Annotated in this window: 59 protein-coding genes, 1 tRNA gene and 1 pseudogene (2 of these 61 only partly in view); 23 read left to right on the top strand and 38 right to left on the bottom strand. The window is 63.0% G+C overall.

Annotated features, from left to right (window positions below):
- From BM374_RS38905 to trxB, 4 genes are all read right to left on the bottom strand, one after another.
- Positions 1 to 76 carry the 5' portion of a hypothetical protein gene (locus BM374_RS38905; protein WP_177248681.1) on the bottom strand. The gene continues 74 nt to the left of window position 1, outside the view, so only the first 76 of its 150 coding nucleotides appear in the window; it begins with the start codon at positions 74 to 76; its stop codon lies off the left edge, out of view.
- Between the two features lie 167 nt (positions 77 to 243).
- The gene (locus tag BM374_RS32030; RefSeq protein ID WP_177248680.1) at positions 244 to 1152 is read right to left on the bottom strand and encodes a 4-hydroxy-tetrahydrodipicolinate synthase family protein; all 909 of its coding nucleotides are present in this window, start codon (positions 1150 to 1152) and stop codon (positions 244 to 246) included.
- Between the two features lie 446 nt (positions 1153 to 1598).
- Positions 1599 to 2522: a LysR family transcriptional regulator gene (locus BM374_RS32025; protein WP_164938875.1), complete on the bottom strand. Its 924-nt coding sequence runs from the start codon at positions 2520 to 2522 to the stop codon at positions 1599 to 1601.
- Positions 2523 to 2527: 5 nt separating this feature from the next.
- Positions 2528 to 3493, bottom strand: a complete 966-nt coding sequence (gene trxB, locus BM374_RS32020; protein WP_092302108.1) for a thioredoxin-disulfide reductase — start codon at positions 3491 to 3493, stop codon at positions 2528 to 2530.
- Positions 3494 to 3757: 264 nt separating this feature from the next.
- On the opposite strand from trxB, the gene BM374_RS32015 reads away from it, so the two are divergent.
- Positions 3758 to 4237 (top strand): Lrp/AsnC family transcriptional regulator, encoded by a 480-nt coding sequence (locus BM374_RS32015; protein ID WP_027534298.1) that lies wholly within the window; start codon positions 3758 to 3760, stop codon positions 4235 to 4237.
- Between the two features lie 207 nt (positions 4238 to 4444).
- On the opposite strand, the gene greA is transcribed toward BM374_RS32015, so the two are convergent.
- From greA to BM374_RS32000, 3 genes are all read right to left on the bottom strand, one after another.
- Positions 4445 to 4918 (bottom strand): transcription elongation factor GreA, encoded by a 474-nt coding sequence (greA, locus tag BM374_RS32010; RefSeq protein WP_018318257.1) that lies wholly within the window; start codon positions 4916 to 4918, stop codon positions 4445 to 4447.
- A gap of 219 nt (positions 4919 to 5137) precedes the next feature.
- Positions 5138 to 8602, bottom strand: coding sequence for a carbamoyl-phosphate synthase large subunit (gene carB, locus BM374_RS32005; protein ID WP_092302103.1), 3465 nt, complete (start codon positions 8600 to 8602; stop codon positions 5138 to 5140).
- Positions 8603 to 8744: 142 nt separating this feature from the next.
- On the bottom strand, positions 8745 to 9914 hold the full coding sequence (locus tag BM374_RS32000) for an MFS transporter (RefSeq protein WP_092302101.1): 1170 nt from the start codon (positions 9912 to 9914) through the stop codon (positions 8745 to 8747).
- Positions 9915 to 10027: 113 nt separating this feature from the next.
- Between BM374_RS32000 and BM374_RS31995 the strand changes: the two genes are divergently transcribed.
- On the top strand, positions 10028 to 10399 hold the full coding sequence (locus tag BM374_RS31995) for an ArsR/SmtB family transcription factor (protein WP_092302099.1): 372 nt from the start codon (positions 10028 to 10030) through the stop codon (positions 10397 to 10399).
- Between the two features lie 112 nt (positions 10400 to 10511).
- On the opposite strand, the gene BM374_RS38900 is transcribed toward BM374_RS31995, so the two are convergent.
- Both BM374_RS38900 and BM374_RS31990 read right to left on the bottom strand, forming a co-directional pair.
- Positions 10512 to 10587 (bottom strand) — tRNA-Ala (locus tag BM374_RS38900).
- Positions 10588 to 10641: 54 nt separating this feature from the next.
- Positions 10642 to 11343, bottom strand: a complete 702-nt coding sequence (locus BM374_RS31990; protein WP_092302097.1) for a class I SAM-dependent methyltransferase — start codon at positions 11341 to 11343, stop codon at positions 10642 to 10644.
- A 105-nt stretch (positions 11344 to 11448) separates the two neighbouring features.
- On the opposite strand from BM374_RS31990, the gene BM374_RS31985 reads away from it, so the two are divergent.
- Entirely contained in the window at positions 11449 to 11973 is a 525-nt protein-coding gene (locus BM374_RS31985) for a Dps family protein (RefSeq protein WP_092302095.1), read from the top strand.
- Between the two features lie 118 nt (positions 11974 to 12091).
- Here BM374_RS31985 and BM374_RS31980 read toward each other — a convergent pair whose 3' ends face one another.
- Both BM374_RS31980 and carA read right to left on the bottom strand, forming a co-directional pair.
- On the bottom strand, positions 12092 to 12613 hold the full coding sequence (locus BM374_RS31980) for a cupin domain-containing protein (protein ID WP_092302093.1): 522 nt from the start codon (positions 12611 to 12613) through the stop codon (positions 12092 to 12094).
- 176 nt (positions 12614 to 12789) lie between these two features.
- The gene (gene carA / locus BM374_RS31975) at positions 12790 to 13980 is read right to left on the bottom strand and encodes a glutamine-hydrolyzing carbamoyl-phosphate synthase small subunit (protein WP_092302091.1); all 1191 of its coding nucleotides are present in this window, start codon (positions 13978 to 13980) and stop codon (positions 12790 to 12792) included.
- 238 nt (positions 13981 to 14218) lie between these two features.
- Here carA and BM374_RS31970 point away from each other — a divergent pair, with 238 nt between their 5' ends.
- From BM374_RS31970 to BM374_RS31955, 4 genes are all read left to right on the top strand, one after another.
- Positions 14219 to 14674, top strand: a complete 456-nt coding sequence (locus BM374_RS31970; RefSeq protein WP_092302089.1) for a GatB/YqeY domain-containing protein — start codon at positions 14219 to 14221, stop codon at positions 14672 to 14674.
- Between the two features lie 262 nt (positions 14675 to 14936).
- On the top strand, positions 14937 to 16547 hold the full coding sequence (locus tag BM374_RS31965) for an acyl-CoA synthetase (protein WP_092302087.1): 1611 nt from the start codon (positions 14937 to 14939) through the stop codon (positions 16545 to 16547).
- An 8-nt stretch (positions 16548 to 16555) separates the two neighbouring features.
- A complete protein-coding gene (locus BM374_RS31960; RefSeq protein ID WP_092302085.1) occupies positions 16556 to 17023 on the top strand; it encodes a MarR family winged helix-turn-helix transcriptional regulator in 468 nt (155 codons plus the stop codon).
- An 87-nt stretch (positions 17024 to 17110) separates the two neighbouring features.
- The gene (locus tag BM374_RS31955) at positions 17111 to 17551 is read left to right on the top strand and encodes a hypothetical protein (RefSeq protein WP_092302083.1); all 441 of its coding nucleotides are present in this window, start codon (positions 17111 to 17113) and stop codon (positions 17549 to 17551) included.
- On the opposite strand, the gene BM374_RS31950 is transcribed toward BM374_RS31955, so the two are convergent.
- Positions 17548 to 19776: an ATP-binding protein gene (locus tag BM374_RS31950; protein WP_092302081.1), complete on the bottom strand. Its 2229-nt coding sequence runs from the start codon at positions 19774 to 19776 to the stop codon at positions 17548 to 17550. The two genes, BM374_RS31955 and BM374_RS31950, sit on opposite strands and share 4 nt — an antisense overlap.
- Before the next feature lie 238 nt (positions 19777 to 20014).
- On the opposite strand from BM374_RS31950, the gene BM374_RS31945 reads away from it, so the two are divergent.
- From BM374_RS31945 to BM374_RS31935, 3 genes are all read left to right on the top strand, one after another.
- On the top strand, positions 20015 to 20785 hold the full coding sequence (locus tag BM374_RS31945; protein WP_092302079.1) for a DUF2189 domain-containing protein: 771 nt from the start codon (positions 20015 to 20017) through the stop codon (positions 20783 to 20785).
- Positions 20786 to 21383: 598 nt separating this feature from the next.
- Positions 21384 to 21674 (top strand): hypothetical protein, encoded by a 291-nt coding sequence (locus BM374_RS31940; RefSeq protein ID WP_092302077.1) that lies wholly within the window; start codon positions 21384 to 21386, stop codon positions 21672 to 21674.
- 14 nt (positions 21675 to 21688) lie between these two features.
- Positions 21689 to 22195 carry a hypothetical protein gene (locus BM374_RS31935; RefSeq protein WP_143270299.1) on the top strand — a complete coding sequence of 169 codons (507 nt, stop codon included), beginning with the start codon at positions 21689 to 21691 and terminating at the stop codon, positions 22193 to 22195.
- Here the strand turns inward: BM374_RS31935 and BM374_RS31930 are convergent.
- The 17 genes from BM374_RS31930 to BM374_RS31850 all read right to left on the bottom strand — a co-directional run bounded on the left by BM374_RS31930 (position 22174) and on the right by BM374_RS31850 (position 33451).
- On the bottom strand, positions 22174 to 22539 hold the full coding sequence (locus BM374_RS31930) for a hypothetical protein (RefSeq protein WP_092302073.1): 366 nt from the start codon (positions 22537 to 22539) through the stop codon (positions 22174 to 22176). The genes BM374_RS31935 and BM374_RS31930 overlap by 22 nt on opposite strands.
- Positions 22540 to 22542: 3 nt before the next feature.
- Positions 22543 to 22761, bottom strand: coding sequence for a hypothetical protein (locus BM374_RS31925; protein WP_092302072.1), 219 nt, complete (start codon positions 22759 to 22761; stop codon positions 22543 to 22545).
- Positions 22762 to 22805: 44 nt separating this feature from the next.
- Positions 22806 to 23300, bottom strand: a complete 495-nt coding sequence (locus tag BM374_RS31920; RefSeq protein WP_092302071.1) for a hypothetical protein — start codon at positions 23298 to 23300, stop codon at positions 22806 to 22808.
- 95 nt (positions 23301 to 23395) lie between these two features.
- Positions 23396 to 23686, bottom strand: coding sequence for a hypothetical protein (locus BM374_RS38155; RefSeq protein ID WP_143270298.1), 291 nt, complete (start codon positions 23684 to 23686; stop codon positions 23396 to 23398).
- Complete coding sequence (locus tag BM374_RS31910) at positions 23676 to 24131, bottom strand: hypothetical protein (protein WP_143270297.1); 456 nt, start codon at positions 24129 to 24131, stop codon at positions 23676 to 23678. Before BM374_RS31910 ends, BM374_RS38155 begins: the two co-directional genes overlap by 11 nt.
- 10 nt (positions 24132 to 24141) lie before the next feature.
- The gene (locus tag BM374_RS31905; protein WP_092302066.1) at positions 24142 to 25206 is read right to left on the bottom strand and encodes a hypothetical protein; all 1065 of its coding nucleotides are present in this window, start codon (positions 25204 to 25206) and stop codon (positions 24142 to 24144) included.
- Positions 25207 to 25256: 50 nt separating this feature from the next.
- Entirely contained in the window at positions 25257 to 25658 is a 402-nt protein-coding gene (locus BM374_RS31900) for a hypothetical protein (RefSeq protein WP_143270296.1), read from the bottom strand.
- Complete coding sequence (locus BM374_RS31895; protein ID WP_143270295.1) at positions 25655 to 25885, bottom strand: hypothetical protein; 231 nt, start codon at positions 25883 to 25885, stop codon at positions 25655 to 25657. Before BM374_RS31895 ends, BM374_RS31900 begins: the two co-directional genes overlap by 4 nt.
- A gap of 224 nt (positions 25886 to 26109) precedes the next feature.
- Positions 26110 to 28308 (bottom strand): bifunctional DNA primase/polymerase, encoded by a 2199-nt coding sequence (locus tag BM374_RS31890; protein ID WP_092302060.1) that lies wholly within the window; start codon positions 28306 to 28308, stop codon positions 26110 to 26112.
- Between the two features lie 160 nt (positions 28309 to 28468).
- Positions 28469 to 28801, bottom strand: coding sequence for a hypothetical protein (locus tag BM374_RS31885; RefSeq protein ID WP_092302058.1), 333 nt, complete (start codon positions 28799 to 28801; stop codon positions 28469 to 28471).
- Positions 28794 to 29069 carry a hypothetical protein gene (locus BM374_RS31880; protein ID WP_143270294.1) on the bottom strand — a complete coding sequence of 92 codons (276 nt, stop codon included), beginning with the start codon at positions 29067 to 29069 and terminating at the stop codon, positions 28794 to 28796. The genes BM374_RS31885 and BM374_RS31880 overlap by 8 nt, the downstream gene beginning before the upstream one ends.
- A gap of 77 nt (positions 29070 to 29146) precedes the next feature.
- Positions 29147 to 29971, bottom strand: coding sequence for a ParB/RepB/Spo0J family partition protein (locus BM374_RS31875; protein ID WP_092302054.1), 825 nt, complete (start codon positions 29969 to 29971; stop codon positions 29147 to 29149).
- Positions 29968 to 30333: a hypothetical protein gene (locus BM374_RS39585; protein WP_092302052.1), complete on the bottom strand. Its 366-nt coding sequence runs from the start codon at positions 30331 to 30333 to the stop codon at positions 29968 to 29970. Before BM374_RS39585 ends, BM374_RS31875 begins: the two co-directional genes overlap by 4 nt.
- Positions 30334 to 30623: 290 nt before the next feature.
- The gene (locus BM374_RS31865; protein ID WP_092302050.1) at positions 30624 to 31841 is read right to left on the bottom strand and encodes a site-specific integrase; all 1218 of its coding nucleotides are present in this window, start codon (positions 31839 to 31841) and stop codon (positions 30624 to 30626) included.
- A 323-nt stretch (positions 31842 to 32164) separates the two neighbouring features.
- Entirely contained in the window at positions 32165 to 32677 is a 513-nt protein-coding gene (locus tag BM374_RS31860) for an SRPBCC family protein (protein WP_092302048.1), read from the bottom strand.
- Positions 32674 to 33144 carry an SRPBCC family protein gene (locus BM374_RS31855; protein WP_092302046.1) on the bottom strand — a complete coding sequence of 157 codons (471 nt, stop codon included), beginning with the start codon at positions 33142 to 33144 and terminating at the stop codon, positions 32674 to 32676. Before BM374_RS31855 ends, BM374_RS31860 begins: the two co-directional genes overlap by 4 nt.
- Positions 33137 to 33451, bottom strand: coding sequence for an ArsR/SmtB family transcription factor (locus BM374_RS31850; protein ID WP_008544842.1), 315 nt, complete (start codon positions 33449 to 33451; stop codon positions 33137 to 33139). Before BM374_RS31850 ends, BM374_RS31855 begins: the two co-directional genes overlap by 8 nt.
- Before the next feature lie 117 nt (positions 33452 to 33568).
- Here BM374_RS31850 and BM374_RS31845 point away from each other — a divergent pair, with 117 nt between their 5' ends.
- The 4 genes from BM374_RS31845 to BM374_RS31830 are packed head-to-tail and all read left to right on the top strand — an operon-like array spanning position 33569 to position 36634.
- Positions 33569 to 35014 carry an LVIVD repeat-containing protein gene (locus BM374_RS31845; RefSeq protein ID WP_177248679.1) on the top strand — a complete coding sequence of 482 codons (1446 nt, stop codon included), beginning with the start codon at positions 33569 to 33571 and terminating at the stop codon, positions 35012 to 35014.
- A gap of 2 nt (positions 35015 to 35016) precedes the next feature.
- Positions 35017 to 35562 (top strand): hypothetical protein, encoded by a 546-nt coding sequence (locus BM374_RS31840; RefSeq protein WP_092302045.1) that lies wholly within the window; start codon positions 35017 to 35019, stop codon positions 35560 to 35562.
- Between the two features lie 48 nt (positions 35563 to 35610).
- Complete coding sequence (locus BM374_RS31835; protein ID WP_177248678.1) at positions 35611 to 36231, top strand: LysE family translocator; 621 nt, start codon at positions 35611 to 35613, stop codon at positions 36229 to 36231.
- 22 nt (positions 36232 to 36253) lie between these two features.
- Positions 36254 to 36634 carry a DUF3592 domain-containing protein gene (locus BM374_RS31830; RefSeq protein WP_244552763.1) on the top strand — a complete coding sequence of 127 codons (381 nt, stop codon included), beginning with the start codon at positions 36254 to 36256 and terminating at the stop codon, positions 36632 to 36634.
- Here BM374_RS31830 and BM374_RS31825 read toward each other — a convergent pair.
- Positions 36631 to 37437: an N-formylglutamate amidohydrolase gene (locus tag BM374_RS31825; RefSeq protein WP_092302044.1), complete on the bottom strand. Its 807-nt coding sequence runs from the start codon at positions 37435 to 37437 to the stop codon at positions 36631 to 36633. The genes BM374_RS31830 and BM374_RS31825 overlap by 4 nt on opposite strands.
- Positions 37438 to 37512: 75 nt before the next feature.
- Here BM374_RS31825 and BM374_RS31820 point away from each other — a divergent pair, with 75 nt between their 5' ends.
- On the top strand, positions 37513 to 37911 hold the full coding sequence (locus BM374_RS31820; protein ID WP_092302042.1) for a gamma-glutamylcyclotransferase family protein: 399 nt from the start codon (positions 37513 to 37515) through the stop codon (positions 37909 to 37911).
- Here BM374_RS31820 and BM374_RS31815 read toward each other — a convergent pair.
- On the bottom strand, positions 37908 to 38471 hold the full coding sequence (locus BM374_RS31815; protein ID WP_092302040.1) for a chlorite dismutase family protein: 564 nt from the start codon (positions 38469 to 38471) through the stop codon (positions 37908 to 37910). The genes BM374_RS31820 and BM374_RS31815 overlap by 4 nt on opposite strands.
- 345 nt (positions 38472 to 38816) lie before the next feature.
- On the opposite strand from BM374_RS31815, the gene dnaG reads away from it, so the two are divergent.
- Together dnaG and rpoD are read left to right on the top strand one after the other, a co-directional pair.
- Complete coding sequence (dnaG, locus tag BM374_RS31810) at positions 38817 to 40832, top strand: DNA primase (protein WP_092302038.1); 2016 nt, start codon at positions 38817 to 38819, stop codon at positions 40830 to 40832.
- Between the two features lie 375 nt (positions 40833 to 41207).
- A complete protein-coding gene (gene rpoD, locus BM374_RS31805; protein WP_092302036.1) occupies positions 41208 to 43355 on the top strand; it encodes an RNA polymerase sigma factor RpoD in 2148 nt (715 codons plus the stop codon).
- A gap of 60 nt (positions 43356 to 43415) precedes the next feature.
- On the opposite strand, the gene tcmP is transcribed toward rpoD, so the two are convergent.
- Both tcmP and BM374_RS31795 read right to left on the bottom strand, forming a co-directional pair.
- Positions 43416 to 44567: a three-Cys-motif partner protein TcmP gene (gene tcmP / locus BM374_RS31800; RefSeq protein WP_177248677.1), complete on the bottom strand. Its 1152-nt coding sequence runs from the start codon at positions 44565 to 44567 to the stop codon at positions 43416 to 43418.
- Between the two features lie 11 nt (positions 44568 to 44578).
- The gene (locus BM374_RS31795; protein ID WP_092302136.1) at positions 44579 to 45331 is read right to left on the bottom strand and encodes a DUF5131 family protein; all 753 of its coding nucleotides are present in this window, start codon (positions 45329 to 45331) and stop codon (positions 44579 to 44581) included.
- A gap of 144 nt (positions 45332 to 45475) precedes the next feature.
- Between BM374_RS31795 and BM374_RS31790 the strand changes: the two genes are divergently transcribed.
- The gene (locus BM374_RS31790) at positions 45476 to 45856 is read left to right on the top strand and encodes a thiol-disulfide oxidoreductase DCC family protein (protein WP_092302032.1); all 381 of its coding nucleotides are present in this window, start codon (positions 45476 to 45478) and stop codon (positions 45854 to 45856) included.
- A 281-nt stretch (positions 45857 to 46137) separates the two neighbouring features.
- Here the strand turns inward: BM374_RS31790 and BM374_RS31785 are convergent, their stop codons facing one another.
- The 3 genes from BM374_RS31785 to BM374_RS31775 all read right to left on the bottom strand — a co-directional run bounded on the left by BM374_RS31785 (position 46138) and on the right by BM374_RS31775 (position 47795).
- Positions 46138 to 46374 carry a hypothetical protein gene (locus BM374_RS31785; RefSeq protein WP_092302029.1) on the bottom strand — a complete coding sequence of 79 codons (237 nt, stop codon included), beginning with the start codon at positions 46372 to 46374 and terminating at the stop codon, positions 46138 to 46140.
- Positions 46375 to 46865: 491 nt separating this feature from the next.
- Positions 46866 to 47216 carry a hypothetical protein gene (locus BM374_RS31780; protein WP_177248676.1) on the bottom strand — a complete coding sequence of 117 codons (351 nt, stop codon included), beginning with the start codon at positions 47214 to 47216 and terminating at the stop codon, positions 46866 to 46868.
- Between the two features lie 54 nt (positions 47217 to 47270).
- A complete protein-coding gene (locus tag BM374_RS31775; RefSeq protein WP_092302026.1) occupies positions 47271 to 47795 on the bottom strand; it encodes a hypothetical protein in 525 nt (174 codons plus the stop codon).
- A 388-nt stretch (positions 47796 to 48183) separates the two neighbouring features.
- On the opposite strand from BM374_RS31775, the gene BM374_RS31770 reads away from it, so the two are divergent.
- Positions 48184 to 48990: a lytic murein transglycosylase gene (locus tag BM374_RS31770; RefSeq protein WP_092302023.1), complete on the top strand. Its 807-nt coding sequence runs from the start codon at positions 48184 to 48186 to the stop codon at positions 48988 to 48990.
- Positions 48991 to 49101: 111 nt separating this feature from the next.
- Here BM374_RS31770 and BM374_RS31765 read toward each other — a convergent pair.
- Positions 49102 to 49281: pseudogene (locus tag BM374_RS31765) on the bottom strand (SDR family NAD(P)-dependent oxidoreductase); the annotation flags it as partial.
- A gap of 126 nt (positions 49282 to 49407) precedes the next feature.
- Between BM374_RS31765 and BM374_RS31760 the strand changes: the two are divergent.
- From BM374_RS31760 to BM374_RS31745, 4 genes are all read left to right on the top strand, one after another.
- Positions 49408 to 49782 (top strand): response regulator, encoded by a 375-nt coding sequence (locus BM374_RS31760; RefSeq protein WP_092302132.1) that lies wholly within the window; start codon positions 49408 to 49410, stop codon positions 49780 to 49782.
- Positions 49783 to 49850: 68 nt separating this feature from the next.
- Positions 49851 to 50462 (top strand): LysE family translocator, encoded by a 612-nt coding sequence (locus tag BM374_RS31755; RefSeq protein ID WP_092302020.1) that lies wholly within the window; start codon positions 49851 to 49853, stop codon positions 50460 to 50462.
- A gap of 587 nt (positions 50463 to 51049) precedes the next feature.
- A complete protein-coding gene (locus tag BM374_RS31750; RefSeq protein WP_092302017.1) occupies positions 51050 to 52252 on the top strand; it encodes a GGDEF domain-containing protein in 1203 nt (400 codons plus the stop codon).
- A gap of 37 nt (positions 52253 to 52289) precedes the next feature.
- Complete coding sequence (locus BM374_RS31745) at positions 52290 to 52910, top strand: peptidoglycan recognition protein family protein (protein WP_092302014.1); 621 nt, start codon at positions 52290 to 52292, stop codon at positions 52908 to 52910.
- Between the two features lie 160 nt (positions 52911 to 53070).
- Here the strand turns inward: BM374_RS31745 and rpoH are convergent, their stop codons facing one another.
- Positions 53071 to 53507 carry the 3' end of an RNA polymerase sigma factor RpoH gene (gene rpoH / locus BM374_RS31740; protein ID WP_092302011.1) on the bottom strand. The gene runs 463 nt beyond the window's last position, so 437 of the gene's 900 nt are visible here — the last part of the coding sequence; the start codon falls outside the window, past its right edge — the gene reads right to left on this strand; it ends in the stop codon at positions 53071 to 53073.

The raw sequence follows: 53507 nt of genomic DNA, 5'->3' as shown, positions 1-53507 counted from the left end.
ACACCAGCAGGATTCCCTGCCAAAGATCGGTAGGCGCGAAGGTTTCCGCCGCGGTCGGGCGAGCGCGTTGGCCCATGGTCATTCCCCCTTTTGATGGACATCGAGGCGAAACGATAGGCGCCTTTGCGTAAACGAGACGTGGATGCACCATGCGGCAGATGCGAAGTCCATTCGCGACCAGTTAACCAACGCGACGCTCTCACCGCCTCTCCGCGTTATTACGGGGAGAGGCGAGGCCGAGCGTTACGCCGCGACCTTCACGCGCCGCTCGCTCTCGCGATCGAGCGCGGCGGCGAGTTCGCTGCTCACCTCCACCATCGGCAGGCGCACCTCGGGGCTGTCGATCAGGCCCGACCGCCACAGCCAGTACTTCGCCGGTGCCGGGCTCGGTTCGGTGAACAACAGCCCCGTCAGCTCCTCGACCTCCTGCCAGCGGGCCTCTGCCGCGACCGGATTGCCGCGCCTCAGCTCGGCATGGACGGCGGCGAAGGTCGCGGTCTCGAAATGGGCAGAGAGCAGGATGCCGCCATCGGCACCGTCGCTGAGCGCCTCGAAATAATGGGCATCCTCGCCGGTGAGCACGGCAAAGCCCTTCGGCCGGTCGCGCAGCAGCGCGATCGATTGCTCGCGGCTCGCGCTGCAATCCTTCAAGCCGATGATGTTGGGATGCTCCGCAAGCCGCAGCATGGTCTGGTTGGTGATGCCGACGGCGCAGCGATAGGGAATGTTGTAGAGCGCGAGCGGCCAGGCGGCGTGATCGGCCAGCGCCTCGAAATGAGCCGATATGCCCCGCTGCGACGGTCGCACGTAATAAGGGGGCGCGATCAGATAGAAGTCGATCGGCCAGTCCGCGGTCTCGTCCAGTCGGCCCTTCAGCCGCGAAGTGTCCGCACCCGATAGCCCGAGCCCGATCGGAACGTTGCGGCGGCCGGCCGCGATCTCGTCGCGTACGATGGCAACGAGGCGTTCGAGCTCGTTATCGCGCAGCGTCATGCCTTCGCCGGAGGTCGCCCCCAGAATGAAGCCGTCGATCGCCTGGGTGCAGTAGTGCCGCGTCAGCCGCCGCAGCGAGGTCTCGTCGAGGCGGCCCTCGCGAAACGGCGTCACCAGCGGCAGCCAGAGTCCGTGCAGATGGGTTCGCAAATCAGTCATGTTCCTTCTCCTTCTCAAAGATGAACCTGAGACGGAGGGCACATGAAAAAACCCCGTCCAGGTGGCGGGGTTTTCGGGATTGTCTCGCGATGACGAAGTCAGCCTAGCGCGCAAGCATCCGCGGTCCCCGGATGGGGGCCTTTTTTTGAGGCGATTGCGCACGACTTCGTGATCATTTGGAAATGATGCGGGGTATACCCGAAACTGTCAATACTCGCGGAAGGCGAAAGCCTGATCGGACAGAAAAAAAGCCGGACCCGAAAGGGCCCGGCTTAGGTATTGGCCACGTGAGGCCGACACAATCACCTTCCAAGAGGGATTACTGAACTCCCGCGCCACTGGAGGAGGGGGACAAATGCGCAACGCGAAGGCTCAGCATGCAAACAGTATGGGCTTGACGAGCGCCATGCAGCAACAGCCGAGGCCGCATGTCAGACATGCGGAAATCAGGACGGCCAGCGCTGCGCCTTGCTCACCACGAAGTCGCGGAACACTTGCACACGCGCGACCGTCTTCAGCTCCTCGGGATAGACGAAGTACGTGTCGAGCTGGATCGAATCCGATTCACCGAACAGTTGCACGAGCTTGCTCTGCTCCTCGACCAGATAGTCGGGCAGCGCCGCGATACCGAGACCTTGCTGACAGGCGCGTACGAGACCGAGGATGTTGTTGACCTTGAAATAGGCCTCGCGCGGACCCGAGCCGTTGCGACCGGCTTCGACCAGCCAGTTGCGGTTCTGCAAGTGAGGCGCAAAGTTTCCGTCGGAAAGCGAGATGATGCGGTGAGCATCGAGTTCTTCCAGCGTGCGCGGCGTGCCGAAGCGCTTGATGTATTCCGGCGAGCAATAGGCGTGGAAGCCCATCGCGAACAGCTTGCGCTGGATGAGATCCGGCTGCGTCGGCTTGCGGGTGCGGATGGCGACGTCGGCCTCGCGCATCGACAGATCCAGCTCCTCGTCGGTGACGATCAGCGAGATCCGGATCTCCGGATAGAGCGCGGTGAATTCGCCGAGCCGGGGGATCAGCCAGTTGATGCCGACGCCGGGCGTGGTGGTGATCTTGAGGTCGCCGCTCGGGCGCTCGCGGCTGTCGGTCAATTTGGCGCGCGCCGCCTGCAGCTGCATGAACACGTCATGCGCGGTGCGGAACAAGAGGTCGCCCTGCTCGGTGAGGATCAGGCCGCGGGCGTGGCGGTGGAACAGCGAGACCGAAAGCTCCTGCTCCAGCGCCGAGACCTGGCGTGATACCGCCGATTGCGACAGGCCGAGCTGCTCGCCCGCATGCGTGAAGCTGCCCGCTTCCGCCGCCGCGTGAAACACCTTCAGCTTGTCCCAGTCCATATCCGTAAATCCGTCGCGTGTTCGGGGCATGATCGTTATTCCGCTGCCGCGCGCTCGCTGGCGCGAAGGGCCAAGAATCGTTCGGCCTCGAGAGCGGCCATGCAGCCGAGGCCGGCGGCCGTTACGGCCTGGCGGTAGGTTTCGTCAGCAACGTCGCCGGCGGCGAACAGGCCGGGCACGGAGGTCGCGGTCGAGTTCGGGGCGACCTCGACATAGCCCGATGGTTTCAGCTTGACCTGGCCCTTCACGAGCTCGGTCGCCGGTGCGTGGCCGATCGCGATGAAGACGCCGTCAGTCTTCAAATCCGTCAGCGCGCCGGTCTTGACGTTCTTCAGCCTGACATGGGTGACCTTGTTCGGGTTCTCGGTGCCGCAGATCTCGTCCACGGCGGAGTCCCAGACCACCTTGATCTTCGGGTGCTTGAACAGGCGCTCCTGCAGGATGCGCTCCGCGCGAAAGTGGTCGCGGCGATGCACGATGGTGACCTCAGAGGCATGATTGGTCAGGTACAGGGCTTCCTCGACCGCTGTATTGCCGCCGCCGACCACCACGACCTCCTTGTTGCGGTAGAAGAAGCCGTCGCAGGTGGCGCAGGCCGAGACGCCGCCGCCCTGGAATTTCACTTCCGATGGCAATCCGAGCCAGCGTGCCTGCGCACCGGTCGCAAGGATCACGGTGTCGGCGAGATAGACGTCGCCCGAGTCGCAGGTGAGGCGGAACGGCCGCTGCGAGGTCTCCAGCTTGGTGACGAGATCGGTGACGATCCTGGTGCCGACATGGACCGCCTGCTTCTCCATCTGTTCCATCAGCCAGGGGCCCTGGATCACGTCGGCGAAGCCGGGATAGTTCTCGACGTCGGTGGTGATGGTGAGCTGGCCGCCCGCCTGCATGCCCTGGATCAGGATGGGCTCGAGCATCGCGCGCGCGGCGTAGATTGCGGCGGTGTAGCCGGCAGGGCCGGAGCCAATGATGACGACCTTTGCATGAACAGGAGCGGACATTTCGATGGACGCCTTTCACGGGGGATTTGCAGCGCGGCGCGGAACGTGCCGGGAGGCCTCGCGAGGCGCTGAAATATCAGAGCTAATCTAAGCCTTCTGGTGAGCTATGCAAGAATTGCATTCCCAATCGGCGGATTTTTCCAACAGGGAACAAAAGTCGGTTGGTCTGACCACGCAATAAAATTGCGCAGACGGGCGGGACTGGTTATGAGGATTGCACCAGACCCACCCGATACCGCCATGAAGGCCAGGAGTTCCAATCACGTGTCGCGGAACCTAGACGAGATCGACCTCAAAATTCTCGCCGAGATCCAGGCCGACGGCCGAATCACCAATGTCGAGCTCGCCAAACGGGTCGGTATTTCGCCCCCGCCATGCCTGCGCCGGGTCCGGGCACTCGAGGAGGAGGGCTATATCCACGGCTACCGCGGGCTCTTGGATGCGCGAAAGCTCGGCTTCGACGTCACGGTATTTGCCGCAGTGCATCTCTCCAGTCAGGCCGAGGCCGATTTGCGCGCCTTCGAGGAGTTCGTCCGGGCCGAGCCCTTGGTGCGGGAATGCTGGATGCTATCGGGAGAGGTCGATTTCATCCTGAAATGCGTGGCCCCTGACATGGCGACCTTCCAGGATTTCGTAACACACCTCACCGCCGCGCCTCACGTGCGCAACGTGCGGACGTCATTGGTGCTGCACAATTCGAAATACGAGGCGGCGGTGCCGCTGGATGTGAAAGGAAGACGGTAAGACTCCGTGTCCCGGACGCGGCGCAGCAACGCTACGCGTTGCAGGGCGTCCGGGACACGAGCGTGGCGATACTGCCAGAGTCTTTCCGCGACGCCAGTCTGGATTGTTCGCTGCGCTCGCAAGGACGTGGGATTAGAGCAACCCGCCGAAACAAAAAGGCCGCGCAGTGCGCGGCCTTTTCGAAACACAACGGGCAGCGGCAAATCCCTACCGCCACTCCACCTTGGTGATCTCGTACGCCTTGGCGCCGCCGGGGGCGTTGACCTCAACTGTCGAGCCCTTCTTCTTGCCGATCAGCGCGCGCGCCAGCGGCGAGGTGATGGAGATTCGGCCCTTCTTGGCGTCGGCCTCGACCTCGCCGACGATCTGCCACACCGTCTTCTTCTCGGTGTCCTCGTCGACAAGCGTCACGGTGGCGCCGAACTTGATGGTGTCGCCGGAAAGCTTGGAGATGTCGATAATGTCGGCGCGCGCGAGCTTGTCCTCGAGCTCGGCGATGCGGCCCTCATTGTGGGACTGCTCCTCCTTCGCGGCGTGGTATTCCGCGTTTTCCGACAGGTCTCCGTGCGAGCGCGCCTCGGCGATATGCTCGATGATGCGCGGACGGTCCTCGGACTGGCGCTTCTTCAATTCTTCCCCGAGTGCGGCAAAGCCGCTCGCAGTCATCGGAACCTTTTCCATCTCTTCTCTCGTCCTTCGGACGCGCGCCCCGTCAGAGGGCGCGGCGACCTTGATTCGTCGGTATGTCCGGGGCTGAAAACGCCGCCGCCGGCGTTATGTGAGTCTGGCGCCGGAACAGAACAACCACATGGCCGGACAGTTCCTCCGGCCATTGTTGCTTCATTGCCAATCACTTAGCGCAAGGCCTACCCGGTTGGAGGTCTTGCCTTCCGCGCGCGATCAGGTTTCCGAAAAGTAGCTCTGCAGGGTCCGAACCTCAAGATCCCCGCCCAGATAGGCGCGGATGCCCTGCGCGGCCGCCACGGCCCCAGAAAGAGTGGTGTAATACGGCACTTTATGCAAGAGGGCCGCGCGCCGCAGCGATCGGCTGTCGGCGAGCGCCTGCGGGCCTTCGGTGGTGTTGAGAACGAGCTGGACGTCGCCATTGGTGATGGCGTCGACGATATGCGGCCGTCCCTCCAGCACCTTGTTCACCTTCTCCGCCGGGATGCCCTGATCGGTCAGGAAGCGCGCCGTACCCGAGGTCGCCAGCACCTTGAAGCCAAGCGAATGCAGCTGCCGCACGGCTTCGGCAATACGGACCTTGTCGCTCTCGCGCACGGAGACGAACACCGTGCCCTTGCGCGGTACTCGCGTGCCGCCTCCGAGCTGGCTCTTGGCGAATGCCACCGCAAAGGAGCGGTCGATGCCCATGACCTCGCCGGTCGAGCGCATCTCCGGACCAAGCACCGTGTCGACGCCGGGGAAACGGGCGAACGGGAATACTGATTCCTTCACGCCGACATGTTTGAAGTCGCCCTTCTTCAACTTGAAGTCGGCGAGCTTCTCGCCGGCCATGATGCGCGCGGCGATCTTGGCGACCGGCGTGCCGATCACCTTGGCGACGAACGGCACCGTGCGCGAGGCACGCGGATTGACTTCGAGCACGTAGATCTCGCCGTCCTTGATCGCGTATTGCACGTTCATCAGGCCGACGACGTCGAGGCCGAGCGCGAGCTCGCGCGTCTGCCGCTCCAGCTCCTCGATCATCGCAGGCTCGAGCGAGTGCGGCGGCAACGAGCAGGCGCTATCACCGGAATGGATGCCGGCTTCCTCGATGTGCTCCATGATGCCGACGATGAAGGTGTCTTTGCCGTCGCAGAGGCAGTCGACATCGATCTCGGTCGCGTCGGACAGGTAACGGTCGAACAACAGCGGGTTCTTGCCGAGCACGGTGTTGATCTGCCCGGTCTTGTCGTTCGGGTAGCGTGCCTTGACGTCCGCCGGCACCAGCTCAGGCAGCGTGCCGAGCAGATAGTCGTTGAGCTGGTTCTCCTCGCGGATGATCTGCATCGCGCGGCCGCCGAGCACGTAGGACGGGCGAACCACCAGCGGCAGGCCGAGATCGGCGGAGACGAGCCTCGCCTGCTCGACCGAATAGGCGATGCCGTTCTTCGGCTGCTTCAGCCTGAGCTTGTCGAGCACACGCTTGAAGCGGTCGCGGTCCTCGGCAAGGTCGATTGCGTCGGGCGAGGTGCCGAGGATCGGCACTTCGGCGGCTTCGAGCGCACGGGCAAGCTTGAGCGGGGTCTGGCCGCCGAACTGCACGATCACGCCGTGCAGCGTGCCGTTGCTGCGCTCTTTCGCGATGATCTCCAGCACGTCTTCGGCGGTGAGTGGCTCGAAATAGAGCCGGTCGGCGGTGTCGTAGTCGGTCGACACCGTTTCCGGGTTGCAGTTGACCATGATGGACTCGTAGCCGGCGTCATGCAGCGCGAAGCAGGCGTGGCAGCAGCAATAGTCGAACTCGATGCCCTGGCCGATACGGTTCGGGCCGCCGCCGAGAATGATGACCTTCTTCTTGTCCGATGGCGTGCTCTCGTCGGCGTCGCTGCCCGCGAACGGCGACTCGTAGGTCGAGTACATGTAGGCGGTGGGCGAGGCGAATTCGGCCGCGCAGGTGTCGATGCGCTTGTAGACCGGACGGACACCGAGCGCGTGACGCTTTGCGGTGACCTCGGCCTCGGTCGTCTCGGCGAGCACTGCCAGCCGCGCGTCGGAGAAGCCCATGGCCTTGAGCGTGCGCATGCCAAAGGCATTGCCGGGCAGGCCGTGCTTCCTCACCTTCTCTTCCATGTCGACGATGCCGCGCATCTCGCCGAGGAACCACGGATCGATCTTGCAGGAGTTGAAGATGTCCTCGTTCGACCAGCCGAGGCGCATGGCCTGCGCGACCTGCAGGATGCGGTTCGGCGTCGGCGTGCCGAGCGCAGCACGAATCGCGTTCTTGTCGTCGTCGCGGCCGAGGCCCTCGATCTCGATCTCGTCGAGGCCGGTCAACCCGGTCTCGAGCCCGCGCAATGCCTTCTGCAGGCTCTCCTGGAAGGTGCGGCCGATCGCCATGACCTCGCCGACCGACTTCATCGAGGTCGTCAGCGTGGAGGAGGCGCCGGGGAATTTCTCGAAGGCGAAACGCGGGATCTTGGTCACCACGTAGTCGATCGTCGGCTCGAACGAAGCCGGCGTCGCGCCACCGGTGATGTCGTTGGCGATTTCGTCGAGCGTGTAGCCGATCGCGAGCTTGGCGGCGACCTTGGCGATCGGGAAGCCGGTGGCCTTCGAGGCCAGCGCGGACGAGCGCGACACGCGCGGATTCATCTCGATCACGACCATGCGGCCGTCTTCGGGATTGACGCCGAACTGCACGTTGGAGCCGCCGGTTTCGACGCCGATCTCGCGCAGCACCGCCAGCGAGGCGTCGCGCATGATCTGGTATTCCTTGTCCGTCAGCGTGAGTGCCGGGGCGACCGTGATGGAATCGCCCGTGTGCACGCCCATAGGATCGAAATTTTCGATCGAGCAAACGATGATGCAATTGTCCTTCTTGTCGCGCACCACCTCCATCTCGTACTCTTTCCAGCCGAGCACGGATTCTTCGATCAGCACTTCGTTGGTGGGGGACGCGTCAAGGCCGCGCTCGATGATGTCGAGGAACTCTTCCTTGTTGTAGGCGATGCCGCCGCCGGTGCCGCCCATCGTGAAGGAAGGGCGGATGATCGCGGGCAGGCCGATCTCGGACAGCGCCATCATGGCCTGGCCGAAAGCGTATTCCTGGTAGCGCTTGCGGCGGTCGCTCTCGCCGAGCGTCCATTGCCGATCAAGCTCTTCGAGCGCCGCGCCCGACAGCTTCTCGCGTTCGGCGTGATACTTGTCGCGGAAGGACTTCTTCAGCTCGGAGGCATTGGCGAGGCGCGACTTCGGCGTCTCGAGCCCGATCTTGGTCATGGCCTCACGGAACAGCTGGCGATCCTCGGCCTTGTCGATGGCATCGGCCGTCGCGCCGATCATCTCGACGTCGAACTTTTCCAGCGTGCCTTGCCGGCGCAGCGATAGCGCGCAGTTCAGCGCGGTCTGGCCGCCCATGGTCGGCAGCAGCGCGAAACCGCCGGGAATGACGTGACGCTCCTTCTCGATGATCTTGGCGACGATCTCGGGCGTGATCGGCTCGATATAGGTCGCATCGGCCAATTCCGGGTCGGTCATGATCGTGGCCGGGTTGGAATTGACGAGGACGATGCGATAGCCCTCTTCCTTCAGCGTCTTCACCGCCTGCGTACCCGAATAGTCGAACTCGCAGGCCTGGCCGATCACGATGGGACCGGCGCCGATGATAAGGATGGTCGAGATGTCGGTTCGTTTAGGCATCACCGCTCGCGGGCTGGAATCTGGGCACAAAAAAAGGGCGCGCTTGCCGCGCGTCCCCTTGTGCGAGAGCGCGGGGTCTTCCCTCGCGCGCGGGTGGGTCTTAGACCAGTTTTCCGGGCGGCGAAACCCCGAAAAACGCCCATCAACCGGCAATTTTAACGGGTTTTGGCCGCGCCTGCCAGCCACGGGCGAGATGCACCAGAAGTGAGCCCGCAACGCTCGTTCCGCCAATCCAGCCGAGATCGTTTGGCGAGAGCGCGGCCAGTACCGCCCCGCCCAAGGCGCCACCGATGGCGAAGCCGAGATACATCGCGCTGGCATTGAGCGAGAGCGCGATCATCGAGGCCTGGGGCTCGATCCGGATGATGCTGGCGATCTGGGCCGGGTAAAACGCCCAGCCCGACAGGCCCCAGAGAAAGATTGCGCCAAGCACGGCATAATGCGCCTGGCTCGGCATCAGCTTCAGAACCAGCGAATGCAGGATCAAGGCGCTTGCCATGCCGGCGAGGCCGAGCGCTGCGGTCGCAACGGTGCCGAGCCGGTCCGCCAGGATGCCGCCGAGCATGTTCCCGATCGCAGCCGCGCCGCCGAACACCAGCAGCGCCAGGCTGATCCGCGAGGCGTCGAAGCCGAGACCGCGCAGGGGGACTGCGAAATAGGTGAACACGGTGAAGCCACCCAGCGCCCATAAAATCGTGATCACAAGCGCGATCAGGACGTTGCTGTGGCGCGCGACAGCCAGCCTTTCGCCGAGCGAGGCCGTATTGCGCGGCAGGCCGCGGGGCAGGCCAAGCAACAGACCGGCGAGCGCGACAGCGCCGATCATGGCGACCATGGCGAAAGTCGCACGCCAGCCGAGCAGGCTGCCGACGAGATTGCCGAGGGGAACGCCGATGACGGTCGCGACCGTGAAGCCCGAGGTGACCAGAGCCACCGCGCGGCCGCGCCGCTCCGGCGAGGCGACTGCCACGGAGACCGCCAGTGCCGTCGGCATGCAAAGGCCGGAGCCCAGCGCCATCAACATCCGCGAGGCCAGCAGCAGCGCGTAGTTCGATGCGACCATCGCCGCGAGGTTTCCGGCAATGAAGGTCGAGAGCGCCAGCGCCAGCACGGTGCGGCGGTCGATGTTGTTCAGCGTCACCGCCAGGATCGGCGAGCCCACGGCATAGGTGAGGGCATAGGCGGTGACCAATTGGCCGGCCGCCGGAACCGAAATCGAGAGGTCGTTGGCGATCGCCGGCAAAAGTCCAGCAATGACAAAGCCTTCGGTGCCGATCGCGAAGGCCCCCAGCGCCAGCCAGAACACGCTCATGAGACGGAATCCTTATGTTCAACGCTTATTGAACTATCGAAGATGACGATCGGTGAGTCAATTGGTTCAAGAACCATTGAACATTTCGCGCGGACCGTTATGATTTCCGGATCATGAGCCGTACGCCTCCCCACCCCACCCGCGAGCAGATCGAGCTGCCGCTGGTGCTGGATTGTCTGAGCGATCCGATCCGGTTGGCGATCGTGTATCAGCTCGCTCAGCAGGAACGTGTCAGCAGCGAGCTGCGCTGCGGTGACTTCAATGGCCTCGCCGGCAAGTCGAACCTCGCCTACCACTTCGCCAAACTGCGCGAATGCGGTCTGATGCTGACGCGTGTCGCGGGTACCAACCGCTTCATGCGGCTGCGCCGCGAGGATCTCGAGGCACGCTTTCCGGGCTTGCTCGATGCGGTGCTGAGATCAGCGGCTAAGGATGCGGAGCGGTTGCAGCTGCTTGCGACGTGCGACGTCGTCGAGGCGGAGTGAAGATTGGGCGGGTAGTCCGTCTTTGCTTGCGCTTCGCTCCAGCTAAGCCGGACACGCTTCGCCCCTTCGGCCTTGCGTGGCTGGCCACGCGCAGCCCCGAAGGGGCGAAGCGTGGAGGCCCGGCCTGGATTTGAACCAGGATAAAGAGCAATGCACTGCTCCCGCGTAGACGCTTCCGCCACCGGGCCGCGGCGATCATGTCCGATCGGGATGCGACAAGCCACCTCAGGTGGTTGTTATGCTTAACGCACCAGCGGCGGCCGCGCGACGAAGGTCATGCGCCAGCGATTGTGGCCGATATTGGTGTTGGCGCGCTGGCTGGCGAAGCCCGCCGCCTTCAGCTTGGCCGTCATCTCGTCCTCGCTGTAGCGCTGGAGCCCGATGCGCGTGCGCAGATGACGGTAATCCGACAGCGCGGTGCTGATCAATCCGATCAGCGCGTCCTTGAAGAAGCCGTTGCGCAGCCCGAAGGAGAGCAGTGCCGCCACGTCCCTGAACATGCCGACATGCGGCTGCAGGATATCGCCGAGCACCAGCTTGCCCGATGGCTTCAAGATCCGCCTGATAGTGACGAGCGCGGCATCGAGCTCTTCCGCCGACATATATTGCGCGACCGAGTTCATCACGACGAGATCGATGGATTGGTCCTGCATCTTGCGGACGTCGTCGAGCGAGCGGACGCGGATCTTGGTATTGGGGGCAAACCGTGCGATCAGCCGGCCGCGCACGCCGGGCGCCGGCTCGGCGAGGATCAGCTGACCGCAGGCGGATGCCACCTGGTTCGCCGACAGCGCTTCGCCGCAGGCATAGTCGAGCACCGTCGCCTCGGGCGAGGTGATATAGCCGATGATGTCCCGCGCGATGATCTGGAAGTGCAAGTCGCGATGCAGCTTGCTGACATAGATCGTATGCGTCGAGTCGTAGTAATCGATCCAATCGTCCATGGGTATCCCGCCCGGCGGTTCCTATCGAGGAACTGCATTGCCCGCCTTGCGTTAGGGCTGCGACGGCGCGCCGTCAATGTCCGCGTCCTAACAGGAAGGTTTCCCGTGAGCAAAGCCCCCAGCAAGGTCTCGCCCGATCTCGACACCCCCACCGATCTGCAGCCCCAGGCCGTCAACAGGGTTTCCGAGGCGCTCAACGTGCTTCTGGCCGACTCGTTCGCGCTGTACCTCAAGACCAAGAATTTCCACTGGCACATCAGCGGTCGGCATTTCCGGGACTACCATCTGCTGCTCGACGAGCATTCCGAGCAGATTTTCGCCACCACCGACCAACTTGCGGAGCGCGTCCGCAAGATCGGCGGCACCACGCTGAAGTCGATCGGCCAGGTCGCCAAGCTGCAGACCATCAAGGATAACAACGAGGACTACGTCCCTCCGCGCGAGATGTTGCGCGAGCTGATGCAGGACAACAAGCACGTCGCCAGCGCGATGCGCAAGGCGCACGAAGTCTGTGACGACGCCGGCGACGTCGCCAGCGCCAGTATCCTCGAAGTCTTCATCGACGAGACCGAGCGCCGGACCTGGTTCCTGTTCGAAGCCACGCGCCAGGAAGGCGGCAACGAGGCGTAGGGCTTGCGATTGCGCGAAGCGCAATCGCTGGGCGTTAACCCACCTCTTCTGCTGCTGCGGATACAGACAGTGGTGGGTTACGCCTTCGGCTAACCCACCCTACGCATCGGCTTTGTGACTACCGCCACAACCGCATCAGCGCGCCGTGCTTGCCGGTGACCGGATCGGCCGGCGGCAGCGCAACCTTCGGAATCGTCTTCAACGCCTTGGCGTGGTTCTCCGGCGTCGGCCGCGTGATCTCCATCTTCGCGCCCGGCGGATAAGCGCCGATCACGCAGAAATCGTCACTCGCCTTGATGCACTGATGCCCGGTGCCTGCGGGGAGGATCGCGACGTCGCCGGCCTTGACCTCCAGCTCCTGGCCGTGATCGCCGCCGAAGCGAACGCGGGCGTGGCCGCGCGCGATGCCGAGCACCTCATGCACGGTCGCGTGGTAGTGCAGATAGTCGTAGATGCCGTTGCGCCACGTGCCGCCCCATCCGTTCGTTTCGAACAGGTTTTCGATGGTCTCCTCCGGCTGCTTCGGATCGAGCATCACCGCACCCTGGTAGACCAGAAATGGAACAATATTGTTTGGCACCAGCCCGTCATCCTCGAAGACGATGGCGAGCGGCTCGGCATAGTCGCGGACGATGGACATGGGGAGCTCCTGCACGAGAGTCACAGGAATTAACGAGGGCCGCGAAGGCGTGTTCCTCCGTCATTCCGGGGCGACGCACAGCGTCGAGCCCGGAATCCATCATGCTGCAGAGAGTGGTGCCCAATGGATTCCGGGCTCGCGCTTCGCGCGCCCCGGAATGACGAAGAAAAACTACCTTACGCGCTCTTCTTCTGTCGCATCAGATCGGCAAAGCGCTGGAACAGGTAGTGCGAGTCGCGCGGGCCGGGTGAGGCCTCGGGGTGATACTGCACCGAGAACACCGGCTTGCCGTCGAGCTGGATGCCGCAATTGGATCCATCGAACAGCGAGATATGGGTCTGCGTCGCGCCATCAGGCAGCGTCGCCTCGTCCACGGCAAAACCGTGGTTCATCGAGGTGATTTCGACCTTACCCGTGGTCTCGTCTTTCACGGGATGATTGGCGCCGTGATGGCCCTGATGCATCTTCTTGGTCTTGGCGCCGACTGCGAGGCCGAGCATCTGATGGCCGAGGCAGATGCCGAAGGTCGGCGTGCCCGACTTGATGACGTCCCGGATGACAGGCACTGCGTATTTGCCTGTTGCGGCCGGATCGCCCGGACCGTTCGACAGGAAGACGCCGTCCGGCTTCATCGCCAGGATGTCTTCGGACGAGGTCGTCGCCGGCACCACCGTCACTTTGCAGCCGACGCCGGCGAGCAGGCGCAGGATGTTGCGCTTGATGCCGTAGTCGATGGCGACGACGTTGAACTCAGGCTTGTCTTGCCGACCAAAACCCTTGTCCCACAGCCAGGGCGTCTCGTCCCAGGTGAAGCGCTGGCCGGAGGTGACCATCGGTACGAGGTCCATGCCTTCGAGGCCGGGCCATTCGCGCGCCTCTTCCTTCAGGCCATGCAGGTCGAACTCGCCGTCCTTGGCGTGTGCGATCACGGCATTGGGCATGCCCTTGCTGCGGATCAACGCCGTCAGCGCGCGCGTGTCGATGCCGGACAGACCGATGATGCCGCGCGCCTTGAGCCAGGCATCGAGATGCTTGGTGGCGCGGTAGTTCGAGGGATCGGTGATGGCGGTGCGCAGGATCACGCCGCGCGCACCCGGCGTCGCGGCCATGTTCACCGTCTCGATGTCTTCCTCGTTGGTACCGACATTGCCGATATGCGGGAAGGTGAAGGTGATGAGCTGGCCGGCATAGGAGGGATCGGTGAGGATCTCCTCGTATCCGGTCATCGCGGTGTTGAAGCAGACCTCGCCGACGGCTTGGCCTTCGGCGCCGAGACCGAAGCCTTCGAGCACCGTGCCGTCGGCAAGCACGAGGAGCGCGGTCGGTTTGTGGTCCGGCCAGGCAGGATCGTTGTCATGTTGTGTCATGAGCGCGTTTCATAGTCCGCCCGCGTGCGCACGTCAAAGCAGAGAAGGGCCGATTCACATGCGTTTTTGCATATTTGACGGGCGGCTCGGGCCCCTTACCGGCTCGCGACCCGGAACAAGCAATTTTGAGCCGTTTGGGCCCCCGATGGGGAAACAATGCACCGAGGGGAAGGTCCGGTATGGCCTCTTTCCTGCGAACGGCTTAGATCAGGCGAGATCGAACCAGAGGACCCCGGCCATGCTGCGCGACGACATCAACAATGCGGTCAAGGAGGCCATGAAGGCCAAGGACGAGCGCAAGCTCTCCACGCTGCGCATGGTCAATTCGACCATCAAGAACGCCGACATCGACGCCCGCGGTAGCGGCAAGCCGCCGCTGTCGGATGCCGACCTGCTCGCCGTGCTGCAGAAGATGATCAAGCAGCGGCAGGAAGCGGTCGAGCTCTACGACAAGGGCGGCCGCGCCGAGCTTGCTGCGCAGGAGCGCGAGGAGATCGCGGTGATCTCGGCGTACCTGCCGAAGCAGATGTCTGAGGACGAGGTCAAGAAGGCGATCGCGGATGCGATCGGCGAGACCGGCGCTGCCGGCATGAAGGACATGGGCAAGGTGATCGCGGTGCTGCGCGCGAAGTACGCGGGACAGATGGATTTCGGCAAGGCCAGCGGCCTGGTGAAGGCCGCGCTGTCTACCTGAGCTGTCATTCCGGGGCGACGCCAAGCGTCGAACCCGCAAATCCATCGCGCCGCTCGATCCGTTGTTCAATGGATTTCCGGGTTCGCGCCAAGAGGCGCGCCCCGGAATGACATGCAATGGAGCGTCATGCCCGGGCCTTCGCCGCGCCGAAGCGGCTTCGGCCGCGCAGGCGGGCTTGTCCCGGGCATCCACGGCCTTAAACTACGGCAACGAACGAGAACGTGGATGGCCGGGACAAGCCGTTCGTGGAAACGCCAAGCCCATGCTGACCGAAGCTGCATCCTACGACGAGCTCTATCGCAACTTCCGCTGGGATATCCCGGCGCGCTTCAACATCGCGGAGGCCTGCTGCGACCGCCACGCTGACGGCACCGGCAGGCTCGCGCTGGTCTATGTCGACGAGAACGGCGCCACCACGCGCACGTCCTTCGACGAGGTCGCGGAGATGTCGCGTCGCTTCGCCAATGTGCTGAAGGCGGACGGACTTGCGCGCGGCGACCGAGTCGCGGTGTTTCTGTCGCAATCGCTCGAATTGCCGATCGCGCACATGGCGGCATTTCGTACCGGTATGATCTCGGTCCCGCTGTTTGCGCTCTTCGGCGAGGACGCGCTGGAATTCCGCCTGTCGAATTCGCAGGCACGAGCCATCGTCACCGATGAGGCGGGCTGGGAGAAGCTCACCAGGATCCGCGATCGGCTGCCCTATTTGCAGGACATCTACGTCACGAGTGGCGCCGTCCACGCGGGCGCAAAGCCGTTTTGGTCGGCGATCGAAACCGCCTCCGAGGACTTTGCAAACGTCGATACTTCCGCCGACGATCCCGCGCTGATCATCTACACCTCCGGCACCACGGGCAATCCCAAGGGCGCGCTGCATGCGCATCGCGTCGTGCTTGGCCATCTCCCCAATGTCGAGATGTGCCACAACTTCCTGCCGAGGCCCGGCGATCTGATGTGGACTCCGGCGGACTGGGCCTGGATCGGCGGCCTCATCAACGGCCTGCTTGCGTTCTGGTACCACGGCATTCCGCTGGTCGGTCATCGCGCGCGAAAATTCGAGCCGCAGGCCGCGATGCGGATGATGGCCGATCTTTCAGTGCGCAACGTCTTCCTGCCGCCGACCGCGCTCAAGCTGATGCGGCAGGCCGGCGTGAAACATCCCGGTGTCAAGCTGCGCAGCATCTTCACCGGCGGTGAATCGCTCGGTGGCGAATTGCTCGGCTGGGTGCGCGAGACCTTTGGCGTCGACGCTCATGAAGTGTTCGGCCAGACCGAGTGCAATCTCGTGATCGGCAGCAACGCGAACCTGTTTCCGATCCGGCCCGGTTCGATGGGCAAGGCGACGCCGGGCTTCGATGTCCGCATCGTCGACGACAGTGGCGAGGAGCTGCCCCGCGGCCAGCGCGGCATCATCGGCGTGCGCCAGCCATGCCCCGTCACCATGCTCGAATATTGGCGCAATCCCGAGGCGACGGCGAAGAAATATGCCGGCGAATTCCTGCTCACCGGCGATCTCGGCGTGCAGGACGAGGACGGCTATTTCTGGTATGTCAGCCGCGAGGATGACGTCATCACCACGGCAGGTTATCGCGTCGGCCCGTCCGAGATCGAGCACACGCTGATGAAGCATCCATCGGTGGCGATGGCGGCCGTTGTCGGCATTCCCGATCCGATCCGTACCGAATCAATCAAGGCCTGGATCGTCTTGCGTCCGGGGTTTGCGGCGAGCGATGCGCTCGCGCGCGAGATCCAGGAGTTCGTGAAGGTGCAGCTCGCAGCGCACGAATATCCGCGCTTCGTCGAGTTCACGGAGACCTTGCCGATGACGGCGACAGGCAAGGTGCTTCGGCGCGAGCTGCGGGGGAGAGGCTAGCTTCCGACATGCCAAAGACGTCTCAAGCCGCGGGGATTCACCGCGCCTCTCTTGCGAAGCTCGACGATCTCGATGCAGCGCTGGAGCTGATGTATTACGGCTGGCGCGGCATGACGCTGGAAGCCGATGCCTATCTCGCCAAGCAGGGCCTGTCGCGCTCGCACCATCGCATCCTCTACGTGGTGGCGCGCCGGCCTGAAATCGCGATCGGGTCCTTGATCGAGGTCCTCGGCATTTCCAAGCAAGCCATCAACCGACCGCTCAACCTTTTGCTCGATCGCGAGCTGCTGACGTCGCGGCGCTCACCCGAGCAGCATCGCTCCAAGCTGTTGCGTCTGACGGCTGCTGGGCAACGCATCGAGCAAACGGCGTCGGAGCGCGAGCGCAAGGTCATGCGCGAGGCATTCGACCGCGTCGGGACGCGCGGCGCGGCAGCCTGGATGGCGGTCATGGAGACCATCGCCGACAACAACTGAGCGCTCTCAAGTCAATAATGTTGACATGAAGGGCGGGCTTTGCCACTTTGCTCACGAGCCGGAAAAGGCTTGTGACGGGAAACAGCCATGCGTCTTTCGGATTTCGTCCTGCTGCTCAACGCGCTCTGGTTCGGTGGCGCCTTCGTGCAGTTCAGCATCGCACAAACCAACACGCTGAAGATCCTCTTGCCGCGCGAAGAGCGCGGCAATCCGATTGCGCCGACCCTGGCGGCCAGCGTGGCGTTTCTGGGCGGCATGAATCTGCCGATCGGGCTGTTGTCGCTCTATCTGCTGGTCGTCCGACCGTCCGTCTTCCAGCCGGTCGAAGCGCAAGTGGTGTTGTTCCTGTTCTTTTCCGCCTGCCACTTCAGCCAGTTCGTCTATAACGTCCCCGTGCTGATGCGCGGCGGACGTGTCGGCGTGGCATACTGGCCGGTGCTGAAGGGCCCGATGCTCAGGATCTTCGTCATCGATGCGGCGCTGTTTGCGGCCAATCTCGGCGTGGCGCTGCTGCTCGTGTCCCGCTAGCGGGAGGGCGTCGACAGAGCGGATCGCAGCATCGCCGCGAGTTCTTGTCGCTTGAACGGTTTTGTCAGAACCCGGGCATCGAACCCCTCGGGCGTCTTGACCGGATCCTGGCTGTAGCCGGAGGTGAAGAGCACCTTCAGACCAGGTCGTAACGCCGTTGCCTGCCGCGCGAGCTCCGGCCCGAACATGCCGCCGGGCATGACCACGTCGGTGAACAGCAAGTGGACATCGCCGGGCTGGCGCAAGACGTCCAACGCCGCAGGCCCATCCGACGTCGCGATGACGCGGTACCCGAGGGCTCTCAGTTCGCTCTCGACATAGGCTCGCACCATGTCGTCGTCCTCGACGACCAGAATGGTCTCGCTTCCGTCGGGGGCTGTAATCGGTTCGGCGGGAGCCGGCTCCTCATTCGGCGTCGGGGCGATACGGGGAAAGAACAGCCTGACGACGCTGCCTTGCCCCGGCGCGGATTCCATTTGCACGAGACCACCGGACTGTTGCGCAAACCCGTAGACCATGCTCAGGCCGAGGCCCGTGCCCTTGCCGACCTCCTTGGTGGTGAAGAACGGCTCGAACGCGCGGCCGGCGACGTCGGTCGCCATGCCGCAGCCTGTATCCGTCACGGCTACCATGACGTAGTCGCCGGGCCGCGGCTCGCCGTTGACGTCGAGGTCGGAATCGCCGAGCGAGCTGTTGCAGACTTCGACCGTCAGCTTTCCGCCGTCCGGCATCGCGTCGCGCGCGTTGAGCACGAGGTTGAGCAGGGCGGTTGCCAGCTGGCCGGGATCGACGCTGGCGGGCCACAAATCCACGCCGAACGCGAAGCTGCATTCGATGTGCTCGCCGAGCGAGCGGCGCAACAGTTGCTCCATGCCAAGGACCTGCTTGGCGATGTCGATCTCGCGTGGCCTCAATGGCTGCTTGCGCGCGAAGGCGAGCAGGCTGCGCGTCAGGTCGGAGCCGCGCTCGGCTGCGGTCGCGATGTCGCTGGCGATCTTGTTCAATTCCTTGTTGCCCGCCAGGCGGTCAGCGAGATGCTCGGAGTTGCCGAGAATGACAGTGAGGAGATTGTTGAAATCGTGCGCCACGCCGCCGGTGAGCTGGCCCATGGCTTCCATCTTCTGGGACTGGCTGAGCTTGTGGCTGAGGTCCGCAATGGCGGCGCGCTGCTGCTCGAGCGACTCGGCGGTGTTGTTGAGCAGGGCCATCAATCCGCCCAACTCGCCGCTCGGATGCGGCGGTGGAATGCGTGCGCTGAGGTCGCCAAGCCCGAGTCGCTTCGCCATCGCGGCCAGCCGACCCACCTGACGCCCGACGCTGACAGTTGCAAGGATCCAGATGCCGGCCAGCAGCAGCAACGAAGCCACCGCGAGGATCGCCATGTCCTCGTAGAGCCGGCGGTTCGCCGCCGCGACCAGTCCATCCTTTGACCGTCCGACCAGAACATAGAGACCGGCGTCGCGGATCGAGGGCGAACGGGCGACGGCCCAGACCTGGGTCTGGCCGCTGCGATCGGTCACCTCGCGAGACGCCTCGCCATCGGGCGCTACGGCGAAGCGGAACAGGTCGGACCCCGCAATCGACGCACCAACGGGCTCACTCCAGCCGCCCGTCTTGGGGGCGACGAGGATCACCCCTTTGCTGTCGGTCAGCAGGATCTCCTTCTCGGCGAGCAGACGCTTGTGGTGAAATTCCACGAATTTGTTCAGGTTGAACGAGGCGAGCAGCACGAATTTCAGCGCACCGGCCTCCGATCGGACGGGATAAGCGATCTGGAGCACCGACATTCCGGTGAGGCGGCCGAACACCGGCTCAACGGCGACGGCGCCCTGCGAGACTTTCGCCTGTTTGAAATAGGCACGATCATTCAGATCGAGCGTGCGGTTGGTCCGAAGCGAGTCACAGAACAGGCGGCCGTCCGGATCAATGGTCAGGATGCCCGTGAACTGCGGATATTCTTCGCGCACGTCGGACAGAAACGCCGAGCACGCGGCCTTGTCGCGTGTGTCGAGGTCGCGGGCACGGGCCAGACCGTAGTCGAGCTGGGCGGTGCCTTGAATCTTCTCGTTCAGATCGCTCGCGATGTCGTCGGCGGATGCCGCCAGATCGGCCAGGGCCGCGTTGATCTCGCTGATCCGGTTCTGCATGAAACGCAGGCCGACGAGGCTTGCCGGCACCAGCATCGCCGCGATGACGAGGATCAGTAACCGGGTACGCAGGCTCATCGGAGGGCGGTCCGCTCTTCGCGCGTGGCTGTTCGGAGGTACAATTTGCGGCACGATCGTCCGTGCAGTCCATAGGCAACGCGTGCAAATCGTACCGAACGCCCAGGAATTCCGCGCCCGCGTGCATTGCGGCGCCGCTACAATCCTTCCGCTTCTATCAAGTTGCACGTGCGCGCGGCGGCGCTAATATCGCGGTCAATGCGCGACGAAAGATCGCGCTGATGTGCGGAGGGAGCTGATGTCCATTTCGGGCAAGGTCGATCCTGTGGTGCGTCCCGTCGCGGCGACCGACATCGCCGAAGCGCTGGTCGAGGGCCTGCGCGATTTCCAGGCGCTGCCGCTCTATGGCATTGCCTTCGGTGCGCTCTACGCCGCCGGAGGCATCACGATCATGCTTTGTCTCACGGCCTTTGGCATGGTTTATCTTGTCTATCCGCTGGCCGCGGGGTTCGCGCTGATCGGGCCATTCGTTGCGATCGGCCTCTATGAGGTGAGCCGCCGCCGGGAGCACGGCGAGCCGGTGTCGTTCGGCGCGGTCTGGTCGGCGATACGCTCGCGCAGCGAGATCGGCTGGATGGCTTTCGTCACGCTGTTCGTGTTCGTGATCTGGATGTACCAGGTGCGGCTCCTGATCGCGCTGCTGCTCGGCCTGCACGCCTCGTTCTCGAGCCTGCAGGAATTCATCACGGTGGTGCTGACGACCAATGAGGGCCTGATGTTCCTCGCCATCGGCAACGCGGTCGGTGCCGTGTTGTCGCTGATCTTGTTTTCGTTGACCGTGGTGTCGTTTCCGCTGCTGCTCGACCGCGAGGTCGATTTCGTCACGGCGATGGTGACGAGCGTGCGCGCTGTGGTGAGCAGCCCGCTGCCGATGATCGGCTGGGCCGCGGTGATCGTGATGCTGCTGATCGTATCGGCGCTGCCGTATTTCCTCGGGCTGGTGGTGACGCTGCCGGTGCTCGGGCATGCGACATGGCACCTTTACCGGCGACTGGTGGTGCCGGTGTAAAGTGCCGTTCCCGCTGCTCCTCTTCCTTCTCCCCTTGTGGGAGAATGGAGCGCTGTAGAGAACGCGAAATCCGGCCGAATTGTCAAGCTGTTAGCGGATCGGCCGGAAATCGGTTTCTCTGGAGTTTCCCTTATCCCGCTGCGAAGCGGATGCAGCAGAAGCGCAACGTGCTCGACGGCATCGCGGCCGAGCTGCGGCGGATCATCGGCACGAAGGGAAAACACGCCGACGCAAGGATGGCGGCGTGATCGCTGCGCCACTACATGCGAGCGGCAATCATCTCGGCAATCTGATGTCGTCTCCGGCGCAATTCGTGCACATCCTCGTCTGGGCACGGATGGCGGCAAGCGATGCATAGAAGCCGGTGGTACATCCAGAGCGTTTCGAGCGAAACCATATTGACTTTCCTTTAACGGCGTCGATTCGGCCATGATCAGGTGATTCGAACTCTTGATCAAGTCCGACGCCGCCGCCATCGCCCGCCTTGGCGGTCTGCGCTTCATCACCTTATCCACAGGCACCTCCGTAGTCGCACGGGTTCGCACTACCCTGCATTGTGGCATCGTCTTGGTTCCCGATTCGTCAGAAGGACACACGCATGGCACTGAATGACGGTGAGATCGCGATTGTTAAAGGCATGCTGTTGCGCGGAGACCGGCAGCACGACATCGCGGCGTACTTCGGCATCAACGGTGGCCGCATTGCCGAGATCAGCACAGGACAAACCGGCAGCGGCATCACGGCATCGCCAGCGGAAGACTTGCCACCAGCAGGCCCATACATGGCCGGCCGCTCGGCACTCCGCGCGCGCGATACACTGACTGCGCTACGCGATCTGATCCAAGATGCGATCAACGATATCGATCTGTACGAAAAGCCAAAAGACTGACCAAGGCACCAGAAATGGCAGCTACCTCACTATGGCCAGTCGTCGTCGGCGGTTTGCTGACTATGTGCGGCGTTGCCGTTTCCGGTGGCGTGACCATCGCGTTGAATCGGGTTCAAGCTCGCGATGAGCAAAAGAAACGGCGCGCTGAAAAATTCGAGCAGCTGGTGAACGCGGTCTACGAATTTGATCTCTGGCTCGACATTAAAGAAGACGTGCTTGCGCGCCTCGAAAAGATAAAGCTAGAGGTTTCGCCGTTCGCAAAGCTCGAAGCGATATCCGCTGTGCACTTCCCGCAGTTTTTGCCAAAGATCGAAGAGCTGCACCAAGCGACTTTGCCGTACATAAATTGGATGACGGAAGCCGGAATTAAGCGAGCTAACGGCGACTTCACCATGCACGAGGGCTTGAAAGAACTGTACGGCAATTACGCGCAAAAACGGCGTGAGCTGCTAGATCAATTAAAACAATACGCGGTGGATCATTTCAGATTAACCGACGCTCACGCCGCCCTCGGCGGATAGCTCGTGCCCAGCTCACGACACACCACGCGCTCGCCTTGACGTTCGAGCACATCGCGCAGGCGCGGCCCGCTCGCATTCCAGACGGTGAATGAATCAGTCGTCACGTCGCCCGGCAGGCTGTTGTCCTTGGCGACGGCTTGCGGACCAGCAGTGTGCAATAGCGCGAGAAACGCCGCCAGCCGACCACTGACCGGCACGCGCTCGCCGTTGTCGTAGATGCGGCGCATGGTGTTGACCTCGTCGACGGTCAGTTGCACTGGCTGGCCGCGCGTGTCGCCGGACGGCGAGAGACAGAACTTCTCGACCCAAGCGATGGCGAAATCGGCGCGGGTGTGTGGGCGCATTGTTCAGTCCTCCTCTTCCTCATCTCGCGCCCACGGGCGCGGTCCGTCATAGGGCAGATTGCGCGCGATCGTCTTCGGATCACTGCGGCTGGCTGGCGTCAGTCTCAGCCGCGTGGCGAGCGAAGCCTGCAGCCGCGTCGCCTTCTCCCATTTCGTGAATTGATCTGGATCGTCGGCGAACGCGCGCACCGCCAGCGTTGCCTTGATGAACGATTCCAGCATCGGCAGATCGGCGCGGACGAAATGCTGCTCGCTGCACGCGCCGACTATCTGCGCAAAGAGCTTGCGCTCCGGCGCTCTAAGAGTCGCTGGAGCCCGGAGTCGCTGAGATCGACGTCCTCGCACTCGGGAAAGATTGCTTGCTTCAAGCGCTGCAGCGCTTGCCCTTCCTCTGTTGCGCATAGCGTTTCAAACTCCCATTGCGCGGCGACGTCCAAGTACAAGGGCCGATGCGTGGTGCCGACAGCCGGGTGAAAATAGCCGGTCGCCGGATCGACGTAATAGGCGACGCGGCCAGCATAGTCGTAGACCGCCTTGTCCTCGCGATAGAACCGGCACCGGGTCCGATCATACAGCACCTTGCCGTTGAAGTAGAACGCCGGACTGCCGGTCGTGGCATCGTATGCGACACACCGGAATTCATCCGGGTTGACCTCGACCTGTCTGGCGATTTCCTCGATCTCACCGAGCACTCTCCCGCCCTGACCGCCGCTGCGCCGGTAGGCCGTCAGCAACTGGTGCACGATCTGGTGAAAATTCATGGACGCCTAGCCTTGGCCGACCGGACCGGAAATTTGAGGACGTTAAGCCGAATTGGGGCTGCGGGCCGATCGGGTGGGCATAATGCCCAGCATTTCTAGAGGTCCCCCCGCCCAGACTTTAAAAGCGCCGATCCGTGTAACCGCGCCTCATCGATCAATGAAAACGACATGCGACGCGTCAGGGTGTCGTGCAGATCGAGCACTTGCTGATCGAGCGCCAGCGTCTGGCGATCCGTCAGGCCGAGCGAACCTCGGTCGACGCGTTCGATCAGCGATTTCAGGAGGCCCAATCCAAATGGGTCGGTGCGCCTGCGATGCGCTTCCTCTGCCTCGCGACGGCCGCGTTGCTTGCCGCGCTGGAAAGCCGCTTCCAATTCAGCCTGCATCTCGCGACCTCTTCAGCCACGTGATCGACGCACCACTGCGATCGACAACATCATCGGCTAGTGTTGCGATCTCGGCGCGCAGATCGTCGATCGCGGCAAAGACGTCCTCACGCAACGTCGCGATCTCGATGCGCAGCGCAGTGACCGCATCGTCCTGTCGTCGGATGAGACCGGTTTCGATCTCGAACAACAGTTTTGACACATCTCGCAATTCGAAGTTAAGACGTTCCCAATCGCCGACGAATTTCCAATCCTTGTCTTCCGGCGGTGGGTTGTCGTGCGTCTTGTAGACCAGCGCAGATCGCGGCGCGTCTTTGCGCCGCATCGTCGGCAGCGGTGCATAGAATTCGTGATCTTCGTGGCCGGCGCGCCATTGCGCGTATTCGCGCTCCTGCGCTTTGCGGTTGGCGAGAATATTGCGCGCCCGGTCGAGAACATCGTTCATTGCGGTCACCTCACCATGTCACCGAGGAAGTCCACGCAATCGCACTGGTCGATCGCAGCGCCCATGTGAGATCAGCGATCAGCCTGACGATCACCGCGTCGACTTGAAAAGCGCTGACTAGCGGAAATGCAGCAACATTCGGCGTTCCGGCTGACGTCAACGGTTGCGGACTGGTATCGGCATGAATGACAGCCTCAATCGACCGTTCGATCTTGATCGGCTGATCAGAGCCGCAGACAGCGAGCGCGTCGACGGCAACGCATGCGATCGTGCCATCGGCGAGTGCGCCGGTCGTCAACACCGGGACCGTGAACTGCGGCAGATAAGCCGCGATCTTGATTTTTTCCTTGAGCGGCGCGATGAACACGACGTTGCTTGAAACGCCTTCGACCGCTGCGGCGAGTTGCGCAAGATCGCCGACCAGTGCCGCAAGGCCGCCGCCACTCGTCGCCGTCAGTCCGGCCTTGTTGTACCTGAGCCCCTGCGGCCTGACCGCCGTGCCCGCGACGTCGTCGAGCAACAGCGTATCGACGGCCAGCGGAAACTTCTCGCGCATCGCGCTGGTGATGAAGGCCTCGGCATTCGAACCTTCAGTCAACTCGCGCACCAGCCCGAAACCCGCTGCCATCTTCTGTGGCTTCAATTCCGTCGTCGATGACAGATCGAGCTGCACGATCGGCAATGGCGAGCCCTGCCCGATGAAAGCGACGTCGGTCGCCGACGCTGTGTAGTTCGGAACGATGAGCGAGGCGGATTGACCGAACTGCAGCTGCAGCGCTTTTGAAAACAATTGAGCCGCACACGACGCCGGACCGAGAATGCTGATCAGATTGCTGATGGTGGCAGCCCCGAACGTCGTTTGCGACGTCGTCGAGGCCGGCGTGACGGCACTCTTGGTCGCGATCTCGATCGCGGTGCGATCGTCGGGCCACATCGCCTTGGCAAAGTCGGTCACGGTGCCGAGACCTTGTGCGCCTCTGGCAATGGCGGTGATGCCGCGACAGATCGAGGTGGCGCGGGGGGTGCGGTGCAGGTCTTCCGGGACCAGCGGCCGACGAACGGATGCTGTGCTCATGGTCGGGCACGGTAGGCCGGACCCACCAGAAACCAGCGTCACGCGTGATTTCACTCGTCGCGATACAGTGGCAACCACCTCGCGACGAAGTCCGCGATGATCTCTTCCAAAGCGGCCTTGACCTTCAACGGCCTGCGCGTCTCGTCCGGCGACAATCGTTCTCTAGCGACCGGCGACAATCGTTCTCTGGCGATCAGCGCCTTGGCGATGTCGATCCGGTGCACGTCGATCCGGACCGACTTCAGGCCCTTGCCCTGCCGGGCGGTGGTGCGACGTCGTCGGACGGCGCCGGGGTTGTCCGACAGGATATGGAAGCGCTTGCCCTTGGGGATGATCGGCGGCCCGCCCACCAGACCAGCCGCACAGAGCCCTACAGGCGGCTCAGGATGCGCGTCTCCTACTGGGGGATCAAATCCCCCGGTAGGATCGGCGAACGCATGGACGGGGCTCATGGCCGGGCCCTCCGCTGAAACGCCCACGATGGCCGGGCCGAGAGCCGCAACCGCGCGCTCGGCACGCGGATCAGAATGCCGATCGTCTCGCCCGTCACCGGGTCGAGCCGCTTGCACGGCCCAGCCTGCGCCGGCAGCTCCTCACGACGCCAGCCGCGCCTGACTTGGACGACAGCGCCGGCTTTCAGCTTCAGGCGGGTCGACCGTGGCAATTTGTGTCCGGGCATTTTGCGGTTCCTCCTGTTCTGCACACCCTGCACACCCCCTCGGTTGTGCACGGGCGGGCAAGTGTGTGCATTCGAGGTTTTGCGGTACCTGCGGCACCCAGGGTGCCGCAAGAGTGCCGCAAGGTGGCGCAACAAGGCTGCGGCACCTTACCCCTTTCTCTAAGGGGTAAGGGTGCCGCTGCCGCAGGGATCAGGTGTCAGTGTCAAGGTGCCGCAAAAGGTCTCTATTCATCGTCGGCGACCTCCACGAAATCCTTGGGCTTGCGAAACGGATCGAGCCGCTTGACCACGACCAGACTGCCGGTTCCCAGCCACGTCTTGAGCAGGCGTCTCACCTTGGCCTTGGCGGCCGGGTTGATCAGGTCGAGCCCCAGCGCCTTGCCGATCGCGTAGCCCACCCAGTTCGCCGCCTGACTGTCCTTGCGCCATTCGCCCGAGCGGATCACGGCGGACACCTTGTCGAAGTCCGCGCCGGTCATGCCGTCCAGCGCCTTCGGATAGGTCCATGCCGTCACCACCCCGACGCTGTCTCCCGGCAAGGTCGGTCCCAGCGGCCCGTTGTGCAGGTCGACGCTGATCAGCTTGAACCAGTCCGACACGTCAGCCGGCGGGGCAAGGTTGTTCTTGTCGACATAGGCCCGGAAATAGAGCCGATGGTTGTCGGTGACGCCGGCCGTGGTGGCTTCGTCCTTCGTCATGCGGTTGACGACGCGGACCATGCGGCAGCCGTCGCCGAACGATCCACCGCCGCGCGCGCTTTCCGCCTTCACCTCCTGCTCGCCCTTGCGCACATGGTGCACCAGCTCGATGCCGCAGTTGGTGGCATCGGCGACGCGGCCCCATTCCTTGATCACGGCGTCGATCGCGTTGTTGTCGTTCTCCGGGATACGGTGCGAGCTGATGAAGGGGTCGACAATCGCGACGTCGATCTTGTGCTGCCTGATCTGAGCGATCAGCGTCTCGACGATCGGCCGGCAGATCAAGACGCCATGACGGTTCGTCTCGGCAATCACCAGTGGCTGCTCGCGTCCGCAGTTGAGAAACAGGCCGTCGAGATCGTCGCGCTTGAGACGATAGTGCTTCGCCGTCGCCTGTACGCGGCGCACGGTCTCTGCGCGGGGGTCTTCCAGATTCCACAGCCATACCCGCAGCAATTCCGAGGGCTGGACACCGAGCAAGGCCTTGCCGGACACCATCGCCAGCGCCTCGGTGATCTCCAGTGTCGATTTGCCGAGTGCACCGGGCGCAATCGTTGCGGTGACGAATTTCCTGATCAGACGATTGCCATAGAGCCAATCGCGCGGCGGGATGTCTTGCGGCTCGGTCCAGATGTAGGGCTCGGCGATGATCGATGCTACGGGCTGCTGGTCTGTCTTCTGCTCGGCGCCGTTGACCAGCCTCGGGATGTCGTCGTAGCGCGCCTGCCATCTCGCATCGTGCGGTGCGCTCGATCCATTCATCGCAGCGCGCAACAGGTTGACGGCCGCGCCGGCCGCCATGCCGCTGGTGATCAGCTTCGCGGCGAGACTGAGCAGGCTGTCGTGCAGCTTGTGGCCGTCACGGATGCGATCGAACAGCGACTGCCAGTCGGTGGCGGTGTTGTCGTCATCAGGCGCGGCAGTGACTTGTACGTCATCTTGATTATCGTACAAGTCGTCGCTTGCCTGCTTCTCCTTCTTCTTCTCTTCCGCCGGTCTCAACTGCACCGCCGCAAGCAACCATGCCGGCGCCTCGGCCACTTCGCCCTCGTTGAGCCAGCGATAGGTGCCGATGCCCGGTTTGATCGATGGCGGCGCTAGCACCATGCCGCCGTCACCGCGCACGTCGACACCGGGCGCAAGGAAGCTCTCGGAATTCCAAACCTTGATGCCGGCGCCCGGATGTTTGTAGTAGCGATGAACTGATCCGCTCGGTGAGATCGCAGTGCGGGTCTCCGGCAACGGTCCGTGCTTGGCCTCCAGCTCCCGCAGCGATGCGATACCGTCGACGTTGTGACCTTCGGCGGTGTCCGCCTCGACAACGAAGATGCCCCAGTCACCGCCGGATGGTTCACCGTCGCGCTGAAGCTGAAATGGCGTTTGTCCGGTGACGATGCCGACATTGGCGTCGGGCCACTTCGCGAAGTCGCGCCTGATTAGTTTGGGATTGAACGTTGCGCCCCAGTTGGTCTTGCCCGGACTGTGCCTCGCGCTCTTGTAAGATTTCTTGGTGCCGGGCGGTACCGGGAACACCCACCACCCCATCGCGGCATAGGCGAGCGCGGCCTCCAACATTGGCTGCGGTTTACTGCTGGCAGTAAACTCCGGCTCCCCGACCTCGGGCGCCGCATTCGCCAGCGCCGACGTCATCAGGTCGGCGATCTGGTCTTGTCGCTTGGCGAAGTTGAAATCGATGACAGTGCTGCTAGGATGGTGATTAGGCATTGATCTTCCTCACGCGGTTGATTCGGTGCTGCATCTGGTCTTCCTCGATCGGTGCTGTGCATTTCGATCTCCCTTGCTCGGTGGTCGTTCTTTGCTCTGCTCAGTCAGTTAACCGCCGGACGGCTTTTTGAGAGAGGGCCGCCCGGCGGTGTCGTTAGTGTCAGTGAATATCGACGCTGAGGACTTTGCCACCCATCACGCGCCGGTAGTGCTCCAACGACTGCGTTGCCTCCTCCACAGCCGCCGCTTCGGAAGCAAACGGCCCGACATCGAGGCAGCCGTCGTTGAGGGAATACCACCAGTCGCCGGCCGGATGATCGACGAGGCAGACTTCAATTCCATCCGCCCGCCGCCAACACTCGAACGTCACATCATTGATCTTCACTTCGTCTTTCTTGACCGCTGCGCTGCACTGGTACGTGGTGATCACGTAGTTGCCCGTGGTGAGAGCGTTCTCGACTTCAGCCGCGCGGCGGGTGTGATCGTTAGGCATGGTGCGGCCCTTCCTGCTTGTGGCTGCGCAGATTGTTGTCGTGCCTCCACACATCGATCAGCAACCGATTAATAATGAAACGCGTCGCCACGACGCGGCCAGCCTCATCACAGGTCGAGAAGAACTTGCGCAGTGAAGTCGTCATGGCACCGCGCGTGAGGTGATCAGGACCATCGCGACCCTCGTAGGCGTCAACCTCATCGAGAGCGTCAGTCAGCATACCGCTGATAAGCTCCAGTTCGATTTGCATCTGCTCTTTGATTGCCATTGCTCTCGCTCTCCTATGCTCTCGCCCCTCGGCCCCTTTCGCAAAACAAAAGCTCGGCGCGCGGCCGGGCGTGGTGATCAATGTTGTATCCGCTTCAGGAATTTCGGCATGCCGTTGGCGTCGACATCCATCAACAGCGCGGCGGCCTTGGCGGTGCGGATCGCCCCGCCGGATTTCTTCTCCAGCATGACGATGCACGCGAGGTGGCAGAATTCGTCGCGCTGTCGTTCGGTCATCTGCTCGAAGAGGCACAATGCCTGCTTAATGATCGGATCGTCGTCGGCTGACATGATCTCGGCTTCGAGCTCGACAAGCTCGGCCTCGGTTACCGGCTTGCCCTTGCTCGTCTTGCGCGCCCTGCCGTCCTTGCCGACCGTTCTCGTCAACTGGTCAATCTGTCCAGTTGATTCCAGCTCGGACCGGACGGCGCCGACCGTCACATGGCTGGCCTTCACAGTGTCGGCGATCTGCCGGTTGGACTTCTCCGGCGTCGCTTTCAGCAGCTTCGCGATCAGCTCGCGCTTCTGCTCGGTGGTGAGATGGCGTCGATGGATGTTGGCGGCGAGAACGAAGGCGAAAGGGTCGTCGTTTTCGATGACGAGGCAGTCTCGTCCCGGCGTTATCGGGGTTGAAACGATATGGACGTACCAATCGCAGAAAGAACAGCCCTTGACGCTCCTCAGCTCGAACTGAACCCCGACCAGCTCCATGGCATCAAGCCTGTTGCGGCCATCGAGCAACACATAGCGATCTTGCTCCTTGTATAGCGCGATCGGAATTTGCAGTCCGTTCTTCCTGATGTCCTCACCCAGCTCACGCAGCTCGGCCTCGCTCAGCATCGGAAACAGATTGGCCGCCGCATGAACCGGCAGGATGTCGCGCCAAGATTTCGGTGCGGTCATGACTGCGCCCCCGACTGCTCGCGCTCCTTGCGCCAATCGGCAGCGGCTTCCAGCGTGATCCTGATGCGGCCGGTTTGCCGCTTGTCCTCGGCAGTCTCCTTGCCGTGGACCGTCAAGCGCATCTCGCGCGGGCCGAGGCCTTCCTTCTTGAGCTTGTAGTAATAGGCATCGCTGATGCCGTGCATCCGGCAGAATTCCGGAATCGTCAGCACAGTGCGCGGCAACGGCGGACCGTCGATCGCGTCGTCATCCTTTGCCTTGCGCTGTTGACGGTGGGCCCGGCGCTTCTTGGCCTGATCTTTCTTGCTGGTCTTGCCTGCGATCTTGTCGCGCTCGATCGCGGCTCGCACATGCTCTGGCATGGCAGCCTCTCCAATGGTTTTGGCGGATCAAGCGGGCGACGGACAGATTGAGTAACGTGGACGGAAAAGTCCACGCGCTCGATGTGGGCGCAACGAAAATAAAGTGAGGTACGACGAGTCGGTTTTAGCTTGCAATCTGAATCGCGCCACTCTCGTTTTGGCGAGTCAGACTGCAAGCTATGGTTTGTCAGAAAAATTGCACGTGAGCGCGGTTGAGAAACCTCGCGGATGGATTTGGGAAACTGGGCCGGCTCCGGAGTTTTGGGCCAGATATCCCGCGAGGTCTGTTCCTATGCCGCTGCTCCCCTGATCGGCGTGACGTTGCTCGCGGGCGGCTTCGCGTCGAGATCAAGCAGCGTTGCGCGCGTCAGCGCATCGCTGTGATTCAGGATGTAGGCCGAATAGCTCCGTTCGATTTCCCGGATGCTCGAATCGTGATGTGTGGCGACGACGCGAACCGGCACACCCTTCAACAGCATTCTGCAAATGCTCGAATGTCGGAAACTATACGGCACGATCTTCGGATCGAGACCGAGCCGCTTAACCACGGGCGAAAGCCGCGTCGCCAGATTCCACATCTTGTCGAACAACGGCTCATCCAGTGCACGGCCGTTGGCCTGAAGCCGCAATTTCGCGGCGAGGCGCGGCGTGATCGAGAGCTTGCGCGTCCCGACCTCGCGAATCCTCTTGCGGTTCGAACCCTTGGCCGAGTCCGGCATCTCCAATTGCGGCTTGGCCGGGTCGTCGTCCAAGAGATGATGAACCCGCAGCTTGAACAGCTGGCTTTCGCGGCAGCCGATTTCGGCCAAGGTCTCGATGATCAGGCCGAACTCGGCATCATCCTGATAGCAGCCCGCGACCAAGTCGGGGATACTGCGGTCGGGCACGAGAATGTTGCGCGGCTTGTGCTTCTCCTTGTTCGGCCCCTTCAGGCCCTCGCGCCACATCGCGGCATTGCCGATGCTCTTGTCCTTGGCGGCAACGAGATTCAGCGCCGACTTCAGCGACCGCGCGATGCGGTCGGCGCTCGACGGCTTCAGGCCGCTTTCGATCAGACCGGCGCGCCAGTCCCGGAAATCATCCTCCGTGCACAGCGCCACCGTCTTGGCCTTCAGCTGCTCGGTGAGATGGCGATCGAGTTGCGTGGCGTTGTACTTGCGCTGCCCGTTCACTTCGAGCGCTTTTCCGTAGGGCTGCACGACCTCGCCGACCTTGATCGGATGCTTGCGGGTTGAGCCTTCGTTGACGCGGGCGAGCTTCTTGGCCTGCTCCAGCGCCTGCCAGTAGTCCATGATGGTGTTGTTGTTGCCGTCCTCATGATCATCAGCAATCGCGAACCGCCTGACCAGATCGCCCTTGCGGTAGGACCACGTGCCCGGTCCCTTGCAGCGCCGATAGAGCAGATGCAGGCGCGGCGCGATGCGCACGCCATAGGCGCGTTTCCTGATCTCCAGCTTGAGCCGGTTGGTTCTCGTCTCTAGCGGCGTCGAACGCGTGCGGCGGGCCATGATCTCTCCCCGAGTTTCCCAGAAGTTTACCCAACATGGGTCAAAAGTGGTGTGGAGCGAGCTGGAGCGCAATAGAGAGAAACTAAGGAATCTCAGTCACTTGCGCAGGGGGAGTATATCAAGCTAGAGTGCTGTACACCACGCTTTCTCCCCTTGTGGGAGAAGGTGGCGCGAAGCGCCGGATGAGGGGTCTCTATCAGCGCGATCAACTGCAAGACGTTCGCGGGGAGAACCCCTCACCCGCCTCGCCGCTATCGCCGCGAGCCACCCTCTCCCACAAGGGGAGAGGGGAAGAAGGCGTGCTGCTGTTCGTTCGTTATTGCCTACGGCGTCTTGATCCCCATCGCCTTTAATGCATCGAGCATCCGCTGCGGCGGGCCCATCTGGACCATCAATGGCTTGCCGGTTTCCAGGACGCTCTTGAGGCTCGAGAGGATCGCAGGCCAGCCCGAGCGGCCACCGGACAGGATGTCGTCGCTGAGTTCGCGGTCGTGGCCTTCGCTCATCGTGAGCCTGACAGCATCGCCGACCTGCTCGATGTCGTAGGTGACGAGGGTCGGTCCCAGCTTCTCGATCAGCGCGGGCCAGTTGACGTTGAACGTCACCGCGAGCTTGCGCGGCGGATCGTAGGCGAGCACCTCGCCGCCGATGTGCAGGGCGCCGTCGGGGGTACGCACGGCGAAGGCCCCGCCCAGCCGTGGCTCGACCTCGACGGCATTGCCGAAGAAATATCGCCTGCTGAACTCCGCCGACGTCAGCGCTTGCCACACCTTCTCCGGCGTCGAGGCGATGTAGATGGTGTAGACCGTGAGCGGCTTGAACTGATCGAGATTCATTTTGCGTCGAACCCCTTGTTGAGCGCCGTGCGTGGGATGGCGAGCACCTGGCCTCGCTCCAACAGGCTCTTGAGCCCGGACAGGATCGCCGGCCAGCCATTGGATACGGCGCCGAGATATTTGCCCCCCTCGACGAAGCCGTCATGTAGCACGGTCAAGCGCACGAGCGGCCCGAACGGTTCGATCGTGAAGACCACACGCGAGACCGGCTCGCCGCGCAGTTCCTCATATTTGTGGTGCTTGAAGCTGTAGGACAGGCGACGCGGCGGATCAGCCTCCAGGATTTCGCCTGAATCGGTGACCTCGCCGTCGAGTGCGAGCGCGAAGGGCGAGCCGACCTTCCAGTCGGAACGGACCTCGGCGCCGAACCAGTATTGCCTGGTGAACTCGCTCGACGTCAGCGCCTGCCACAGCTTTTCCGGCGTGGTCTCCATATAGGTGACATAGACGAATTGCGGTTTACTCATCACGCTTCTCCAGCTGTCGTTTTAATTCGCTGAGTGCGGCGAGCTTGCCGCGCTCGAATTTCCTGATCCAGCGCTCGCCGATCTGATGGATCGGCACCGGGTTGAGATAGTGAAGCTTCTCGCGACCATGCCTGATCGTCGTGACCAGATTGGCCTCTTCGAGAATGACAAGGTGCTTCGTCACGGCCTGGCGCGTCATCGCGAGGCCTTCGCAGAGCTCGTTCAGCGTCTGGCCGTTCCTGGCGTGAAGCCTGTCCAGCAGCGACCGTCGCGATGCATCGGCAAGCGCTTTGAAGACCTCATCCATGAAGGCGATAATAGGCAACCAAATGGTTGCATGTCAAGATGGTGTCTTGGGTGCGTGCAAGTGGCTGTGCTAGCCTTGAAGCTCAGCCAACGCAGATTGGTTCCGGGAGGACTTTTGATGTTCCGTTGCGTCCTGACTGCTGCCGCCCTCGTCGTTTTCGCCGGCAGCTCTGTCGTTCACGCCCAGAAGCAGACGATCGGTGCGCCACCCGAGGCGTCCAACATGAAGCTGGTGGGTAGCAACGATCTGCAGGCGCGCAGTGCCTACCAGCCGACCATCCACCATCAAGGCGACCGCTGGATCGCCTATATCGGCCATCACGGCGGCACCGATGATGTGCCTGCTCCCGTCAATCCGATGACGGGCCAAGCGGAGCCGAACGGGACCTCGATCGTCGACGTCACCGATCCCGCGCATCCCAAATATCTCAAGCATCTGCCGGGGCAGGCGGGTAAATACGAATCGGGCGGCGCGCAGATGGTGCGGGTCTGCGACGGCAAGTCCCTGCCGAAGGGCGATCCCAACGCGGTCTACATGCTGCGCACCTTCGGCAGCGAGGCGCACGAGATCTGGAACGTCGCTGATCCCGTAAACCCCGTGCTGGTCACGCGCATCGGAGGCTTGAAGGACACGCACAAGAGCTGGTGGGAATGCGACACCGGCATTGCCTATCTCGTCTCGGGCGCGCCGGAGTGGCGCACGCGGCGCATGACGCAGGTCTACGATCTCTCTGATCCCGCGCATCCGCAGAAGATCCGCGACTTCGGCCTGCCCGGCCAGGAGCCGGGATCGACCGGTGCGGTACCGACCGAATTGCACGGGCCGATCTCGACGGGTCCCGACGGCAATCGCGTCTATTTCGGCTACGGCACCAACAAGGGCGGCATCTTGCAGATCGTCGATCGCGAAAAGCTCCTGCACGGGCCGAAGGAGCCGACACCGGACAATCTGCGCTATCCGGAAATCTCGCGGCTGCCGATGTCGGCGTTCAATGGCGCGCACACCACCTTTCCGATGCTCGACATGCCGATTGCGGAATTTGCTGAAGACAAGGACGGCAAGACGCGCGACATCGTCATGATCGTCGACGAGGCGATTTTGAACGAATGCGGCGAGGCGCGGCAGATGGTGTGGTTCGCGGACGTCACCACCGAGACGCGGCCGATGATGATTTCGAGCTACACAGTGCCCGAAGCAAGCGGGCAATTCTGCCAGCGCGGCGGCCGCTTCGGTTCGCATTCCTCGAACGAGAGCATGGCTCCCGTCTATTACAAGAAGATGGCCTTCATCGCCTACTTCAATGCCGGCGTGCGCGCGCTCGACATCCGCGATCCCTATCATCCCAAGGAGGTCGGCTATTTCATTCCCGCGATCACGCAGGCGACCGACAAGCGCTGCATTCCGGTCGAGGGCGGCGAGCGCTGCAAGGTCGCGATCCAGACCAACAATGTCGAGACCGACGACCGCGGCTATATCTACATCGTCGATCGCGCCAACACCGGCCTGCACATCCTCGAACTGACCGGGCCCGCGCGCGCCGTGGCCGGCCTGCCGAAGAATTGACGATGCGGCGCGCGGCGGCAACAGCGGTGGCTGTGATCGCGCTCGGCGCCTCTGGCGTCGGCGCTTATCAGCTTGCGCCGCAGCCTGCGGCAATTTCAGCGCATTGGCGCGAGCTCGCCTGGCCGTTCCCACGCGACGGCTGGCCCGCGGGCCGTGCGTTTCGCTGCGAGGGTGGTGCTTGTGATGGCGCCGAGCTCTACGTCCGCGCCAAACGCGGCTTTTGCAACTGTGACAGCGGCGTCGCCGATGATGACGAAGTCGACCGCGTTGCCGATATCGACCTGATCACGCCGCGTTTCGCAGCGACTGCGCCAGGCGAGGCGGTGCGTGTCGGTGAGGTGCACGGTCGCGCGCGGCGCTACGATCTCGCGACATATGACGGCGCCGGCCACGCTGCGGTCGGCATCGCCCTCTCCCGCCGCTGCGATCTCCTTGTCGCGGCCGCGCAAGGACGAGACGATGCCAGCGCGATAGAGCAGGCGGCGCTTGCGCTCCTGGCGACGCCGGAGATCAAATCGTGGACGATGGCCGCGCTGGACGGGAAGTGAGTGCCATGCATTAATACCCACAAACGCACGGAGCTTTGAGTCCTCCCCATGATGTCCATGCAAGCCTATCTCGCCTTCGTCGCCGCCTGCATTGCGCTCGCGTTGCTGCCGGGGCCGATCGTCACGCTCGTCATCGCCAACGGCCTGCGCCACGGCACGCGCGCGGCGCTGACCAATGTCGCCGGCGCGCAAGCCGGCCTTGCCATCGTCATCGGTATCGTCGCGGTCGGGCTCACCTCGCTGATGTCGACGATGGGCTACTGGTTCGACTGGGTCCGCTTTGCCGGCGCGGCCTACCTGGTCTGGCTCGGCATCAAGCTGATCCGGGCACCGATCGAGGGCGTCAAGGTGGACGAGCCGCCGGCCCCGCCACGCGGCGGCTTCTTCCTGCAAGGCTTCCTGGTGCTGCTGTCGAACCCCAAGGTGCTGGTGTTCTTCGGCGCCTTCATTCCGCAGTTCATGGACATGAACCAGCCGCACGTTCCGCAGGTGGCGCTGCTCGGCGTCACCTTCATGTTCACCGCCGTGATGACGGACGCGCTCTACGCGATCGCTGCCGGCCGCGCCCGAAAGTTCTTCTCGGCACGGCGCACCCGGCTGATGTCGCGGATCTCCGGCGGCTTCATGATCGGCGGCGGCATCTGGCTGGCGCTGACCCGGGCGAAATGAGCGCGATGAGGGGCAGGCCGCGATGGCGACGCGCTGGCCGGTGGTGCCGGGCACCATCAAGCTGTCGGGAATCGAGGAATATCACGAGGCGAGCGAGCCGGGGCAAGCGCGCGGCGCCGAGATGTTCGGCAAGCGCGTGACCTACACCTACAGCTACCAGAACGTTCGCTACACCAATGAATGCGCGCGGGTTGCGGCGAACACGGCATCAGCTTCCGACAAGATGCTGGAGAAGCTGATGTCGCGCTATCAGGACGGCGCGGCCGTCGACGTCCGCGTCAATCCTGACAACCCTGCCGAGGCCACGCTGGATGCCCGCGGCGACGGGCGCATCGCCTATGTGCTGTGGAGCATCGCCGCGATCTTCGCCGCGCTTGCGCTGTTTGTCGCAACGCGCGGTTAGCCGACCAACAGCTCCGCCCGCAGCTCCAGCTCGATCTCCGTAAAGATCCGCGCCAGCCGCTCTGCCCATTGCTGCTGGCCGGACTGATCGGCGATCAGGTCCTGACGGATCTCGATGCCGGTGTTGATGAGGCCGCGCGCCTCGCCGTGGACGGGGATGGTGTAGTCGGTGAGGTCGCTCACCGCATAGGGCTCGTTGTTGCCGACGACGAGATCACCCTCGCTGCGCAGATGCTTCAGCAGCAGCTTCGGCAGCACTGTGTCGCGGTTGTAGAGCGCGCCGATGTGCCAGGGCCGCGCGACGCCGGCATAGACAGGCGTGAAGCTGTGCAACGACACCAGCACGGTCGGCCGCTTTGCGCGAATGCGGCCGTCGATCGCAGCATCGATGCGCTGATGATACGGCTCGAAGATCTCGCGCCGCCTGAGCCCACGCTCGCCGTCCGAGATGCCCTCGTTGCGCGGGATCGTCGTCGCCTCTGACATCACGGGAATCGAACTCGCGACGCCGGGTGGCCGGTTGCAATCGATCACGAGCCGCGAATATCGCTGTGCGATCAAGTGGGCATCCAGCATCTGCGCCATCCGGTCGGCGACGCCGGCGATGCCGATGTCCCAGCCGATATGCCTGACGAGCTCGCTCTCGGGAATACCGAGGTCGCCCAGCGCGCGCGGCAGGACGCGGCCGTAATGGTCCGATGTGAGCAGGAAGGGCGATGTGCCCCCTGCATTCACCTCATGCACCGGCGGAACATCGCCCTCGCCAAGCAGTCGATCGGTCGTGTCGGCCGTGCGCAGGTCCATCCTGATTGCCTATCAAACGATAATCTGTCTAAACGGAGTAACCCCATTACACCGACGCCGCAACGTCAGGACAACATGATCTCCGATCGTCTCTTCGTTTACGGCACCTTGATGCGCGGCTTCGACCATCCGATGGCGCGGCTCTTGGCGCAGCATGCGGATTTCCTCGGCGAGGCGACCTGTCGTGGCCGGCTCGTCCTCGTGAAGCATTATCCGGGATTGCTGCTGTCGGACGCGCCATCGGACTTCGTTCATGGCGAGCTGTTCCGCTTGCGCGCAGGCGATGAGCTGCTGCGCGAGCTCGACATGTACGAGGCCTGCGGCGAGGGCTTTCCGGAGCCGACCGAATATCTGCGCCGGCTGGTCGATGTGACCGGCGCGGATGGCACGACGTCATCGGCCTGGACTTACGTCTACAACTGGCCGGTGACTGATCTGCCGCACATCGAGTCCGGCCGGTTTCTCGAGCATTAAGCGGACAGCACTTCCTTCACCACGCGTATGTCGACCTCGCGCTCGACATAGGCCCATTCCTCGGTCTGCCGGAGCATGCCGACCAGCTCCTCGAACAGCGAAGCGTCAACGGGCGCGAACTCGAACCAGGCCAGGAAATCGAAGGGCTCGCCGAGATCGCGGCAGTGATAAAGCTGGCGCGCGATCGCGGGCAGGAAGCGCATGCTGCTCGCGATGTGGTGCGACTTGTCTTCGAAGATCTTGCGCCGCTCTTCCTGGGTCAGGTCCCACCAGGCCTGCGACTTGCGGATCGGGATCAGCGCCGCGCTGGTCGCCTCCAGCCGGCCGAGGCCGGCCTGCACGCTCTCGAGCTGCTGCTTCTCGCCCCGCTCGGTGTAGCGCAGATTGCTGGGCACGCCGACCAGGCGCCAGGAATTGCGCGAGGGTATCAGCGGCAGCGAGACGGCGTTGCCGTCGGTCACCGACAGCGCCGGCATGAAGGGCAGGGGCTCGCCCGTGACCTGCGATAGCGAGGTCACGCGCCAGCCCCCGCTCTGGCCACCTCGAAAGGTCCTGAACATGGCGCCATGGAAGCGTGGAACCGGGCGGGGTTCAAGTGGGCTCTCGTGCCCGACCCGTCATCCTGAGGCGCTCACACTGCAAAGCAGTGGGGAGCCTCGAAGGATGAATCGGCCCGATGCAGCCGGGCCATCGCCCTTCGAGGCTCGCCGAAGAGGCGAGCACCTCCAGCGACAATGGCTTCGCCATTGCGCGGGGGTGACGGAACGGATCTTGGGGTGACGGAAGGGGCCTGTGCATAGGTCGAATAGTCAGGATAACCCGCCCAAACCTGACTTCTGGCCCCGTCATCCCTATATCCCTGATCCCTTCGCCCGACTCACCCTGGATTGCGCTACACCCACGCCATGCGCTTCACGCCCCAATTCCTCGACGAGCTGCGTGCCCGGCTTTCGGTTTCCGAGGTCGTGGGCAAGCGCGTCAAGCTGAAGAAGGCGGGGCGGGAGTGGAAGGGGCTGTCGCCGTTCCAGCAGGAGAAGACGCCGTCCTTCTACGTCAACGACCAGAAGGGTTTTTATCACGACTTCTCCTCCGGCAAGCACGGCGACATCATCAGCTTCGTGATGGAGACCGACGGCCTGCCGTTCGCCGAGGCGGTCGAGCGGCTCGCCGGCATGGCGGGCCTGCCGCTGCCGGCGGCGACGCCGGATGCGGCGCGGCACGAGCAGCGCCGCCGCACGCTGCATGACGTCATGGAGCTCGCGGCCAAGTTCTTCTCGGAGACGCTGGCCTCGCGCGTCGGCGCCAAGGCGCGCGGTTATCTTGCCGATCGCGCCATCTCGCCGGCGACGCAATTGCAGTTCCGTCTCGGCTATGCGCCGCCGCCACCCGAACGCTTCGCGCTGAAGGAGCATCTCGGCAAGCTCGGCGTCTCCGTCGAGGACATGATCGAGACCGGTCTTCTCGTTGCCGGCAACGACATCCCTGTGCCCTACGATCGCTTCCGCGATCGCGTGATGTTTCCGATCACGGATTTGCGCGGCCGCGTCATCGCCTTTGGCGGACGCGCGCTGGAGAAGGACGTTCCCGCGAAATACTTGAATTCGCCGGAGACGCCGCTCTTCCACAAGGGCGACAATCTCTACAATCACCAGGCGGCGCGCAAAGCCACCCATGATGGCAGCGCGCTGATCGTGGTCGAAGGCTATGTCGACGTCATCGCCATGGTCACATCAGGATTTCCCGGCGCCGTGGCACCGCTCGGCACCGCGCTCACCGAAAGCCAGCTCGCGCTGCTCTGGAAGATGGCGGATGAGCCGATCCTCTGCTTCGACGGCGACCGCGCCGGACAGAAGGCCGCCTATCGCGCCGCCGATCTCGCGCTGCCATTTCTTAGCCCTGGCAAGAGCCTGCGCATCGCGCTTCTGCCGGAAGGGCAGGATCCCGACGATCTCGCACGCTCCGGCGGGCGTGGCGCCATCGAGGAGGTGATCGCGGCGGCGCGTCCGCTCGCCGACATGATCTGGTCGCGCGAGCTCGAAGGCGGCAATTTCGCTACCCCCGAGCGCCGTGCAGCGCTGGAAGCACGCATCAAGGAGCTCACCAACGGCATCCGGGACGAAGTCGTGCGTCGCTACTACCGCGACGATTTTGTCGAGCGGCTCCAGCGCACCTTCTCGCCCGACGGCGGGCGCGGCGGCTTTGCCGGCCGGGGCGGTTTCCGCCAGGGCGGCGGCGGCCGCTCGTTCCAGCCCCGCGGCGGGCAGGCGAATCGATTCGGCGGTCAGGGATTCGGCGGCCGCCGCGGCGGCCCGCCTGGCCCCACCCCACTACCTTCCGGCCCCTATCAGGCGGCGAGCCCGCAGCTGGCGGCGAGCCCGATCATGCGCGGGCAGAGGAGCGCCATTTCCCGCCGCGAAGCCCTGATCCTGCAATGCCTGATCAACCACCCCTGGCTGCTGCATGATCATCTCGAAGAGGTCGCCGCCCTGGAGATCGCCCACCCCGAGGCCCACAAGCTTCGGGCCGCCATCATCAGCGCCTTCGTCAACGATCATTATCACTCGCCGGACCCGGAAGAGCAGGCCGAGAAGATGCGCGGCGATCTCGACAGGAGCGGATTTTCTCAGGTTCTTCAACGGGTTGAAGGCGCCATCACCACCGCGGCGGTGTGGGGCGCCCGCGAGGGCGCGGCGCGGGACGACGTTCTTGCCACCTGGCATCAGCTCGTTGCCTTGCATCGGCAATGGCATTCACTACTTAGAGAGCTGAAAGACGCCGAGCTGGCCTTGGGGGAGGACCCCAGCGAGGCCAATTTGGCGTGGCTGCGTGACGTCAAGGCTCGGATAGGAGAGGTCGACGGTACTGAGGCCCTGATCGAGGGTTTTGGCGAACTGTCGGGCCGGCTCCAGAAGAGCGTGTGATGAAAGAATCATGCGGACGGCCGTGGTCGGAACCGCTAAAAGACTCGCCAAATCCAAGGTTTGGCGGCAAAAACAGGGTTAATCGAGGCTTAACGGTCTTGTAGCACTTTGGCCCCCGCGGCCGCAGGCAGAACAGACGCGTCAGGAATGAATCCGCGCAATAGCTGTTGGCACTTCACCTGCATCCGCCGCGACAAAGAGGCTCACGAAGCGTTAGGCAAATCCGGCGAGAGAAAGGTCGGGGTGGCGAGATCTGTGCGCGCCGCCCTTTCCGTGTCGAGATCTGACGAAGCGAGAGCGTCGAACAACAGGTTCAAGTGAATTCACGCTGGGAGGCGATGAGTCTTCCGCATGAAGCGCGTTTAGGAGCAATGGATGGCCACCAAGGCAAAGACGCTGCAGGCGAAGGACAAGGAAAAAGACGACAAGGCAGCGGACGCGCCGGAGAAGGACTCCCAGGACGCGCCGTCTCCCTTGCTCGATCTGTCCGATGCGGCAGTGAAGAAGATGATCAAGCAGGCCAAGAAGCGCGGCTTCGTGACCTTCGATCAGCTCAATGAAGTTTTGCCGTCCGACCAGACCTCCCCGGAGCAGATCGAGGACATCATGTCCATGCTCTCGGACATGGGCATCAACGTCACCGAAGCCGACGACAGCGAAGGCGAGGAGGAGAAGGACGAGGCCGACGACGAGACCGATAACGAGCTCGTCGAGGTCACCCAGAAGGCCGTCACCGAGGTCAAGAAGAGCGAGCCGGGCGAGCGCACCGACGACCCCGTGCGCATGTATCTGCGCGAGATGGGCACGGTCGAACTGCTGTCGCGCGAAGGCGAAATCGCCATCGCCAAGCGCATCGAGGCCGGCCGCGAGGCGATGATCGCGGGCCTCTGCGAAAGCCCGCTGACCTTCCAGGCCATCATCATCTGGCGCGACGAGCTCAACGAAGGCAAGATCTTCCTCCGCGACATCATCGATCTCGAAGCGACCTATGCCGGCCCCGACGCCAAGGGCGGCATGAACACGGCGATGATCGCAGGTCCCGCCGGCGAGAACGGCGAGGCCGCGGCTGAAGGCGGCCAGCCGGCAGCGGCGGTAGCGCCCGCGCATGTCGCCCCGCCCGCAGCTCCGCCGTCGCCGACCCCGTTCCGCGCCGCGCAGCCGGCCGCCGCCGGTGGCGAGGACAAGGATCCGGGCGAAGCCGCCGCCGAAGCCGACATGGACGAGGACGACGAGTTCGAGAACCAGATGTCGCTCGCGGCGATCGAGGCCGAGCTCAAGCCGAAGGTCGTCGAGATCTTCGACAAGATCGCCGAGAGCTACAAGAAGCTGCGCAAGCTTCAGGAACAGGACATCCAGAACCAGCTCGAGAGCACCTCGCATGGTCCCTCGCTGTCGCCGCACCAGGAGCGCAAGTACCGCAAGCTCAAGGACGAGATCATCGTCGAGGTGAAGTCGCTGCGCCTGAACCAGGCGCGTATCGACAGCCTCGTCGAGCAGCTCTACGACATCAACAAGCGTCTCGTCTCGCATGAGGGCCGCCTGATGCGCCTCGCCGACAGCCACGGCGTCGCGCGCGAGGACTTCCTGCGCAACTACACCGGCTCGGAGCTCGATCCGCGCTGGCTCAATCGTGTGTCGAAGCTCTCGGCCAAGGGCTGGAAGAATTTCGTCCATCACGAGAAGGACCGGATCAAGGACCTCCGTCACGAGGTGCATCAGCTCGCGGCGCTGACCGGCCTCGAGATCGTCGAGTTCCGCAAGATCGTGCACTCCGTGCAGAAGGGCGAGCGCGAGGCACGCCAGGCCAAGAAGGAGATGGTGGAAGCCAACCTTCGTCTGGTGATCTCGATCGCCAAGAAATACACCAACCGCGGCTTGCAATTCCTCGACCTGATCCAGGAAGGCAATATCGGCCTGATGAAGGCGGTCGATAAGTTCGAATACCGCCGCGGCTACAAGTTCTCGACCTACGCCACGTGGTGGATCCGGCAGGCGATCACGCGCAGCATTGCGGACCAGGCCCGCACCATCCGCATCCCCGTGCACATGATCGAGACGATCAACAAGATCGTGCGCACGTCCAGGCAGATGCTCAACGAGATCGGCCGCGAGCCGACCCCGGAAGAGCTCGCCGAAAAGCTCGGCATGCCCCTGGAGAAGGTCCGCAAGGTCCTCAAGATCGCCAAGGAGCCCTTGTCGCTCGAAACCCCCGTCGGCGACGAAGAGGATTCACACCTCGGCGATTTCATCGAGGACAAGAACGCGATCCTGCCCATCGACGCCGCGATCCAGTCCAACCTTCGCGAGACCACCACGCGCGTGCTGGCTTCGCTCACCCCGCGCGAAGAGCGCGTCCTCCGCATGCGCTTCGGCATCGGCATGAACACCGACCACACGCTGGAAGAAGTGGGCCAGCAGTTCAGCGTGACGAGAGAGCGTATCCGCCAGATCGAAGCGAAGGCGCTGCGCAAGCTGAAGCATCCGAGCAGGTCACGGAAGTTGCGGAGCTTCCTGGATAATTGATCTGGAGGCCATCATTGGCATATGGAACGGCGGGCGTGAGTCCGCCGTTTCTTGTTTGGATCATTGCCGGGGGCGTAGGCGGATAACGTCTTCGTCGCGCGGCTTTCGATTGCCGGTACCCCATACATTTTCGATCTGGCCGGCCTTGGCAAGGTCGACACAAATGTCCTTCACGTTTGTTTCCCGCAACATGAATGGTTGCAGTAGGGCAGGAACGACTTCAGAAAACTTGAGCGCCCCGTGCTGGATAAGCAACTCCAACATGTGACCGGCGGCTAATCGTTTCTGTTCGGCAACGATTTCCTCAACTGTTGCCTCGCTCAGTTCGGCGCGATGATCTGCAAACATATCGACAACGTTTGATCGCTCCTCTCTTTTTGCTTCTATTGCGTTTGCCCTACTTTTAGCGTGCCTTCGCAGTGCGTCGTATTCAATCTGACGAAACGTCTTCAATCCTTCAGTGCTCTTGGTTCCGTATGCGATAAAGAAATGCGGTCGTTCGGCTGTCGCCTTGTCGATCTTCGTGGATATCACGAATTCGAAGTTACCTGCTTTTTGGAGTGTATCGCGGAATAGCTTCTCAACAGCGAGACCGCGGGAGATGTTTCCGTCGAGACGCTTGGGCCAGTCGGCTCCGCCCAGAATGGGAGCTAGCGAGTCTATGATTTCTTGGTCCGCGCTATGTGCAAATCGATTGATAAAGTCGTACATGAAGTTGATCAGCACCTCGCATTTAGCTTGAGCAAATAACGGTCTGATCTTATCGAATGGATAACCAGTCCACCCGGTTGGATCGATGAATATTAGAGGGAAGGATGTGCCAACGAAAGGTCGAATTATTTCGACCGCGTCCTCGAAGTTTCCTTCGTAAGTTTTAATTTCGAAGTCGTCCTCAGGTTTATGAAATTCGGCAACTGCGCTCGCCAGCTGGGAATAGGCCCTTGCATTTTTCTCGGAAAAGAAACATTTGATCCGTCGTCTTTTTCCGGTTCGCGTTAGCACTTGGCTTTGAGCGTCCTTCAAGACGTGGATTGCGATCATGAAGGAGGAGTCGCTAAAGTCCGTAGTCTTGGATTCCCATGGACCTGAAAAGCCGTCGACATACGTCACGTCAGAAAAATTCAATACCTTAAACGCGAGCGCCTGAAGGTAGCTCTTCAAGATGAAATGCTTGGCCTTGGTCTGCTCGCGACCGAAGTAAGGGTCGCTCACAACTAACCTCTCTATTCGGCTGCGTCTAATAGTCTTGTTCGGGAAATTCGGGGATATTGATTCCATTCGCGGCCCTGCAGGAGCCGCCCGCCAGACTTCGGTCGGGTGCCGCCCCATTGCTTAAAGAAGAAGGCAACCTTCGCGGTTCGACATTGATCGCGAATTTCGATTGCCCACTCCTCTGCCATCGGCCGTGCGCGCGGGCCGCTTTCACCACCCACAATCGCCCAATCGATCCCTTCGAGATCAAGCTTGCCGACAGGACCAAGCAGGGGCTCGAACGAAACGAACTTCGTCGATGCGCGCGCGGCATGAAGGTGCTTTAGCCGAATAGCGTTCTGCGCGTCCTCGATAGATACGCCTAACCAAATGTGAGGAGGAGCCTTCTCCACGCGGTATCGGCTCAGAAGATATCGCGTCATGAGCGAACTGCGCTTGGTCAGCACTTGAAATGTATGCCAATTGGCTGTCTCCATCGTCTTGAAGATAGAGTCGATGAACGACTTCGGTATCTCCTTGTGAAAGAGGTCGCTCATGGAGTTGACGAAGATGCGTCGCGGCTGGCGCCAAGTGAGCGGTTGCTCTAGTCGTTCCGGACGCAGTTTGAGATCAAACCCGGATTCGAATGGGTGACCGTGCACGTCCCTAAATCGCTCCGAAAAGCGTTCCGCGTAGCAGAGGTCGCAGCCACGTGTAATCTTTGTGCATCCGGTGACCGGATTCCACGTGGCATCGGTCCACTCAATCTGTGTCGAGACAGCCATATCCCACCTTAGAACAAACGGAGAACATAGTCAAACCTATAAAGACGTATAAGAAATCAGCACTACCTTGAGTTAACCTAGCCCCCGCGCAACCCGAATTCGCTCGCTCCAAGATTCCAGAGTTCTGCTTCGCCTTACCCAGTCATGTCGAGTCCTAGCCTCACCGTCTACTACAACACCCGCTGCCCCGTCTGCGACGCCGGCATCGACTGGCAGCGCAACAAGCTGTTGGCGTTGGTGCGGGCGGGCACCATCGAGTTCAAGGACATCAACGAGCAGCCTGATGCGCTGGCGCAGTTTGGTGCTTCGCTCGACGACATCAGGCGGCGCCTGCATGCGACCGATGAGGCCGGCCGGCTCATCGTCGGTGCGGATGTCGCGATCGCGCTGTGGAGGCTCACGCCGGGCGAGGGGTGGCTTGCGGCGCTATCAGGCAATCGCGTGGCGCTGCCGGTCACGCGGTTCGTCTACGACCGTTTTGCCGATCTGCTGTTTGCCTGGAACAGATGGTGCGGGCGCTGGTGAGCGCGCGCCTGGAGCCACTGTGGCTTTAGATTGAGTCGGTGGGCCAGCCGCGGACTCTGACACCTCTCCCCAGCGGGGAGAGGTCGATTTGCTCCTGGCGATGCGGAGCATCGTCCAGAGCAAATCGGGTGAGGGGGGCAGCACGCGGTGAGACCGTAAACCCTCACCCGGCGCGCGGGACGATGCTTCGCATCGCCCGGGACGCGCCGACCTCTTCCAAGGGAGAGGTGATTCCCGATGCCGCACCAGTTCAGCGCATCTCGTCGAGCTCTTAGTCGCGCCTACTTCTTCTTCGCCCCCACCCGCTCGATCCGCTCGATCTCCAGCGCCGGCTTCCCGCTCTTTTCCGCGATTTCGCGGTCCTGCTCCCTGATGAAGTTGCGCGCGGGTTCGTCGCCGTCGAGGCCGCCGAGCAGCTCGGTGGGGACGCGGCGGTTGGAGCGTTGGGAGCCGTCTTCGTAGACGACGTTGAAAAAGGCGAATTCGCCCTTCGGATTGGTACCGGGTTTTTTGGCCATGGCGGCTTGTCGTCGATCAGGGCGCCGCAGTCAAATGACTTCGCGGCTCCCAGACATCGGCGTTTCGGCCGAGCCGGGCGCGGAACTGTCTGATGGCGCTTGTTTCGTGGGAACGGCTTGGGCGCAGCGCGAAGCCGCCGGTGGCCAGACCAATAAGCGGCGGGCTGGGGGAGCCCGCCGCTTATCTTGGTCTTCAGCGTTGCCCGGGGCTGGCGGGGCAACAACCTGAGATAGAAGGCTATCGCTAGCGTCTCGCCAAGGCAAGATGAATCGGCATGGTCTCGATGTCGCAGCCGTCGCCTCAGATATGCAACTGACCTGCGCGGGGGTTCCCGCACGTTCGAAAAACAAATGCTTGGACTTCCGAAATACTTTGTTCATCGTGCGCGGGCGCATGCAGGGGAATGCTGATCGATCCGGCATTTTGTAGGCGTTGCATGCACGAAGTCTGACAACGCGCGCCAGGAAACCGCCATCGTGCGTTGCACACATCACATTGGCTGCGTGCGGCGCGAGACTTTCTCGGCGGCCAACCTCAATCGACGGCCGCCACCGCTGTTGCCATCCTCCTGCTTGCGACCCTGAGCCATGATCGCGCTGCCCATCGCGGCGGAGCCGAAGGTGATGACGAAGGATGCCAGCAGCAACGCAAGGCCGATGCTAGGGGCGCGATCGGCGAAGATCAGTTCGCGCAGGTGGCCTGGGTTGAGCCAGAGCAGTCCGCCGACAAGGAGCGTGGCAGCACAGGCGCCGGTCGCGAGGTTGATGACGAGCAGGCGGAAAAGCGGGATGCGCAGCAGGCGGAAGGAGCGCGGCCTGGCCCGTCGTCTGGTGTTCGGCACAACACTTTCTCCGCCAACGTAGCTCTCGTCTGTCGGGTTTGCGGGTCGCCCGCCTTACGCCGCCGGCGCGATCCGGTCGTCCGCCCCGGGCTGCTGCGCCTGCTGGCGTTCCATCATGCCCTGCCAGAGCGTCGCGATGCTGGCCTGCGTCTGCGGCGCGATCAGGCAGTGGCCCTCATTGTCGTAGCCGCAGAACCGCGCGGTTGGATCTTTCCTGACCACGGTCAGCGCCTGGTTGATCATCTCCAGACAGGTCATGACTTGCCCGATCTCCTGCAGCCGCGTGTGATGCAGGATATCCATCAGGCGGAACGTCATCACCGCGGGCTCGCCGTAGGTGATGCCGGGCCGGCCGAACTCTAAGAGAACGTTCACCGCCGGGAACGTGCCGCGGATGTGCTCGAGCACGCCGGCCACATCATCCACGCTGCAGGCGACGAGATGGGCGGTTTGGCTAGGTGCGGCGACAGGCGGGCGCGGCGCAAGGCCGAGCGAACTGATCACCTCCTGCTCGATCCATTGCCGCACGGGCGCGGGCGCGTTGCGGATCTGCTCAGTGGTGAGGGTAATTCCGGTCATGGGCTGGTCTCCTGCGCGGGCGCTCCTGTTGATCCCAGTCTATGAACGAGGCCGTGAGCCACGTTGATGCGGATCAAACCTGCCGCCTTGACGCTGGCCACTTTCAACGGGCGCGTCGCGGGCGGGGGCCAACGCCCGGACTTTGCGATGCTGGCACCATACGCCTGTTTTGCCCGACGGGTCAACTCGAATTCGGAAAATCAAAATCGGCGGACGCGCTGCTCCTACTGTGCATGGGGTTGTTTTGCGGTTTTTGTCTCAGTGCCGTTGATCGCGGGTATCAGACTGATCGGTTCCGTGTCGCTTTGACGTGAATCCCGTTCCCGGGCATGATCGCATTCTGCTTCGCGCCAAAGTTTCGCGCCCAGTTCATGAGGATGCTTGTCCGATGTTGAGATCGCTTTTCGCCGCCGCCGTCATCGTCTCCCTGGCCGGCGGCTCGGCCGAGGCCGCGCGTTGCGGTGGCGACTTCAACAGTTTCATCGCCGGCATGAGCGCGGAGGCGCAAGCCGCAGGCGTGTCGGCGGGCGTGACCAGCGCGGCGTTCAGCGGCATCACCCCCGATGGCGCCGTGCTCGCCTTCGACCGCCGCCAGCGCTACACCTTCAACAAGACCTTCGAGCAGTATGTCTCGACCCGCGTCGGCGCCGGGCGCATCAATGGCGGGCGCGCGCTGCTGCAGCGTCATGCCGCGCTGCTCTCGCGCATCGAGCAGCAGTTCGGCGTGCCCCGGCAGATCCTGGTCGCGATCTGGGGCCTGGAGAGCGATTTCGGCAAGGGCGACATGGGCAAGCTGCCGGTGATCCGCACGCTTGCGACACTCGCGCATGATTGCCGCCGCACCGAGCTGTTCCAGGGTGAACTGCTCGCCGCGCTCAAGATCGTGCAGCGCGGCGACCTGCCGCTGCGCGACCTGATCGGCGCCTATGCCGGCGAGATCGGCCAGACCCAGTTCCTGCCGTCGTCCTACATCAAGTACGGCGTGGATTTCGACGGCGACGGCCATGTCGACCTCCGCCACAGCGTCCCCGACGTGCTCGCCTCGACCGCGAACCTCTTGCACTCGAACGGCTTCAAGATGGGCCAGCCCTATGGCGAAGGCTCGGCCAATTTCGAAGCGATGCGCGAGTGGAACAGGGCCGTGATCTACCGCAAGACGATCGGGTATTTTGCGGACCGGCTGGTGGGGCAGTAACCACATCCACCTACGAGAGCGGAGCGTGAGGCGACGTTTTCGCCTCACGTCCCCTTCGCCATCTTCTCGATCCGCCGCTGCAACGGCGCCCAATACGTCCCCGGGCGGAAGAACGCGATGCACGCTGATCTTGCGTTGCGCTCCGATTTCGGCGGGAAGCGTTTTCAAGCCGGCCTCGTCACGATCGGCGAGCGCGAGGTCGCAGCCGCGTTGCGCAAGCTCGATTGTGAGCGCGCGACCGATGCCGCTCGCCGCTCCCGTGATAGCGGCCGCGCCGCGAATCGCCGTCATGAGATCTTCCGTCAAGCTCCGAACGGGGAACAACAATTTACATTTTTTCAGATTGGAACAGAACCGTCCTCCGGTTCCCGTTTTAACATGGATTACTTGGGCAAGGCCAAGCATTGGGAGCCACCAATGAGACAATCAGAGCCATTCACGGCAACGGCACTCATCGTTGAGGACGACCTCATGCAGCGGGAGATGCTGTGCCTTCTCCTGGAGGAAAGTGGCTATCAAGTTATCCAGTGTGAGAGCGCCGAGGCGGCCGAGCTTGTGCTGGAGAAAAGTGCCGGCGCACTCTGCCTGATGCTGACCGACGTCCAACTCGCCGGCCGCATGAACGGTGTCGAGCTCGCGCACGTCGCCAAGGACCGCAATCCGAAGCTCGACGTGGTCGTGACCTCCGGCCGCCCCTTGATGCAGCCCTTGCCCGCCGGTGCGAAGTTCTGGGCCAAGCCATGGGCGCCGCTCGACGTATTGCGTGAAGCCGAAATCGCCCAGCTGAACTGAGGCGCGCACGCGCTGCGCTGACCGTGTCGTGACTTCTCCGACCGCGTCAGGGGTGGTACGAACAGGACATGTCCTGGTCCTTCCTGCTCACCTCGCTCATCGTCGTGGCTTCACCGGGTACCGGTGTTCTCTACACGCTGGCTGCCGCACTGACGCGGGGCTCGCGCGCCAGTGTCGCGGCGGCCTTCGGCTGTACGCTGGGGATCGTGCCGCACATGTGTGCTGCGATGCTCGGCCTCGCCGCCGTGCTCCATACCAGCGCGCTCGCTTTCGCCGCGCTGAAATGGTGCGGCGTGGCCTATCTGCTCTACATGTCCTGGCAGGCGCTACGCGAGAGCGGGGCGCTCGCGGTCGAGGCTGATATCAGGGAGCGCTCCAGCGCCCGGGTCATCGTCACTGGCTTCCTGATCAACATCCTCAACCCGAAGCTCTCGATCTTCTTTCTCGCTTTCCTGCCGCAATTCATCGCGGCGGACGAGACGCATGTGCTGGCGCGGATGCTTGAATTGAGCGGCGCCTTCATGGCGATGACCTTTGCGGTGTTCGTCGTCTACGGCCTCTGCGCGGCGTCCGTGCGCGAGCGCGTGATCTCCCGCCCCGGTGTGATGGCCTGGCTGCGCCGCTCCTTCGCTGCCGGCTTTGCCCTGTTAGGGGCCAAGCTCGCCTTTGCCGAGCGATAGCCAATGAAAAGATAGCCAACAAAAAAGCGGGCCTTTCGCCCGCCACCTTCAACCCCGTTCGACCCGACGCCCGGGCGGAGCGTGCTCCACCCGGGCAAAGAAAAAGAAGCCGCGTTACTTCTTCTTCGCCTTCTTGGCCTTTTTCGCCTTCTTCTTCGTCGCCTTCTTCGCTTTCTTAGCCATAGGATCCTCTTAAGGGTTAATGGTGAAACGCGACACGAGGAACGCTCGGCGGAGGGCCAGCCTCGCAACATCCTCGATGACAAACTCAGCAGATTCGCGCCTCGCTGCCCTGCGTCGTCACATCTGTGTCATCCCGTTATCCACAGCTCAGATGCATTTTCAGGTGATTTTGGCCTGCGAATCCGCTTCGCCATGCGCATGCATCGACGCCCGCGACGTGCCTAACGATCTGATAATCGAGATCCCCGCATTCATGAATCCAAAACCAAGGGCGCGTTTTCGACGGTCGCAGTGAGGTTCCGTTAAGTGCAACTCGCGCATGATCACCGCAAGAACACGGGGGCGGTGATGGACGGACGGTGGCCGATCGAAGGGGGCGGGACGTGGCATGTCCCGATGTCGTCATGCTGAGCGTGCCGACACTCTGGACCGTGTTCATCATCAATTTCCTCGCGCTAGGCCTGATCTGGGCCTACGTGGCGCGCTCCTATCCCAAATTCGCGGCGGCGCGGTTCTGGATGGCATCGGCGTTCGTCGGCGCCGGCGGCGCGATGACCGCGCTGGTCCGCCTGCTCATCGATTCCCCCGTGCCGACCGCGGCCGGCGCTGTCGGCATCATCACGGGGTGCTGCCTTGCAGCCATGGGTATCCAGCGCTTCTACGACCAGCCGGTGACGTGGCGTCTCATGACCGCAACGACCGCGTTGAGCTTCGCCGGCATTCTGGTGTTTCTGTTCGTCTTCGATCACATGCTGCTGCGCATGGCGAGCTACACGCTCGGGCAGGCCGTGCCGCTGGTGGTGGCGCTGCCCCTGTTGCTGTCGCCGCCCGAAGGCCGTGCCAGTCCGGGCGCGCGGCTGTCAGGCACGGTCATCATCGCCATTATCGCCATGTTCGTGACGCGCACGGCGGGCAATCTGTTCGGCTACGACTTCTCGGCGCGAGGCGGCGGTCAGGTCCATGGCTTCCTGGTGCTCGGTCTGCTGTTCTTGTCGATGACCCTCAATTTCGGCTTCCTGCTGATGGCGATGGATCGGCTGCGCAACGAGGTTGCAGATCTCGCGCTGCTCGACGATCTCACCGGCGTCGCCAATCGCCGCCATCTGTTGCAGCGGCTGTCGGAGGAATGCGCCCGTTCGGAGCGCAGCAATGAGCCGTTCTCGCTGCTGGTGATCGACCTCGACGGCTTCAAGACCATCAACGACACCCATGGCCACGCCGCGGGCGATGCCTGCCTTCAGCACTTCACCTTGATGGCACAGACGCGCTTGCGGCCGGGCGACATGCTCGCGCGTACCGGCGGCGACGAGTTCTGCGTCGTGCTGCCATCCTCATCCATGCGCGAGGGCGCGCTGATCGCCCGCCGCATTCTCGAGGTCTGCCGCCAGGACGCCGCCACCTGCTCCGGCAACGACATCCCGATCGCGATCTCGATCGGTGTTGCGGAATGGGATCGCGGCATTGGTCAATTCCCCGACAGGCTGATCGCCCATGCCGACCACGCCCTTTATGCCGCCAAGAAGAACGGCAAGAACGATTTTGCCGTCTACGATCCGGCCCCTCCGCTGTTGCCCGAGCCGGTCGAAGCCGCGCGCAAATTCGCATAGATCTGCTAGGTTCGGATCCGCCCTTGGATCCCCCGTGATGATATTTCGCCTTGTCGTGGCTGTTCTGGCCGCTGTTCTGATCGCTCCCGCCGCCGCCAACGATGACGGGCTTGCAAGGCTCGCACGCAGCCGCGGCACGCCCGACATTCCCGGGCTGAAGGTGGTCTGGCTCGCGCCGTGGGGCGATCTCGCCAACGCCCATCCCTGGCGCAACATCATCGTGCACCAGACCGAAGGGCCGGCGGGCTCGGCGCGCGGCGGCGCCGAGGCGCAATCGAAGAATCCCACCCGGCGCGGCGTGATGGTCTGGGTCGAGACCGATGGCACGGTCTACTGGTCGGTCCCAGACGATCTGGTGCCGACCCACACCGACGGCGCCAATCGCAACGACAACAAATACATCGACAACAGCGCGACCTATCATCAGGTCGTGCGCGACAATTCGATCGGCGTCGAGTTCGCCGGCAACTATCCCGATGTCACGATCGGTCCGACCGCGGCGCAGGTCGCGGCCTGGAAGATCCTGGTCCAGGTGCTGCGCGCGCGTTACGGCATTCCGCTCGACCACGTCTATGCCCATAATTGGATCGACTTCAAGGACGCCCGCTATTGCGAAGGCTGCTGGCTCGCGACGCTGGCGCGCACGTGGGGGAAGTGAGGGCGCGTGCAGACGAGCCGGCGGAGGCCGAGACCTCGTCGCTCTAGTCCAGCCGGCGTTGCTCGCGGACATGCTCAAGTTCATGCAACAAAAAAAGCCGGCGTTGCCGCCGGCTTTTGGTCTCGTCTCGATCCGCCAATGTGGCGCGGAAAGCCTTCGCTCAGTGCGCGGCTTCCAGCGCAGCCTGTTCCTGCCTTGCGATCGTGCCCTTGACCGCGGACTGCACCTTCTCGAAGGCGCGGACCTCGATCTGGCGGACGCGCTCGCGCGACACACCGAACTCGGCGGCAAGGTCTTCCAGCGTCATCGGCTCATCGGCAAGGCGACGGGCCTCGAAGATGCGGCGTTCACGCGGGTTGAGCACGCCCATGGCGCCGTTCAGCGCGTCACGGCGGTGGTCATACTCCTCGTGCTCCGCCATCATGGCTTCCTGGTTGGGCGTGTTGTCGACCAGCCAGTCCTGCCATTCGCCGGCTTCGCCGTCGTCGCGGATCGGCGCGTTGAGCGACGCATCGCCACCGAGGCGGCGGTTCATGTCGATCACGTCCTGATCCGTGACGCCGAGGCGCTTGGCAATGATCTTGACCTGGTCGGGGC

Origin of the sequence: Bradyrhizobium sp. Ghvi (genome assembly GCF_900115265.1) — a bacterium.
Classification (GTDB): domain Bacteria; phylum Pseudomonadota; class Alphaproteobacteria; order Rhizobiales; family Xanthobacteraceae; genus Bradyrhizobium.
The sequence above is the reverse complement of the archived record's forward strand: the minus strand, read 5'-3'. Positions and strand labels throughout refer to the sequence as shown.

What these genes read in the sequence shown, in the direction of transcription:
- BM374_RS32030 (WP_177248680.1), bottom strand. Translation starts at nt 1,152, where the DNA reads ATGACTGATTTGCGAACCCATCTGCACGGACTCTGGCTGCCGCTGGTG.
- BM374_RS32025 (WP_164938875.1), bottom strand. Translation starts at nt 2,522, where the DNA reads ATGCCCCGAACACGCGACGGATTTACGGATATGGACTGGGACAAGCTG.
- trxB (WP_092302108.1), bottom strand. Translation starts at nt 3,493, where the DNA reads ATGTCCGCTCCTGTTCATGCAAAGGTCGTCATCATTGGCTCCGGCCCT.
- greA (WP_018318257.1), bottom strand. Translation starts at nt 4,918, where the DNA reads ATGGAAAAGGTTCCGATGACTGCGAGCGGCTTTGCCGCACTCGGGGAA.
- carB (WP_092302103.1), bottom strand. Translation starts at nt 8,602, where the DNA reads ATGCCTAAACGAACCGACATCTCGACCATCCTTATCATCGGCGCCGGT.
- BM374_RS32000 (WP_092302101.1), bottom strand. Translation starts at nt 9,914, where the DNA reads ATGAGCGTGTTCTGGCTGGCGCTGGGGGCCTTCGCGATCGGCACCGAA.
- BM374_RS31995 (WP_092302099.1), top strand. Translation starts at nt 10,028, where the DNA reads ATGAGCCGTACGCCTCCCCACCCCACCCGCGAGCAGATCGAGCTGCCG.
- BM374_RS31990 (WP_092302097.1), bottom strand. Translation starts at nt 11,343, where the DNA reads ATGGACGATTGGATCGATTACTACGACTCGACGCATACGATCTATGTC.
- BM374_RS31980 (WP_092302093.1), bottom strand. Translation starts at nt 12,613, where the DNA reads ATGTCCATCGTCCGCGACTATGCCGAGCCGCTCGCCATCGTCTTCGAG.
- carA (WP_092302091.1), bottom strand. Translation starts at nt 13,980, where the DNA reads ATGACACAACATGACAACGATCCTGCCTGGCCGGACCACAAACCGACC.
- BM374_RS31970 (WP_092302089.1), top strand. Translation starts at nt 14,219, where the DNA reads ATGCTGCGCGACGACATCAACAATGCGGTCAAGGAGGCCATGAAGGCC.
- BM374_RS31965 (WP_092302087.1), top strand. Translation starts at nt 14,937, where the DNA reads ATGCTGACCGAAGCTGCATCCTACGACGAGCTCTATCGCAACTTCCGC.
- BM374_RS31960 (WP_092302085.1), top strand. Translation starts at nt 16,556, where the DNA reads ATGCCAAAGACGTCTCAAGCCGCGGGGATTCACCGCGCCTCTCTTGCG.
- BM374_RS31955 (WP_092302083.1), top strand. Translation starts at nt 17,111, where the DNA reads ATGCGTCTTTCGGATTTCGTCCTGCTGCTCAACGCGCTCTGGTTCGGT.
- BM374_RS31950 (WP_092302081.1), bottom strand. Translation starts at nt 19,776, where the DNA reads ATGAGCCTGCGTACCCGGTTACTGATCCTCGTCATCGCGGCGATGCTG.
- BM374_RS31945 (WP_092302079.1), top strand. Translation starts at nt 20,015, where the DNA reads ATGTCCATTTCGGGCAAGGTCGATCCTGTGGTGCGTCCCGTCGCGGCG.
- BM374_RS31940 (WP_092302077.1), top strand. Translation starts at nt 21,384, where the DNA reads ATGGCACTGAATGACGGTGAGATCGCGATTGTTAAAGGCATGCTGTTG.
- BM374_RS31935 (WP_143270299.1), top strand. Translation starts at nt 21,689, where the DNA reads ATGGCAGCTACCTCACTATGGCCAGTCGTCGTCGGCGGTTTGCTGACT.
- BM374_RS31930 (WP_092302073.1), bottom strand. Translation starts at nt 22,539, where the DNA reads ATGCGCCCACACACCCGCGCCGATTTCGCCATCGCTTGGGTCGAGAAG.
- BM374_RS31925 (WP_092302072.1), bottom strand. Translation starts at nt 22,761, where the DNA reads ATGCTGGAATCGTTCATCAAGGCAACGCTGGCGGTGCGCGCGTTCGCC.
- BM374_RS31920 (WP_092302071.1), bottom strand. Translation starts at nt 23,300, where the DNA reads ATGAATTTTCACCAGATCGTGCACCAGTTGCTGACGGCCTACCGGCGC.
- BM374_RS38155 (WP_143270298.1), bottom strand. Translation starts at nt 23,686, where the DNA reads ATGCAGGCTGAATTGGAAGCGGCTTTCCAGCGCGGCAAGCAACGCGGC.
- BM374_RS31910 (WP_143270297.1), bottom strand. Translation starts at nt 24,131, where the DNA reads ATGAACGATGTTCTCGACCGGGCGCGCAATATTCTCGCCAACCGCAAA.
- BM374_RS31905 (WP_092302066.1), bottom strand. Translation starts at nt 25,206, where the DNA reads ATGAGCACAGCATCCGTTCGTCGGCCGCTGGTCCCGGAAGACCTGCAC.
- BM374_RS31900 (WP_143270296.1), bottom strand. Translation starts at nt 25,658, where the DNA reads ATGAGCCCCGTCCATGCGTTCGCCGATCCTACCGGGGGATTTGATCCC.
- BM374_RS31895 (WP_143270295.1), bottom strand. Translation starts at nt 25,885, where the DNA reads ATGCCCGGACACAAATTGCCACGGTCGACCCGCCTGAAGCTGAAAGCC.
- BM374_RS31890 (WP_092302060.1), bottom strand. Translation starts at nt 28,308, where the DNA reads ATGCCTAATCACCATCCTAGCAGCACTGTCATCGATTTCAACTTCGCC.
- BM374_RS31885 (WP_092302058.1), bottom strand. Translation starts at nt 28,801, where the DNA reads ATGCCTAACGATCACACCCGCCGCGCGGCTGAAGTCGAGAACGCTCTC.
- BM374_RS31880 (WP_143270294.1), bottom strand. Translation starts at nt 29,069, where the DNA reads ATGGCAATCAAAGAGCAGATGCAAATCGAACTGGAGCTTATCAGCGGT.
- BM374_RS31875 (WP_092302054.1), bottom strand. Translation starts at nt 29,971, where the DNA reads ATGACCGCACCGAAATCTTGGCGCGACATCCTGCCGGTTCATGCGGCG.
- BM374_RS39585 (WP_092302052.1), bottom strand. Translation starts at nt 30,333, where the DNA reads ATGCCAGAGCATGTGCGAGCCGCGATCGAGCGCGACAAGATCGCAGGC.
- BM374_RS31865 (WP_092302050.1), bottom strand. Translation starts at nt 31,841, where the DNA reads ATGGCCCGCCGCACGCGTTCGACGCCGCTAGAGACGAGAACCAACCGG.
- BM374_RS31860 (WP_092302048.1), bottom strand. Translation starts at nt 32,677, where the DNA reads ATGAATCTCGATCAGTTCAAGCCGCTCACGGTCTACACCATCTACATC.
- BM374_RS31855 (WP_092302046.1), bottom strand. Translation starts at nt 33,144, where the DNA reads ATGAGTAAACCGCAATTCGTCTATGTCACCTATATGGAGACCACGCCG.
- BM374_RS31850 (WP_008544842.1), bottom strand. Translation starts at nt 33,451, where the DNA reads ATGGATGAGGTCTTCAAAGCGCTTGCCGATGCATCGCGACGGTCGCTG.
- BM374_RS31845 (WP_177248679.1), top strand. Translation starts at nt 33,569, where the DNA reads ATGTTCCGTTGCGTCCTGACTGCTGCCGCCCTCGTCGTTTTCGCCGGC.
- BM374_RS31840 (WP_092302045.1), top strand. Translation starts at nt 35,017, where the DNA reads ATGCGGCGCGCGGCGGCAACAGCGGTGGCTGTGATCGCGCTCGGCGCC.
- BM374_RS31835 (WP_177248678.1), top strand. Translation starts at nt 35,611, where the DNA reads ATGATGTCCATGCAAGCCTATCTCGCCTTCGTCGCCGCCTGCATTGCG.
- BM374_RS31830 (WP_244552763.1), top strand. Translation starts at nt 36,254, where the DNA reads ATGGCGACGCGCTGGCCGGTGGTGCCGGGCACCATCAAGCTGTCGGGA.
- BM374_RS31825 (WP_092302044.1), bottom strand. Translation starts at nt 37,437, where the DNA reads ATGGACCTGCGCACGGCCGACACGACCGATCGACTGCTTGGCGAGGGC.
- BM374_RS31820 (WP_092302042.1), top strand. Translation starts at nt 37,513, where the DNA reads ATGATCTCCGATCGTCTCTTCGTTTACGGCACCTTGATGCGCGGCTTC.
- BM374_RS31815 (WP_092302040.1), bottom strand. Translation starts at nt 38,471, where the DNA reads ATGTTCAGGACCTTTCGAGGTGGCCAGAGCGGGGGCTGGCGCGTGACC.
- dnaG (WP_092302038.1), top strand. Translation starts at nt 38,817, where the DNA reads ATGCGCTTCACGCCCCAATTCCTCGACGAGCTGCGTGCCCGGCTTTCG.
- rpoD (WP_092302036.1), top strand. Translation starts at nt 41,208, where the DNA reads ATGGCCACCAAGGCAAAGACGCTGCAGGCGAAGGACAAGGAAAAAGAC.
- BM374_RS31795 (WP_092302136.1), bottom strand. Translation starts at nt 45,331, where the DNA reads ATGGCTGTCTCGACACAGATTGAGTGGACCGATGCCACGTGGAATCCG.
- BM374_RS31790 (WP_092302032.1), top strand. Translation starts at nt 45,476, where the DNA reads ATGTCGAGTCCTAGCCTCACCGTCTACTACAACACCCGCTGCCCCGTC.
- BM374_RS31785 (WP_092302029.1), bottom strand. Translation starts at nt 46,374, where the DNA reads ATGGCCAAAAAACCCGGTACCAATCCGAAGGGCGAATTCGCCTTTTTC.
- BM374_RS31775 (WP_092302026.1), bottom strand. Translation starts at nt 47,795, where the DNA reads ATGACCGGAATTACCCTCACCACTGAGCAGATCCGCAACGCGCCCGCG.
- BM374_RS31770 (WP_092302023.1), top strand. Translation starts at nt 48,184, where the DNA reads ATGTTGAGATCGCTTTTCGCCGCCGCCGTCATCGTCTCCCTGGCCGGC.
- BM374_RS31760 (WP_092302132.1), top strand. Translation starts at nt 49,408, where the DNA reads ATGAGACAATCAGAGCCATTCACGGCAACGGCACTCATCGTTGAGGAC.
- BM374_RS31755 (WP_092302020.1), top strand. Translation starts at nt 49,851, where the DNA reads ATGTCCTGGTCCTTCCTGCTCACCTCGCTCATCGTCGTGGCTTCACCG.
- BM374_RS31750 (WP_092302017.1), top strand. Translation starts at nt 51,050, where the DNA reads ATGCTGAGCGTGCCGACACTCTGGACCGTGTTCATCATCAATTTCCTC.
- BM374_RS31745 (WP_092302014.1), top strand. Translation starts at nt 52,290, where the DNA reads ATGATATTTCGCCTTGTCGTGGCTGTTCTGGCCGCTGTTCTGATCGCT.